Source organism: Marinobacter sp. MBR-105 (assembly GCF_053628895.1).
The window spans coordinates 509,488-565,345 of record NZ_JBRJHG010000001.1 but is presented as its reverse complement, the minus strand read 5'-3'; the positions used below and the strand labels follow the sequence as shown (position 1 = coordinate 565,345).

Below are 55,858 nucleotides of genomic sequence, written 5' to 3'. Positions count from 1 at the left end.
TGATTCCTCTGGCCTCGGCCAGCAGGGTGCCGGTGGGCCCGCAAATGCTGGGGCGAGTGGTCAATGGTGCCGGCGACCCGCTGGACGGCAAGGGACCGTTGCAGGCAGAGGCCAGAGTGCAGCTGACCGGAGACATCATCAACCCATTGAACCGGGCTCCGGTGCGTCAGTCCATGGATGTGGGAATCCGTGCAATTAACGCGTTGCTGACCGTGGGGCAGGGCCAGCGTCTCGGCCTGTTTGCCGGCAGTGGCGTCGGTAAAAGTATGCTGCTGGGAATGATGACCCGGTTCACGGATGCTGACATTACGGTGGTTGGATTGATTGGTGAACGGGGCCGGGAGGTCAAGGAATTCATCGAAGACATCCTCGGCGATGAAGGCCTGGCCCGTTCCGTGGTTGTAGCCGCTCCGGCCGACGATTCACCACTGATGCGCCTTCGCGCTGCCATGCTCACCACCCGAATCGCCGAGTATTACCGGGATCAGGGCAAGCGCGTCCTGCTGTTGATGGATTCTCTCACCCGTTATGCCCAGGCTCAGCGGGAGATTGCCCTGGCCGTCGGCGAACCACCTGCGACCAAGGGTTATCCGCCCTCGGTTTTTGCCAAGCTGCCACAACTGGTTGAACGCACAGGCAATGGCCGTCCCGGCGGCGGTTCCATCACTGCGTTTTATACCGTTCTGACGGAGGGTGATGATCAGCAGGATCCCATTGCCGATGCAGCCCGGGCCATCCTCGATGGTCATATCGTATTATCCCGACGCCTGGCGGAAGAAGGTCATTATCCGGCCATCGATGTGGAAGCCTCGATCAGCCGGGTGATGCCCCAGGTGACAGACCCGGAGCACTTCTCCCGGGCCCAGAGATTCAAGCAGGTGTATTCCCGTTATCAGCAGGCTCGCGATTTGATCAGTGTTGGTGCCTACGTTAAGGGGTCCGATCCGGAGACCGACTTTGCCATCCAGCACATAGGCAACATGCGCCAGTTTCTGCAGCAGGGGCTGAATGAAAGTGCTCCCCTCGCGGAGGCCATCGAGCAGCTGCTGGCCATAGTGCCCGAAAGACGCTCTCCGGAACGCAGAAAGACGGCGGTGCCGAATCCCGCCGGCAACCGGGATAATGCCTGATGCTGCGATCAAAACGGCTTGAAGTTGTCCTCTCCCTTGAAGAACGGAAAGAGCAGGAAGCGCTCGAGCGCCTTGGTGAGGCCCGTAAGCAGGTGGAGGCACACCGGGAACAGGTGGAAAATCTGGAACGCTATCAGCAGGAATACCGCGACCAGATTCGCGCCAACCAGCAGGGTGTGGTTGCTGTGGCACGGCTGCAGGCCTGGCAGGCGTTTATCGCCCAGCTGGACCAGGTGATTGCCCAGCAACAGCGGCAGATGCAACAGGCGGAACAGGTATTTGAGGCTCGGCGCCGGGAGTGGCAGCAGGCCTGGGAGCGTCGTCGTGGCATGGAAAAATACATCGAGTCCTGCCGGCAACAGGAACAGCGGGAGCAGGATCTCAGAGACCAGAAACTGGCGGACGAGGCTGCCGGTCGGGCCTTTGCCCGGCGCCAGCGATAATTGTTTCCCCGATGATCTGCGTCAGAAAGCCCGGATGCAATTTTCGTTAATTTGACTATCCTTTAGCAGATAAGCTTGCCATCAATGGCCGGCGGCAAGGGAAAGTCATTGGTGGAATGTGCCGGGAGGTTCAGGAATGCCTATAGAGACACACCGGAGCGATGACGGCAAGACACTCACGATCTGCGTGGAAGGCCGGTTCGATTTCAGTACCCATCAGTCCTTTCGGGACGCCTACGAGCACAGTGAACCCTCCGTCAGACACTACGTTATCGATCTTTCAGATACTACCTACCTCGACAGCTCGGCTCTGGGTATGTTGCTTCTGTTAAGGGATCACGCCGGCGGTGATGGTGCCCGCATCTCGATCGAGAACTGCAACAGCGATGTCCGGCGCATACTCTCCATTTCCAATTTCGAGCAGTTGTTCAGCATTCGCTGAGGCCATTCCCTTGAAAGTTCTTCTTGCCGAAGACAGTGCCAGCGACAGGCTGATCCTGGCTCGGCTGGTAAGCCGCCTGGGCCATACCGTGATCGAGGCCGAAGACGGCACCGAGGCGGTGGACCTGTTCCGGGAAACCCAGCCGGATCTGGTGCTGCTGGACGCCCTGATGCCCCGAATGGACGGAATGGAAGCCGCCCGCCAAATCAAGGCTCTTGCGGGTGAGCGGCTGGTGCCGCTCATTTTTCTCACCTCACTGTCCGGGGCCGGGGATCTGGCCCGGTGCCTTGAGGCTGGTGGCGACGATTTTCTCGTCAAACCCTATAATCGCGTGATTCTTGAGGCGAAGATCAACGCTTTCAACCGTATGCGGGCTCTGCATCAGGCGCTGTCGGACCAGCGTGACCAGATTCGGCGGCAGAACCAGCAGATGCTGGAAGAGCAGCGCACGGCGCGGCGGGTGTTCGATAACATTGCCCATACCGGTTGCCTGGACGCAGCCAACATTCGTCACCATGCTTCGCCCCTGTCGGTGTTCAACGGTGATGTACTTTTTGCGGCCCAGCGCCCCGGTGGGGGCACCCTGGTTTTCCTCGGTGATTTCACCGGGCACGGATTGCCTGCCGCCATTGGCGCCATGCCCGTTGCGGAAATCTTCTATGGCATGGCAGCCAAAGGCTTCGGAGCCCCGGATGTACTCCGGGAAATCAACCGCAAGCTTCGGCGAATACTGCCAGTCGGCATGTTTTGCTGCGGCCTGATGATTGAGGCGGATTTTAAACACAACAGCCTGCGCGCCTGGAACGGTGGTTTGCCTGATGGCTGGCTGTTGCGTGCCCGCGGCGACCGTATCGCCATTCCTTCCCGGCATCTGCCGCTGGGTGTTCAGGAGCCGGATCAGTTCTCAGCGTCCATGGTGGTACTGGACACTGCGCCGGGCGACTGGCTGGTAATGATGACCGACGGGCTCCCGGAGGCGCCCAACAGTGCGGGTGATAGTCTGGGCGAGGACGGTGTCCTGAACGTGCTCGCCGGGCTGGAAACAGGGCAGGAGCCGTTCGAGGCCCTGCTGGCGAGAATGCAGCAGCATACCGGGCAGCCTGAACTGGCCGACGATCTGACCCTGTGCTGCCTGCAGATGGTTCGGGCGCAAGCCCCGGAGGCAATGCCGGACAAGACACCGGAATCCGCGCTGACCGGCCCGACGGACTGGCGTTGTGTCTATGAGCTTCGGGAACAGACCCTGGCAGACTTCAACCCCTTGCCGCTTTTACTGCATATCTGTATGGAGGTGCCCGGACTGAGGAGCCGAAGCGGCGAGGTCTACACCCTGTTGTCGGAACTCTACAACAATGCTCTTGAGCACGGTGTTCTGGCCCTGTCCTCAGAGTGGAAAACGTCTCCAGGCGGTTTCAGTCGTTATTATCAGGAGCGAACGCGCAGACTGGGGAGCACCGATGGGCATTTCATACGGTTTTCTCTTGAGCATCAGCCCAGGGAGGGCGGAGGTACGCTTACCGTTGTCTGTGAAGACAGTGGTGATGGTTTTGATTTTGGTGAATATTCTGACACAGTGATGCAACAGCAGGCGGCTTCAACCGGCCGATACGCGGGCCGGGGGCTGGAAATCCTCCGGCGTATGACGCGAAATCTCAAGGTTCACGGCCGGGGCAATCGCGTGGAAATCGTCTATGATTGGTGGTTCCCCGACGCGGCCATAATCAGTGGCGCCTGAGTGCCGACAAACGAGGATAGCGAATGAACGACAAACCCCATCTTGACGTGGAGGCGCTGGCCGAACTGCAGGATGTGATGGAAGACGAGTTTGATGTCCTGATCCAGACCTACCTGGCAGACTCCCGTTCACGCATTGACGGCCTGAAAGAGGCGCTGGCAACGGCCGACCCGGAGCACTTCGCCAAGACCGCGCACAGCTTCAAGGGCAGTTGCATCAATATCGGTGCTCCCAGGCTCGGAGGCCTGTGTTTTGAGGCCGAGCAACTGGGCAAGGACGCCACTCTGGAACAGGCCCCTGCAGTGCTTGAACGGATTGAGGCCGAGTTTTCGGAGGTGGCTCGACGTTTGCTGAACTTTGGCCAGGAGGCCTGAACGTCACCCTGTGTGAAGGTTTGGCACCGCTTTTGCAGCTCTCAGGAAAACGCTCCGAACAGGGGCTACCTGAGATCTAAAGCGGCAAGAGGTTGCCATGCAACAGACCATACTTCCCCAGGCACCGGCGAAAACGAGTCAGCCAGAGGTCGGTGCAGCGAAATCGCAAGGCCGGAAGGACCCGGAGGCCGGTGACAGTCGTTTTGACGAGCTGTCCAGGGCCGAGCAGAAGCGGATGGATGCCAAGCGCGCCGAACGTCGGGATCAGGCTGATGCCGCGCAGGAACGCAAGGCAGCCGACCGGGCCGATGAGAAAACCGAAGCCTCCAGTACCCGGCCAGAAAAAAATGATACGCCCACTGACCAAAAGCAGGTAGCGGACTCCGATTCACCGGCCCGTCCTTCCTCGGCCAGTGACACCAGCAATACCGGCGATACTGAGGCAGACGATGCCCTGGTCGTTGCCGAACCGCTGATGCCCCTGACATTCGCCAATCTTCAGTCGCTGTATCCTGCAGCCGCCAACCAATCCGGTACGGGCGGACCTGAGAGCCTGGCATCAAATATGGCGCTCACAGGAACTCAGGCCACTTCCGGACTGATCAAGGGCCTGCCGGGGCAAACATCTGCCGGCGGAGGCAGCACCGCTCTGGCTCCGGGCATGCAGCTAACCGACCTGCTTGCCGGTGCGACAAGCGCTGAGAGCGCCCGTCCCGTTGATCCGACCAGTCTGCTCTCCAATCCCAGATTCCAGAGTGTAATGGATACCGCAGCGCAGCAGGCAGCACAGCCCGGAAAACTGGCTGCGGACGCCAACATTCCGCTCCGGGGCTACACCACCTCGGTGGATGTGCCGGTTGGACAGGCGGAGTGGGGCGACAAGGTCATGGGCAAGCTCAGTTGGCTGACCGCCCGCAATATGTCGGTTGCCGAAATACACCTCACGCCTCCGGATATGGGGCCAATGGAAGTCAAGGTGAAAGTCCACAACGATCAGGCCAGCGTCACCGTGCATGCGGCCAACCCGGTGGTGAGGGAGCAGCTCGAACAGCACTCCCACCGGCTCCGCGACATGCTGGGTGAACAGGGGTTGTCCCTGGGGCAGTTTGATGTCTCTGACCAGGGCGGTCAGCAGGCCGGTGGCGAGAGTGGTGAGGCCGATGGTCGGTCTTCTGGTGGATCATCACTGGCCAGCCACGATGCTGATGCAGAGTCGTTGAGCACCGGCCAGCTTGATCTGGGCTGGCGGGGTGAAGTGGACGTCTTTGCCTGAGTCCGGATGATTTCTGAACAATTCAGCCTGCTGTTTTCCGACTTCTTTGCCCATCCCCTCCGGCAACGCTAAACTGCGGTTCTGACAACAGGGGATGGGCTGTCTGGCCCGGCCTTTGCATCACATCGGAGAAAGGTTGTTCGGAGCTTCCCGGACGCCAAAAAAGTGACAAGCGAGTGTTATGGCCGAAAATACTGCGACCGAAGCGCCTGCCAAAAAAGGCAAGCTGAAACTGATCATCATGCTGGTGATCATCATTATCCTGGCGGTGGGTCTTTCCGTGGTCGGGACACTCTGGTTCCTGGGCGGAGGATTGCCCGGCGCAGATGACGCCGAAACCACGACTTCGGCAGAGCCCGCGTTTGTCGCCAGCAGTTATACCGAAATTGAGAAAGCCCTGGTGACTACCGTTCAGGCGCAGGGTCGCCAGCGCTATGCCCAGGTCTATGTGTCATTCGAAGCCAAAGATCCTGCGGCACTGGCCGCTGCTGATGTTCATATGCCGCTTATCCGCAGCCAACTGGTGATGGTACTGGGCAGCAGCGACTTCATGCAGTTGCAAACGCCGGAAGGTCGTCAGACGCTGGCCGACAGCATGCTGCAGACTGTGAATCAGGTGCTGGAGCAGGAAGGGGAGCCGGCAATCGACCGGGTATTGTTCCGGAATTTTGTGGTTCAGTAATCATACCGGGCGGATAACCAACAGTTAGGGGCAGGAACAGGTATGCAGGATTTACTGTCACAGGACGAGATCGATGCCCTCCTCCACGGGGTGGATGATGGTGACATCGATACCTATGAAGAGACCGATGATACCGGCGTAAAGAACTACGACCTCGCCAGCCAGGATCGGATCGTCCGTGGCCGCATGCCAACGCTCGAGATGATCAACGAGCGTTTTGCCCGCTATACCCGTATCAGTCTGTTCAACCTGCTGCGCCGCAATGCCGATGTCTCCACCGGCGGCGTCCAGATCATGAAGTTCGGTGAGTACATCCATACCCTGTACGTGCCCACCAGCCTTAACCTGTGCAAGGTTCGCCCGTTACGCGGTACATCCCTGTTCGTGCTGGACGCCAAGCTGGTGTTCAAACTGGTGGACAACTTCTTCGGTGGTGAGGGCCGCCATGCCAAGATCGAGGGTCGGGAATTCACACCGACCGAAACCCGAATTGTGCAAATGGTACTGAATCAGGTCTTCCACGACATGAAAGAAGCCTGGCATGCGGTCTTGCAGGTGGAATTCGAATACCTCAGCTCGGAAGTCAACCCGGCCATGGCCAACATCGTCAGCCCGAGCGAAGTGGTCGTGGTCAGCACCTTCCATATTGAACTCGATGGGGGGGGCGGCGAACTTCATTTCGCACTGCCGTATTCCATGATCGAGCCAATCCGCGATGTGCTGGATGCGGGTGTGCAGAGTGATATTGATGATGTCGACGAACGCTGGGTAAACGCCTTGCAGGAGGACATCAAAGAGGTCAATGTGCCCATCAATACCACCGTCTGCCGGCGCCGCATATCGTTGCGTGACATTGCCCGGATGAAAGCTGGCGATGTGATTCCGGTAGAGATTCCCGAGCACCTGACGGTGACCGCCAATGGTATTCCAATCTACAAGGCAACGCTGGGCACCCGCGACGGTAAGCTGGCGCTGAGGATTCACGACCGGGCCAAGTTGCCCAAGGTAAAGAAACAACTGAAGGTGGGACGCAATGGCTGACGACGACAAGAAAGACGAGCAGGAACTCAGCGAAGACGAAAAGCTGGCGGCCGAGTGGGAAGCGGCAATGGACGAGTCTGGCGATGCAGAGGGCTCCCGGGAAGACGAGTGGGCAGCGGCTATGGCTGAGGCTGAAGGTGGCGACGACCAACCTGAAGCCGAACGCCAGGACGTGCGCACCGTTCCCATGGAGGAGTTTGGCGCGGACCAGGGCGCTGGTGGTGGTGAGTCTCCTGACATTGACGTAATCCTGGATATTCCGGTTACCATTTCCATGGAAGTGGGGAACACCCAGATTCCGATACGAAACCTGCTCCAGCTGAACCAGGGCTCGGTGATTGAACTGGACCGGCTGGCGGGCGAGCCTCTGGACGTGCTGGTTAATGGCACCCTGATCGCCCACGGTGAGGTGGTCATGGTCAATGAGAAGTTTGGTATCCGGTTGACGGACGTGATCAGTCCGGGTGAGCGAATCAAACGGCTGCAGAAATAATATGGCAAGACTGACGGGCTGGTTGCTGTTGTGGGCTCCGCTGCCGCTGTTGGCCGAGGAAACGGCAAAGGCGGGCGAAATCGCCGCCTCTGGTGGGCGTGCCCCGGATACTGTGGCGACGATACTGAGCCTGGGAGCGGGCCTGCTGGCGGTGGTGGCCATCATTTATGGTTGTGCGTGGCTGATCCGTCGGATGGGCGGCATGACCGGTATGAACAACAACGCCATCAAGGTGGTGTCTGTGCTGGCCATCGGTGCCAGGGAACGTATTGCGCTGGTGGAAGTGGGGCAGCAGCAGATTCTGCTTGGTATTACTCCCAGCACGATCAGGACCCTGCATGTATTTGATCAGCCGGTGGTGGATGCCGGCAATGCCGATTCCAGTGATTTCGCCCGCAAGCTGCAGTCCATGATTGGCAAATCCTGGTCAGCGCCGGAAAGGAAAGACTAACGTCATGGTGGTGGCCATTCTCAAACGCGGTTTTCCCTGGCTTACCCTGATTGCCGGCCTTTGTCTTCCCGCCCTGGCCCAGGCTGATCTGCCCGGCATTCCGGCATTTACGGTTGAGCCCGGCGAGAACGGCACCGAGGAGTACTCGGTAACCCTGCAGATCCTGGCGCTGATGACCGCGCTGACTTTCCTGCCGGCCATGCTGATGATGATGACCTCGTTTACCCGGATCATCGTGGTCTTTGCGATTCTTCGTCAGGCTCTGGGGCTACAGGCCACACCCTCCAACCAGATTTTGCTGGGGCTGGCGCTGTTTCTGAGCATTTTTATCATGAAGCCGGTGCTGGAAGAGGCGAACCGGGTGGGCCTGCAACCTTACCTGCAGGAAGAGGTGACTTCACTGGAGGCGGTGGAGCTGGCCAGCCAGCCGTTTCGCAAGTTTATGCTGGAGCAGACTCGAGAAGACGACCTGGCGCTGTTCATGAGGATTGCCGATGTTCAGTATGAAACACCGCAGGACGTGTCTTTCTGGATTCTGATGCCGGCGTTTGTCACCAGTGAACTGAAGACGGCGTTCCAGATCGGGTTTATTCTGTTTATACCATTCCTGATCATCGACATGGTGGTGGCCAGTGTTCTGATGGCCATGGGTATGATGATGCTGTCACCCATTATCATTTCGCTGCCGTTTAAAATCATGCTGTTTGTGCTGGTGGATGGCTGGGCCCTGATCATGGGAACCCTGGCCGCCAGTTACGGGATCTAGGAGGTATCATGACTCCGGAAACGGTTATCGACATACTGCGAGAGGCGCTCTGGCTGATTGTATTGCTGTCTGCCGTCATCATCGGGCCGGGCCTGGTGATTGGTCTTGTGGTCAGTACCTTCCAGGCGGCGACCCAGATCAACGAGCAGACCCTCAGTTTCCTGCCTCGCCTTCTGATCACACTGATCGTGATCATTGCCGCCGGGCCCTGGATGCTGACCACCCTGCTGGACCACGCCAACGGGCTGATCTCCCGCATTCCCTATCTGATCGGCTGAGCCCATGCTGCCGGCGGAGTTCAGTGCGGATCTGATTGGCCAGTGGGTGGGGCAGCATATCTGGCCCTTATTCCGGCTGGCCAGCTTTCTCATGGTCATCCCCATCTTCGGTACCCAGCTGGTACCCGCCCGTGTTCGGCTGGGACTGGCCCTTTTGATGACCATTCTGATTGCGCCCATGATTCCTGCCGTACCCCAGGTGGAAGCCCTCAGTGCCGATGCGGTCGTCATTACGCTGCAGCAGATCCTGATTGGCGTCGGCCTGGGCTTCGCCCTGACCGCACTCTGGCAGCTGTTTGTGATCGCCGGCCAGATGATTGCGATGCAGATGGGCCTGGGCTTTGCTTCCATGGTAGACCCCGCGAACGGGGTTAACGTGCCGGTACTGGCACAGATCTACACCATCACCATTACCCTGCTGTTTCTGGTGATGAATGGCCATCTGGTGGCCTTCGAGGTGTTCATCGAGAGTTTCTACACCTTGCCTATTGGCCTGGAGGGGCTGGGGCAGGATGGTGTGTGGGCGCTGGCCCATCGCATTTCATGGATGTTTGCCTCTGCCATGTTGCTGGCATTGCCGGCCGTGACTGCGGTTCTGATTGTGAACATCTCTTTCGGTGTAATGACCCGTGCGGCGCCTCAGATGAACATCTTCGCCCTCGGCTTTCCGATTGGCCTGATTTTTGGGTTGTTTGCTATCTGGGTCTTACACGCCAATTTCCTGCCACACTTCGATCAGTACACGCGGGAAACGTTTGATTTCATGCGCGCTCTGCAAGGGCAACCCTGACCATGGCCGAAGAGAACGACAACAGTCAGGAAAAAACCGAAGAGCCTACCCCCCGACGCCTGGAGAAGGCCAAGGAGGAAGGCCAGACGGCTCGTTCCAAGGAACTCGCCACCATGGCGGTATTGCTGGCCGGTGCTGGCGGGCTTCTGATTTTTGGTACGTCGCTTGGCGCTTCTATTGAGTCCATCATGCGCGACTCCTTCGTAATCGAGCGCTCAGCAATTTTTGATACCCGGCATATGAGTGTTCAACTGATACTGGCGGCCAAAGAGGCCGCCTGGGCGCTGTCACCGATACTGGTGATGTTGCTGATTGCCGCCATTGCCGGCTCCATTGGCATTGGCGGTCTGCTGTTCAGTGCCAAGGCCATCGCACCGAAATTCAACCGGATGGATCCGATCAAGGGCCTGGGACGAATGTTCTCCATGCGCTCTCTGATCGAGCTGGTCAAGGCCATTGCCAAAGTGGGCCTGGTGATGGCGGTCGCCATCCTGATTCTGAACCTTCGCACCGAAGACTTGCTTGCGATTGCCGAAGAGCCGACCGTACCTGCCATGGAGCACGTGCTGTGGACCCTGGGCTGGAGTTTCTTCTTCCTGTCCTGCGCCACCATTGCCATTGCCGCCATCGATGTGCCTTTCCAGATCTACGATCACCAGAAAAAGCTCCGTATGACCAAGCAGGAGGTCAAGGACGAATACAAGGACACCGAGGGCAAGCCGGAGGTCAAAGGCAAGATTCGCCAGCTCCAGCGGGAGATGGCCCAGCGCCGGATGATGCAGGATGTTCCCAAGGCCGATGTGGTGATTACCAACCCGACACACTATGCCGTGGCATTGAAGTACGATCAGAAAACCATGGGCGCGCCAGTGGTGGTAGCCAAGGGGGCAGACGAGGTGGCCTTCAAGATTATGGAAATTGCCAGGGAGAACAAGGTCGAGGTGCTGCGAACACCGCCGCTGACACGGGCGGTGTATCACAATACCGATATTGGTGAAGAGATTCCGGACGGCCTGTACATGGCCATTGCTCAGGTGCTGGCCTACGTCTTCCAGTTGCGTCAGTTCCGCAAGGGCCGGGGGCCGAAGCCCGGCATGCCGGACTTCCCGATTCCGCCCGATATGCGGCGTGATATCTGAAGCCCTCTATTCCGGGGATCGGAATAGAGGCAGGGTATTGCTTTCCGCGGGGTCAGCTGGATTCGTGCTCGTGAATCCGCTTGCCCCAGGCTTCCCGTTCGCCCGGCAGGATCAGGTTAAGGATGATGGCAACCACTGCGCACAGGGCGATGCCTTCCAGTTGGCCCAGCGCCATGTTGCCGATACCAAAGACCAGGGTCACGCCTACGATCACCAGATTACGGGACTGGGACAGATCCACCTGATGTCGGATCAGGGTATTCAGGCCGACAACGGCGATTGAACCGAACAGCAGGCAGAGGATGCCGCCCATAACCGGTACCGGAATGGTCTGCAACGCGGCGCCGAACTTGCCGACAAACGCCAGAACAATGGCAACCACCGCCGCCCACCACATAACTCTCGGGTTGAAGTTCTTGGTCAGCATCACCGCACCGGTTACCTCGGAATACGTGGTGTTGGGAGGACCGCCAAGCAGCGAGGCAGCGCTGGTGGCCAGACCATCACCCAGCAGGGTACGGTGCAAGCCCGGTTTTTCCAGATAGTTCTTGCGGGTAACGTTACCGATGGCCAGAACGTCGCCGATGTGTTCGATGGCCGGTGCGATGGCGACCGGAATCATGAACAGGATAGCGCCCCAGCTGAACGCCGGTGCTACGAAGTTTGGCATTGCCAGCCACTCAGCCTGCTGGATCGGCGTTGTGTCAACAATGCCCATGATGGCAGAGAGAAGGTAACCCACGAGGACACCGAACATGATCGGGATCAGCCGGAAAATGCCCTTGGCCCAGACCGACATGATGATGGTCACGGCCAAAGAGATCATGGCAATCCATATGGCAGTGTTGTAGGGCACCAGCTGAGTCTGGCCGTCACCGGTTTTGCCTGTAGCCATAAACACTGCTACCGGAGCCAACCCCAGGCCTATGGTCATGATGACCGGTGCAATCACCACCGGAGGCAGCAGCCGGGTAATGAAGCCGGTACCACGCAGGCGAATCGCCCCGGACAGAATGATATACAGAATGCCTGCGGCCATCAGGCCACCGAGGGTTTCTTCCAGGCCAAAGCGGCCTTTAGAGGCCAGCACGGGCGCGATGAACGCGAACGATGAAGCCAGGAAGATCGGGATCTGGCCACCGGTGACAATGTGAAAAATCAGAGTGCCCAGGCCGGCAGTGAACAGCGCGACGTTCGGGTCCAGGCCGGTAATCAGTGGCATCAGTACCAGGGCGCCAAAAGCCACCAGCAGCATCTGGGAACCGGCAATAGCCTGTTTCCAGACCGGATCGTTGTTATGGTCCTGCATGCTCAGACGTCCTTCTGCTTGGTGCCGAAGATCTTGTCGCCGGCATCACCCAGGCCCGGCAGAATGTAGCCTTTCTCGTTCAGGCGCTCATCCACCGACGCGGTGTAGATGGACACGTCCGGGTGTTTTTCCAGAACCTTTTCCACGCCCTCCGGCGCAGCCACCAGAACCAGGGCCCGGATTTCGGTGCTGCCGGCCTTCTTGAGCAAATCGATGGTGGAAATCATGGAGCCGCCGGTAGCCAGCATCGGATCGATGATCAGGGCCATGCGCTGATCCAGCTCGCCTACCAGTTTTTCCAGGTAGGTTTCCGCTTCGAGGGTGTCTTCGTTGCGGATCTGGCCAACCACGCTCACCCGGGCCACCGGAATCAGGCTCAGGACACCGTCCAGCATGCCCAGACCGGCACGTAGGATGGGCACGATGGTTACCTTCTTGCCGTGGATCTGCTCCACGGAGACCGGGCCGGCCCAGCCCTCAATGGTTTTTTCCTGAAGATTGAAGTCTTTGGTGGCCTCGTAAGTCAGCAACGCGCCAACTTCCTGTGCCAGCTCTCGGAAGTTTTTGGTACTGATGTCGGCGCGGCGCATGAGGCCGAGCTTGTGGCGGATCAGAGGGTGCTTCACTTCATGGATCGGCATGGGGTCACCTGTGTGTTCGGGTTTCTGGCTTGAATCGGGATAATGCAAATGGCGAAAGGATACCGTATCTGGGCCGCTGCGTCAGGCGTTGAAAGGTGCGCAGACGTCAAATTTTGCAAGGGCTGGTACGGTTCTTGCGATACCACCCGGAAAGCGACCCCTGGTGTCAGATTTTCGACCCGGAAAATGCCCGCAGGCACAGATACGTGGAGACAGACCCGGCATGGACAGAGCTCTAGTCCTTAACAACGTCAAATCCCTGACGCGGGGGAACCTCGGCATCCCCCTGATGCTGATGGGGCTGCTTGGCATGATGATTCTGCCCATGCCTGCGTTCCTGCTGGATGTGTTCTTCACCTTCAATATCACTCTGTCCATCGTCATTCTGCTGGTCTGTGTGTACGCCATGCGGCCGATGGAATTTGCCTCGTTTCCCACGGTATTGCTGGTGGCCACCCTGTTGCGGCTGGGCCTGAACGTGGCGTCCACCCGGATTGTATTGCTGAACGGCCATGAGGGCGGTGATGCTGCCGGTAAAGTCATCGAGTCCTTTGGTGAAGTCCTGATTGGGGGAAACTACGCTGTTGGTCTGGTGGTTTTCGCCATCCTTATGATCATCAACTTCCTGGTTGTCACCAAAGGTGCCGGCCGGGTGTCTGAGGTCAGTGCCCGCTTCACTCTGGATGCCATGCCGGGCAAGCAGATGGCGATTGACGCCGATCTGAACGCCGGGCTGATCAATCAGGACGAGGCGAAGTCACGCCGTTCGGAAATCGCTCAGGAAGCGGACTTTTACGGTTCTATGGACGGCGCCTCGAAGTTTGTGAAAGGCGATGCCGTTGCAGGCTTGCTGATCCTGGCGATCAACATCGTTGGTGGTGTGGCTATCGGCATGATGCAGCACGGGTTGGATTTTGGTCTGGCAATGGAGCGCTATGCGTTACTGACCATCGGTGATGGTCTGGTTGCCCAGATTCCCTCGCTGTTGCTCTCCACGTCTGCCGCCATCATGGTTACCCGGGTCACCTCCAGCCAGGACATGGGTGGCCAGATCATTCAGCAGATGTTCAGCGCTCCCAAAGCGTTGGGCATTGCGGCCGGTATCCTGATTCTGCTTGGCCTGATTCCGGGGATGCCCCACATCGCGTTTCTCGGCCTTGGTTTGCTGGCCGCTGGCGCAGCCTGGTTTATCTGGAAGAAACAGCAGCAAACGGTTGAGGATGAAGGTGGTTTTGTTGGCCGTGGCGGCATGGCTGGTGGTGCGGCCCGGCAGGGTGCGGAAATCTCTCCGGATCGTCCGGGTGGCGAGGGGCAGGCACTGCCGGCGCCGGGAGAAACCCGCGAGCTCGGATGGGATGACGTGGCCACGGTGGACATTGTCGGGCTGGAGGTAGGCTACCGCCTGATTCCGTTGGTAGACAAATCCCAGGGTGGACAATTGCTCAGTCGGATCAAGGGGGTTCGTAAGAAGCTTTCGCAGGATCTGGGCTTCCTCATGCCCTCGGTGCACATTCGCGACAACCTGGATCTTATGCCGAACGTCTACCGGATTACCCTGATGGGCGTGACCATTGCCGAGGCCGAGATCCATCCGGAGCGGGAGCTGGCCATTGATCCGGGGCAGGTGTTTGGCAAAGTTGAAGGCATTGCCGGCAAGGACCCCGCCTTCGGCCTGGACGCCATCTGGATTGAGTCCGACAGGAAGGATCAGGCCCAGACCCTGGGTTACACCGTGGTGGATGCGAGTACCGTGGTGGCGACACATCTGAATCAGATCCTGCAGAAACACGCTCATGAACTGATTGGCCACGAAGAAGCCCAGAAGTGGCTGGACCAGTTGGAGAAGATTTCGCCCAAGCTGGCGGAGGAACTGGTGCCGACCACGATTTCCATCAGCATCCTGTTGAAAGTTTTGCAGAACCTGTTGAAAGAAGAAGTGCCGGTGCGGGATATGCGCTCCATTGCCGAGGCCATCGTGAACGTGCATCCAAAGAGTCAGGACCCGAAAGTACTGACCACGGTAGCCCGCCAGGCGCTGCGCCGGATGATTGTTCAGAGTATTTGTGGCAACGACGCCGAAATCCCTGTTATCACGTTGGATCCAGACCTGGAACAGTTATTGCTGAAGTCTGTTCAGCAGAGTCAACAATCCGGCGGTCAGGATGACATTGGTCTGGTGCTTGAGCCCAACATGGTGGAAAAGCTGCAACGATCCCTTCAGGACAGCGTGCAGCGCCAGGAAATGCTCGGCAAGCCCGCCATCCTGCTGGTTTCGGGGCCCTTGCGGCCAGTACTGGCGAAGTTTGCCAGCTACGGGGTAGAGCGTTTGCATGTGCTCTCTTACCAGGAAATCCCGGATAACAAACAGATCACGATAGTCGCTTCTGTGGGTCAATAAACCGACGGAGCATCGCGGGGAGCCAGAGTGCTTGCCGGTGGGAGGATGAAACAGCATGAAAGTAAAACGGTTTTTTGCGCAGTCCATGGCTGAGGCCCTGAAGCAGGTAAGCCACGAAATGGGGCCGGATGCCGTTATTCTGTCTAACCGCCGGGTTGATGGTGGTGTTGAGATCGTGACGGCACTCGACTACGACGAAAACATGGCGCGTCAGCGTCTTGGCGATAGGGCGGTTGAAGCCACCAACGGCTCCCGGCTGGCAGAGATGCAGGCCGAGCAGCATCGTCGGCTGGAAGAGGAGCTGAACCGGTCCCGCAGTCGCATTCGTGAGGTTCGGGAAAAGCGCGCAGGAAGTGGCGCCTCAGGTGGCGTGGCGTCGTCCTTGTCTTTCGAGACTGCCGATTTTCCGGCGTCACGTCCCAGTGATGAAGCGCTGGCAAAGCCGTTTGCGGGTAGCGAATCCGGCGCCGGTGGCTATGCCGATGAACTGGCCAGTATGCGTGCCGAAATCAGCTCTCTGCGTGATCTGGTCAGTGGTAAGGCTGCAACTGCCACGCCGACCGGCAACAGCGCAGTTCAGCAACGATTGGCCGAGCGCCTGCAGGAGTTCGGTTTGGGCGCGGAGCTGGCCGGCTCTCTGTCCCGTCGGCACCGGGCCGGGCGTCTGGAGGACGGCTGGAAGCAGTCACTGAAAATGCTGGCGACCGGCGTTCGTACCGGTCGCGAAGACTGGCTTGATGCCGGCGGTATCTATGCCCTGGTCGGGCCAACCGGGTCTGGCAAAACCACCACCATTGGCAAGCTGGCGGCCCGCTACGTCCTTGAGCATGGTCCGGATTCGTTGGCACTGGTGACCACCGACCGCTATCGTGTGGCCGCTCATGAACAGCTCTTCGTGTTCGGCCGCATCCTGAATGTGCCCGTGCGTGTGGTGGATGAGAGCCATTCCCTGGATGACATTCTTGATGAGTTATCGGATCGACACCTGGTGCTGATTGACACTGCCGGCCTGACCAGTGCCGACCGCGGTTACCAGGAACAACTGGCGGAGTTGGCTCGCAGCGATCACAATATCCGTACACATCTGGTGGTCTCCGCCACCAGTCAGCCACGTATCATGAAATCCGTGTGGCATTGCTATAAGATGGCAAGCCTTGCAGGCTGCATCATGACCAAGATTGATGAGGCCCTGACCCTGGGCGAAGCGCTCGGGTTCGTTATGGAGACCAGCTTACCGGTGGCCTGGTACACCGATGGCCAGAAGATACCGGAAGATCTCCAGAGGGCGGAGGCCATTCCGTTAGTGCGCCTGGGCGTAGAACGGCTTAAGGCCGTGCAGAGCGCACAGACAGTCGCCGAAGGTGCCTGAGCCTCGTTGGCGACCAGAATAAAACACCGGCACGCGTGCCCGTACAAGAACGTAGTAAGAGACTGATAACAGTATGAGCAGACCACATCCGGTTCAGGTGATTGCGGTTTCCGGCGGCAAGGGCGGTGTCGGCAAGAGCAATGTTTCGGTCAATCTCGGTATCGCCCTGGCCCAGAAGGGGCGCCGGGTTGTCTTGCTGGACGCGGATCTCGGGCTCGCCAACATCGATGTGTTGCTCGGCATTACCGCCAATCGAAATCTTCAAGACGTACTCAGCGGCGATTGTGATCTGAAAGACGTGCTGGTGAATGGCCCTGGCGGTATCAAGATTGTACCGGCTTCCTCCGGCACCCAGCGTATGACCCAACTCAGCGCCATGGAACATGCCGGCCTGATCAACGCTTTCAGTGAGCTGGGCGACCAGATTGACGTCCTGATTGTGGATACCGCCGCAGGTATTTCTGAATCGGTGGTCAGCTTCCTCAGGGCCTCGCAGGAACTTCTGCTGGTGGTCTGCGACGAACCTACTTCCATTACCGATGCCTACGCGCTGATCAAACTGATGAACCGGGATTATGGCACCAACCGCTTCCGTATCCTGGCAAACCAGGTCCGCAATGAGCAGGAAGGCCGCCATCTGTTTGAAAAACTGACCCGGGTCACCGAGCGTTTTCTGGATGTGGCACTACAATATGTAGGTATCGTGCCTTACGACGAGGCCGTCAAGAAAGCCGTCCAAAGACAGAAAGCGGTATTGGATGCCTATCCGAGGGCGAAAGCCTCGCTGGCTATCCGGGCTCTGGCCGAAAAAGTGGACAGTTGGCCTTTGCCGTCCTCTCCCAGGGGGCATCTCGAGTTCTTCGTGGAGCGGCTCGTCGAAGTCTGATCTGAATCCAGTCCTACAAGAAAACCGGATACATGACATTGGCGAAAAATCTGGGAATTTACCATCAGGCCGGCGCCAGGAGCCCTTCAGCCCTGATTGAAGAGCATGCGCCGCTGGTCAAGAAAATCGCCCTTCATCTCATGGCCCGACTGCCCGCATCGGTGCAGCTCGAAGACCTTATGCAGGCCGGTATGATTGGCCTGCTGGAGGCTGCGCAGCGCTACTCTTCAGGCAAGGGCGCCACCTTTGAAACCTATGCCGGCATTCGCATCCGTGGCGCCATGGTGGACGAAATCCGCAAAGGCGACTGGGTGCCCCGCTCAGTGCATCGTAATGCCCGGCGAATCGCCAGTGCCATCAAACAAGTGGAAGATCGTACCGGGCGCGAGGCCCAGGATGCTGAAGTGGCCGAAGAGCTCGGCATTGGTCTGGACGAATATCACGCCTCACTGGCCGACGCTAACAGCGGTCGACTTTTTAGCCTTGATGAGCTCAATGAATCCGGCGAGCTGCCGATAGAAGAACCAGAGGCCAGTGAGAATCCACTGGACGGTATTGCTTCCGGCGCTTTCCAGCGCAGTCTGGCGGACGCCATCGAGCAATTGCCTGAGCGCGAAAAGCTGGTGTTGAGCCTGTACTACCAGGAAGAGCTCAACCTCAAGGAAATCGGCGCGGTACTTGGGGTCAGTGAGAGTCGGGTAAGCCAGATTCACAGCCAGGCGGCGTTGCGACTTCGCAGCCGGCTGGCCGAGTGGCGGGATGGTGACAACGACTGATCGGCCAGGTGCTGTGTTTCTCTCTCAGCAAGCTGTGTAGCTTTTGGTAAACGATGCTTTACAACGTGCGCAAACACCACACAATAAGCGCTTAAGGTAGCAGCCTGCTAGACTTCCAAAAGGCTGAATGAATTCCGGGTGTTACTGACTGGAGGTCCCATTGGACAAGAACATGAAAATTCTCATTGTGGATGACTTCTCCACAATGCGACGCATCATCAAAAACCTGCTGCGAGATCTCGGCTTCACCAATACGGATGAAGCAGACGATGGCAACACCGCGTTGCCCATGCTCCGAAGCGGCAAGTATGACTTCCTGGTGACTGACTGGAACATGCCCGGCATGTCGGGCTTTGACCTTCTGAAGGCTGTCCGTGCTGATGAAAACCTGAAGAACCTGCCGGTTCTGATGGTAACGGCAGAGGCTAAGCGGGACCAGATCGTGGCTGCGGCTCAGGCCGGGGTGAACGGGTATGTGGTCAAGCCTTTCACGGCAGCCGTGCTGAAGGAAAAGATCGAGAAAATCTTCGAACGAATCCAGTAACCAGAGGTCGGATGGCTCGCCATGAGTGATACCAAACAGAACCATCAGGGCCTTGATCCGGAGGTGGCGGAGAAGCTTCAAAAGCAGGCCTCCGACCTGGCCGAGAATGTAAACGCCGGGAATTATGCCAAGGCGATGACCCTGATCAATGAACTGAGCGAGGTTCGCGATCAGAGTCTGTATCGGGAAGTGGGGCGACTGACCCGCAGCCTCCATGAGGCAATCCGGAACTTCCAGATAGACCCGCGTAATGCCGAGCAGAAAGAAGTGCTGTCGAAGATGAGCGACGCTTCTGACCGTCTGGCCTATGTGGTTCAGATGACCAGCCAGGCGGCGAACCGCACCATGGATCTGGTTGAGGAAAGCATGCCGGTGGCTCACGCCATGCGGGATGAAGCGGTTTCCCTGCGGGATGAGTGGCAGCGTCTGCGCCGTCGTGAAATGGAGCCTGCGGAGTTTCGGGAGCTTTACGGTCGCATCGACAAGTTCTTCGCTGGCCTGACGACAGACTCCGACAGTCTGTACCAGAACCTGTCGGAAATCCTTCTGGCTCAGGATTTTCAGGATCTTACCGGTCAGGTTATCCAGAAGGTCACCGCGTTGGTGAAAGAGGTGGAAGACAACCTTCTTGGTCTGGTGGTGATGGCCAGCCACGTTGATCAACTGACCGGCACAGTGCATCAGATTGAAGAAAAAGAAGAATCGGCCGAAAAAGGGGTAGGGCCCCAGATCAAGGCCGATGAGCGGGAAGATGTAGTTTCGGGACAGGACGATGTGGACGATCTGCTGTCCAGTCTCGGATTCTGATAATAAAGAGGGTGACGCATGGCGTTAGATGCTGATGAAGAGATCCTGCAGGACTTCCTGGTAGAAGCCGGCGAGATACTCGAAAAGTTGTCGGAGCAGCTGGTGGATCTGGAGCAGCATCCCGATGACAGCGATCTGCTGAACGCCATTTTCCGTGGCTTCCATACCGTGAAAGGGGGCGCAGGCTTCCTTCAGCTGGAGGCACTGGTTAATTGCTGCCACTCTGCGGAGAACGTGTTTGATATTCTCCGGAATCACAAGCGCAAGGTAACACCGGACCTGATGGACGTGGTGCTGGAGGCGCTGGACAACGTTAATGCCATGTTCGAAGAAGTCCGCAACCGGGAAGAACCGACGCCCGCGCCGGACGAACTGATTGAAGCTCTGGATGCACTCGCCAAACCCGAGTCCGAGGATGCACCGGCGGTGGAAGCACCAACCCCGGCACAGGAGCCGTCGTCTGCGGATGTCGGACAGCAAGGGGATCAGGGCGATATCACTGACGAAGAGTTCGAGCAGCTGCTGGACGCGTTGGCGGATGAAAAATCCGATGGCCAGAAACCGGTCGGCAACGAGCAGGTGAGCACCCCGGCAGAATCCGCCGGCGGCTCAGACAGTGATGAGATTACCGACGATGAATTTGAGGCCCTGCTGGATCAACTCCACGGCAAGGGCCAGTTTGCCGGCGCGCCTGCGGAAGATGAAGCGCCCAAGGCAGATATCGACACCAGCGGTGGCTCGGAGAAATCATCCGGTGACGCCGATCTGATTTCCGACGACGAATTCGAGAACCTGCTGGACGAACTGCATGGCAAGGGTGCAGGCCCAAGCGCGGGGGCTGCCGCAGGTGAGCCCAAGCCTGCGCCGGCTCCATCAAGCAAGGCCGAACCAGCCCCGGAACCAAAGAAAGCGGAAGCCAAAGCCGAGAGCAAGGCCGCTTCCAAGCCGGCCCCTGCGCCTGCACCTGCCCGTGAGGCCGCACCAGCGGGCGAAACCACGGTTCGGGTTGATACCAAGCGCCTGGACGACATCATGAACATGGTGGGCGAACTGGTGCTGGTGCGTAACCGCCTGCAGCGTCTGGGTTCCGAAAGCGAAGACGAACACATGCACAAGGCAGTGGCCAATCTCGATGTGGTGACCACGGATCTGCAGGCTGCCGTCATGCAAACACGGATGCAGCCGATCAAGAAAGTTTTCGGCCGTTTCCCCAGAGTGGTGCGCGACCTGGCCCGCAGTCTGAAGAAAGAAGTGAATCTGGTCATGCACGGTGAGGAAACCGACCTGGATAAAAACCTGGTTGAAGCTCTGGCCGATCCCCTGGTGCACCTGGTGAGAAATTCCGTGGATCATGGTGTCGAGGCACCGGACGTACGGGAAAAGGCCGGCAAACCTCGCGCTGGAACCGTGACTCTGTCGGCGGAGCAGGAAGGCGACCATATTCTGCTGTCCATTGTCGACGACGGCGCCGGTATGAATCCTGATGTCTTGCGCCGCAAGGCGGTCGAGAAGGGCCTGTACGATCAGGATGCGGCAGACCGCCTTACCGATAACGAATGCTTCAATCTGATTTTTGCGGCCGGTTTCTCCACCAAGGACCAGATTTCCGATGTCTCTGGTCGGGGTGTCGGCATGGACGTGGTGAAAACCAAGATCGGCCAGCTCAATGGGCAGATCAATATCATGTCCGAACAGGGCAAGGGCACCAGCATTATCATCAAGGTGCCGCTGACTCTGGCCATTATGCCAACGTTGATGATCATGCTTGGTGACCAGTCTTTCGCGCTGCCGCTGGTGAATGTGGTGGAGATTTTCCACCTGGATCTGACCAAGACCAACATTGTCGACGGCAAAGAGTGTATTGTCGTGCGGGACAAAGTGTTCCCACTGTTCCACATCAAGCGCTGGCTGGTGCACGGTGCGGCAGGTCAGGCCGAGCCGGAGATTGCGCACGTGGTGATTGTGGCCATGGGGACCAAACAGGTCGGCTTTGTCGTTGATCAGCTGATTGGCCAGGAAGAGGTGGTGATCAAACCTCTGGGCCGGGCCCTGCAGGGGACGCCAGGAATGGCCGGCGCCACCATCACCGGTGATGGCCGTATCGCCCTGATTATTGATGTGCCGAGCCTCCTGCAGCACTACGGCTGAGCAGGAATTTCCGGGATTGTGTAGGAGAAATGGATGACAGTTTCTGTCCTGGTCGTGGATGATTCGGGCTTTTTTCGCAAACGGCTGACGGAAATCCTGACGGCCTCGGGCCAGATTAAAGTGGTAGGCGCCGCCACCAACGGGCGGGAAGGTGTCGAGCTGGCAGAAAAACTGCGCCCCGATGTGATCACCATGGATTACGAGATGCCGGTGATGGACGGCATCTCTGCCGTGCGCGAGATCATGCGCAAACATCCCACCCCGGTTTTGATGTTCTCGTCCCTGACCTATGAAGGTGCCCGCGTTACCCTGGATGCCCTGGAAGCCGGGGCAGTGGATTTCCTGCCCAAGAACTTCGAGGAAATTGCCAGGGACACCAGTCAACTTCAGAAAATCCTTATCCAGCGTATTCTGGATGTGGCCGGTAGCCGCCCGGGTGCCCGATCGGCGCCTGTGGCCCCGAGGCCGGCGGCACCGGCTGCGGAACCTCGCCGTGAACCTGTCGAGCGCGCCGGTTCGCGCCTGCACCGCCCGGTAACGACGGAACCCCGTAAAGACCCTGCGACCTCCGAGCCGGTTCGTAAACCCGCCAGAAAAACGGCCGCCAGGCACTACAGTGTGGTAGCCATCGGCACTTCCACCGGTGGCCCCGTTGCGCTGCAAAAGGTGCTAACGGCGTTACCGGCTTCGTTTCCCGCGCCCATCGTGTTGGTTCAGCACATGCCCGCCAGCTTCACTCCGGCCTTTGCCGAGCGGCTCAACAAGTTGTGTCGCATTGAGGTGCGCCAGGCCGAGGACGGCGACGTGCTTCGTCCGGGACTGGCCCTGCTGGCGCCCGGTGGCAAGCAGATGATGATTGAAAGTCGCGGCGGGCAGGCAAAAGTGCGGATTCTTCCGGGCGATGACCGCTTGAATTACAAACCCTGTGTGGATGTTACCTTCGGCTCTCTGGCCAGGAGCTTCCCAGGCAAAACCCTGGGCCTGATCCTCACTGGTATGGGTTCCGACGGCAAGGAAGGCTGCAGGATGATGAAGCAGTCCGGTTCCGTGATCTGGTCCCAGGATGAGAAATCCTCCGTCATCTATGGCATGCCGATGGCTGTGGCCAAAGCCGGACTGAGCGACGAGATTCTGGCGCTGGAGGATATTGGCGCGCGGCTGGTTGAAGGTGTGAGCTGATGGATATTCTGAGCCTGCTCGGAATCATCCTGGCGTTCGTGGCCATCCTGGGTGGCAATCTGCTGGAAGGAGGCGCTGTCAGTTCGCTGTTCAACGGCCCGGCCGGGTTGATCGTGGTGGGCGGAACTCTGGCGGCGACCATCCTGCAAACCTCCTGGCCGATGCTCAAGCGTGCCTTCGGTCAGGTTCGCTGGGTGTTTATTCCGCCCTACATCTCGCTGGAAGATGGCATTGGCAAGGTCATCGACTGGAGCGTCAAAGCCCGCAAACAGGGCCTGCTGGGCCTAGAAGGGCTTGCGGAGAGAGAGCCCGAGCCGTTTGCCCGGAAAGGGCTGCAGTTGCTGGTTGATGGTGCCGAGCCCGAGTCCATTCGCAGTATCATGGAAGTGGACCTGGAAACCCGGGAGCAGCGCGATCTGGAGTCGGCCAGGGTCTATGAGGCCATGGGTGGGTATTCCCCCACGATTGGTATTATTGGCGCGGTGATGGGCCTGATTCAGGTCATGACCAATCTGGAAGATCCCCAATCACTGGGTGGCGGCATCGCCACGGCCTTTGTGGCGACCATCTACGGCGTTGCCCTGGCCAACCTGTTGTTCTTCCCGGTGGCCAATAAATTGCGGGGCATCATCAAGGAACGCACCCGTTATGAGGACATGATGATCGATGGCATTATCGCCATTGCCGAGGGCGAAAACCCGAAATCCATCGAATTGAGACTGCGGGGCTTCCTGCAGTAATTCCGGGCCAGGGCTTCCTATGCGCCGTCGCAGACCACCCCAGGATGATCTCCATAACAAGGAACGCTGGCTGATTTCCTATGCGGATTTCATCACGCTTCTGTTTGCCTTTTTCGTGGTGATGTACTCGGTATCGTCCGTGAATGAGGGCAAGTACAAGGTGCTGTCGGAAACCTTCACCGGTGTCTTTAACGCCCCCCAGCGCTCATTGCAACCGGTCACCGTGGGCGGCCAGCCGGTCCGGGCGCCGCAACAACAGCATGAAGATGTTATTCCGCCGCCGGTTACCGAGGCGCCCCGTAATCCGGAACTGGATGCAGAGGGTCGCACCGAGGCTTTGCGAACCATGGCCAACCAGCTTGCCATGGAATTCGACGAACTGATCAATCAGGGGGTAGTGAGTCTGGAAACCAGCAGCGAGTGGATTGAACTCAATCTGCCGAACAGCATGCTCTTTGGCAGTGGTGATGCTGAGCCCCATTACGACTCTTTTGAAGTCATTGAAAAGATCGCCAGTGTACTGCGCAACCGCGACAATGCGGTCAAGGTGGAAGGCTTTACCGATAACCAACCCATTCGTACCAGCCGCTTTCCGTCCAACTGGGAACTTTCGACCGCCCGTGCAGCGGCTGTCGCCCGGATGTTGATGATGGAGGGCATCGAGCCAGAGCGCCTGGCAGCGGTGGGTTATGGTCAATACCAGCCTGTGGCCCGCAACGATACCGAGGAGGGCCGGCGGCGTAACCGCCGGGTGGTTCTGCTGATCTCCCGGGATGCAAGCATCCGGGGGGCGGTGCGCTGATCACCTGCCGGTGGCAGATGCGTATGGCTGAGCTGGCACACTTCCTGTATTACCTGTTGTTCATCGTCCGAATCGGCAAGGGGTTGCCGCAAAACCATCGATTCGGCTTTCAAGTTACCCGTATCCTTGCCGATAAGTTGAACAGAGGCCGGCGCATGACGCCAGGCTGAGCCGTTACCGGAGAACAAAACGTGCGTATCTGGGCTGTAGCGAATCAAAAAGGTGGAGTGGGGAAGACAACCTCTGTGGTCGCCCTGGGCGGACTGCTGGCCCAGCGCGGCAAGCGTGTGCTGGTGGTTGATCTGGATCCGCACGGATCGCTGACCAGCTGGTTTGGTTATGACCCGGATACCATCGCCCACAGCGTATTTGACCTGTTTCAGCATCAGGGCAAGGTTCCTGAAGGCCTGCCGGCGCAACTGATCACCGATACCGGTTGCCCCGGGCTGTCGCTGCTGCCTGCCAGTACTGCACTGGCCACCCTGGAGCGTCGGATGATTGGCGTTGAGGGTATGGGGCTGATTGTCTCCCGTGCCCTGGCCCAGTTGTGGGATGATTTTGACTACGTGATTCTCGACAACACGCCGTCACTGGGTGTGCTCATGGTGAATGCACTGGCCGCTGCCCAGTACCTGGTGATTCCGGTACAGACCGAGTTTCTGGCCATCAAGGGCCTGGAACGAATGCTGCACACCCTGCAAATGATCATGCGCTCCCAGAAGAACGAATTACCGTACATGATCGTTCCCACACTCTATGATCGCCGGACCCAGGCTTCGGTCAAGAGCCTTAATCTGTTGCGCAAGACCTATCAGGATACCCTCTGGCGTTTCGCCGTACCGGTTGATACCAAATTCCGGGATGCCAGCCAGGCCGGGGTTATTCCCTCGCAACTGGATGCGGAAACGCACGGTGTCCGGGCCTACGATCATTTGTTGGACGACCTCCTGAAGCGAACCGGTTCGGTGAAGGAGCGTCAGCATGGCTGACAGAAAAATGACGCAACTGGCAGCGCCGGAAGCGGCCATTGCCAGTTATCTGGATGAATTGCTGCACACCGCCACCAGCACTGCGTTGCAGGAAGAACAGGTACAGCCTGAGCCGGAGCCGTTAGTGGCGCAACCGGAACCGGAGCCGCCGAAACCGGTAAAAACCGAAGCAAAGCCTGTCACCAGAGCCCGTCCTCGCCCAATCGTTCAGGCACCTGTGGTGGAACAGAAAGCGCCGGAGCCGGTTCAGACGGAGGCGCCGGTCACGGCCCCGGGCAACGATGGCGAGGTGCCACCGGCGCGCCCGGACTGGTCGGAAGAGCCGTTCGAGTGCCTGATTTTTACGGTGGCCGGGCTGCAGTTGGCGGTGCCGCTGGTTCTGTTGGGCGCCATCCATCGTATTGAAGAAGAGATCCGGCCAATTCCTGGCAGTCCCCGGTGGTACATGGGGATACGGCCGGATCGGGACCACAACCTGCGGGTTGTGGACACCGCCGAGTGGATTATGGCTGGCCGGGTACCGGCTGGTGCCCGGGACAATTATCGGTTTGTGATCCGGCTGGATGACAGTGAGTGGGGGCTGGCCTGTGACGATGTGGCCCAGTCTTTCACGCTGCGGCCGGATGAAGTGCGCTGGCGCACAGCGCGCAGCAAGCGCCCCTGGCTGGCGGGCACCGTGGTTGACCACATGTGTGCGTTGATCGATGTGCGCACCATGGCGCATCTGTTGGTGCGGGCAGAGCGTGAACACCATCTGGATCTGAGTTAAACAGGTCCGTTACTCAATGAAACCGTGTGAGGCTGGCACGGTTTGTGCCCTTAACTATAGTATTGGGCACTGATGATGAATTTTTGACGATCAGGTTGCCCGCCGGGCAGCCGAGAAGGAGAGAGTGCTATGGCATCCCCGAGCGGACAGCAAAATCAGGCCCAGGACGATCAGGTACTGCAGTACGTGACTTTCCGCCTGGATGACGAAACCTATGGCATCAACGTGATGCAGATCCAGGAAGTGCTGCGTTACACGGAAATCGCGCCGGTTCCCGGAGCCCCGGATTATGTGCTGGGGATCATCAACCTGCGGGGTAACGTGGTTACGGTCATCGATACCCGTCGCCGGTTCGGGTTGGCGGACGCGGAAGTGACCGATGCCACCCGGATTGTGGTCATGGAGTCGTCCAGCCAGGTGATGGGCATTCTGGTGGATTCTGTGGCAGAGGTGGTCTATCTCAAGGCCAGTGAAATTGAAACTGCACCGAACGTGGGGAACGAGGAAAGTGCCAAGTTCATCCAGGGCGTGTGCAACAAGAACGGCGAGCTGATTATTCTCGTCGAATTCGACAAGATGCTGTCAGACCACGAGTGGGCTGAAATCGCGTCGCTGTAACCGGCTTTTCACAGCGCAGTGATGGACGTCTCCCGTGGTCACAAACAACGGAGACGTCCATTATGAGTTTCATCATTCCCTCCTGGCTCCCCTGGGGCCTGACCGCTGCAGCCATCACTCTGGTTCTGGTTCAGGGTGTTATCCATGGCCGGCGTATCCGGGCCTTACAGGCTTCTGTCAAGCAGCGTTGCGATACCCTTGGCCGTGAACTGCATGCCACTACCAGTGGCAGCCTCGGCGTGGGGCAGCGCCTGGTAGCCTGTGAGCGGCAGATTCATGAGCTCAAGAACACTCTGGAAGAAATGCGGCAGAATGATCCGTTGCGAATTTCCTACGACGAAGCCGCGCGACTGGTTGATCTTGGAGCGGATATCGACGATCTTATGAATACTTGCGGAATTTCCCGTCCGGAGGCCGAACTGGTATCTGCCCTGAAGCGGCGACAGGCGGCCTGATCCGGCGTTTTATCGGATGCTGCTGAATGAAGAAGCTCTATCAGAGGGCCGTTGAGGCCCTCGCTGTTGTTTCCCGCCCTGATTTTGTTTCCGGTGCCGATCTCGTCCCCTCCATCACCGGCCACTCAATACCCAGAGAAGAAACGGTTCGACACCTGCTGAGCCTGATGCCAGAGATCGAGCCTGACCAGGTTGTCATGCACGTTGGGGCGGCTCAGGTTATGTGACCGCCGTGCTGGCGGATCTGGCTCACCGGGTGGTTTATGTTGACCGCAACCCGGCACTGGTGGAAAAAGCCCGCGAGCGCTTTTTCAAGCACGGCGTCCATAATGTGGATGTTGTTCAGGCCTCGGCAGATACCGGGCTGGAACTGGACGCGCCCTGTGACCTGATTCTGTGTACGACCTTCATTCAGGACCCCAAGGCGCTTCTGCCGAACCTGCGCGAGGGCGGGAACCTGGTTTGCCTGGAGGGTCGGGCGGGGCCGGTGCCCAGTGTCGCCATGTTCCAGCGCAGGGGCGACAAGCTGGAGCGGGTCAGAACCCTGGGCTGGGTGGATTTCAACCGTAACTCTGAACAGATTCTGATTGATCTTGGCGTGGTCTCCGAAGCGGCACTGGCGGATGCCCGCACCGAGGCGGCGACCAAAAACGAACGGGTACTGGATGTCCTGCGTCGCCGGTTGAATCTGGAAGAGATTGATCTCTACCGGTCTCTTGCCCAGCAGCGGGGCATGACGTTTACCGATGGTGATGACGTACTCAGTCATCTGAATACGGACCTGTTCCGGCGTTTTTCCCGAACCTTTCTGGATCTCTCCCGCGTGATCCCGGTGTCGGAAGAGGACAGCACGTTGACCGTGGTCACCGACGACCCGGATGCACGTACCGATCAGATGGAACGGCTGACACCCAAGCATCGAATTGTCTGTCTGCTGGTGACACCGACGGACTTCCGGCGGATCTGGTCGGCGCTGGATCTGACTGTCAAGGGCAGCCGCTTTGTGGCGGAGCATGGCGTGTCGGTGGGCAGCACCGAAAAACCGGATACATCGGGCAATGATCTGCTCGGCAAGGACAGCAACAAACACATCAGCCCGTATCTGGTGTCTGTGTATGAGGCTATTCTGCTGGATGCCGTCAGCGAGAAGGCCAGCGATATTCATATCGAACAGTATGAGAACCGGGTGCGCATTCGCTTGCGGGTGGATGGCGATCTGCACGATTTACCGCAATACCAGTTGTCTGCCCGGGAAATTCGCGGCGTTATCAACGTCATCAAGCTTCGGGCGGAGTTGAATATCGCTGAGCACCGGTTGCCCCAGGGTGGGCGTTCCAGGCTGCAGCTCGGAGACACCTCCTACGATTTGCGGATCCAGACCCAGCCCTCACTGCACGGTGAGAATGCGATTATCCGCCTGTTGCCGCAAACCGGTCGAGCAATGACCATCGCTGAGTTGGGGATGTCATCGGCCATTGGTTCCCGTTATCAGCGCCTGCTGGATAACCCGGCTGGACTGGTGCTGGTGGTCGGGCCGACCGGATCTGGTAAATCCACCACACTCTATGCGGGCCTGCAGACCCTGGCTGATGATGGCCGCCGTAAGGTGATTACCGTGGAGGATCCCATTGAGTACTCCATCGACAACATCCAGCAAACCCGCGTACGTTCTGAAATCGGATTCAGTTTTGCCGATGCCATGCGGGCGTTTGTTCGGGAAGACCCGGATGTCATCCTTGTCGGTGAAATCCGGGATCAGGAGACCGCACTGGAAGCCATTCGCGCCTCTCAGACCGGTCACGTGGTGCTCTCCACGCTGCACTGTAATGACGCCGTGGATTCCCTGCAGAGACTTTACGACCTGGGCGTTCATCCCAACTCCATCGCCGGCGAATTGCTGGCAGTGATTGCGCAACGGTTGGCGAAGCGAATTTGCAAGCATTGCCGCAAGCCGGCCAGGCCCGATCCTGCCATTATGGCGGAGGTTTTCCCGGACGGTGCGCCAGCGGATTTCCGGTGTTTTGAAGGGGAGGGTTGCGACAAGTGTAACGGCCGGGGTACCCAGGGCCGGGTTGCGATTGTGGAGTACATGGAGGTGGACTCGGACATCCGTAATGCCATCTCCAGTCAGCCTCCCATTGGTGAGCTGCGTTGGCGAGCGCTGGATGCCGGCCTCGTGACCATGCGGGATAGTGCCCTGGATCATGTCATCGAGGGCATCATTCCGCTGTCTGAGTTGCCCCGCATTCTGCCCAGGGAGCGCATGGCTCCGGAAGTTCGTGGTGGCCGCAGGAGTATCGGATGAAAAATACCAGATCCAAGAACAAGGCAGCCCAGCGCGAGCCGGCAGAAGTAACCTATCGCGAGGAACTGGACAAACTGATGTCCATGGATCCGGGCCCGATGCCTCCTGGCTGGCTGATGTCGCCCCGGGGCGTCGAGAAGTTTCTGCTGGGCGATGAAAAACTGGGTATAGAGCGTAAGTTTGTCGCCGACCGGGCCATGGTGGTCCGGATCATCATTTCCCTGTGTACGTCCCGGGGGTGCTTGCTGGTGGGGGAGCCGGGTACGGCCAAATCCTGGCTGTCGGAGCTGCTCGCTGCGGCGATTTCGGGTAATTCCACGCTGACCTTGCAGGGCGGCGCCATCAGCCAGGTCAGCCAGTTGCTCTACAGCTGGAACGAAGCTCTGCTTCGCACCGAGGGCCCCAGCCGAAAGGCGCTGGTGCCAACCCCGCTGTTGCGGGGCATGATGGAGGGGCAGTTGGTCCGGTTTGAAGAAATCGCCCGCTGCCCGCAGGCGCTGCAGGATGCCATGCTGTCTGTATTGTCCGACAGGGTCGTGGTGATCCCGGAATTGCCGGGGGAAGACGGCGTTATTCTGGCACGGGAAGGCTTTAACCTGGTGGCCACCTCAAACAGTGTTGATGAGGGTGTTCACAGCATGAGTGCGGCCCTGAAACGACGGATGGACTTTGAGGAAATCCGGCCGATACGGCACCTGAACGATGAGATCGATGTGGTTCTTCGGGAAGTGGCCAGAGCCAACCGGCGTGCCGGAATCGATGTGGCGCTGGAGCAGTCGGTGGTGGAAGTGCTGGTGACCATCTTCCACGAATTGCGTAACGGGCAGACTCTGGACGGGCGGAGCACCGACCGGCTGGCAGGGGCGGCCCTGTCCACCGCCGAGGCCGTATCCGTGGCCCACGCCGCCAGCCTGAATGCGTGGTATTACGGTGGCGGCGCCATGACCGTTGAACACATGATGCACCACGTTATAGGCTCGGCCCTGAAGGATCAGCCGGAGGACCGCCGACGCCTGAAGCATTACTTCGATACCACTGTGGCGCCGCGCAAAGGTGAGCATTGGCAGCAGGCCTGGGCGCTACGTTCCCTGATCCACTGACGGGTTGTCCTCCTCTGGCCGGGCATCTCCGGGTGTCCGGCCCCGGATGTGGAAAGCAAACGCCAGAATCTCCGCGATTACCCGGTACAACTCTTCCGGAATCTCTTCATTCAACGACAGACGCGCCAGAATGCCGGCAAGCTCGGCATTCTCGTACAACGGGACATTGTTGTCGCGGGCGATCCGGATAATCTCCTCGGCCAGTTCCCACGTGCCGGTTGCCGAGATAACCGGTGCCCGTTCACCGTCGTACTTGAGGGCGACAGCGGCCGGGATATTGTTCTGTGCGTTTTCGGTCATGCCTTGGTATCCACCAGTCGATGTTCCAGCCGGGTTTGCATCTGCTGAGGGCTGCCCCTGCGACAGTCCAGGTCGGTGACTTCCAGCCCGAGGTCGTTCAGGCTCTGGCGCAGCAGCGGCAGCTCGCGGTGCACGGTTCTCAGGGTGGCCTGGTTTTCCGCCCAGACCAGAGCGCTCACAGACGGAGGCCGGAAGGTGACATCGAAATGCAGCGGCCCCGCCTCATCCAGATTCATCGACAGGGACAGTCGCCACTCGCTGGCGCTGGTCCGTTCCGGCCGGTTGCTGCCGTCCTTCTCCTGAGAGTACTGTTCCAGTCGTAATTGCGCCGTTCGGGGTTCCTGTTGCGGCGTTAACCATGGCAGTTCAATCAGCATAGTGTTCACGGGCACGCCCGGTTCGGCGCCGGCCCGGGCATTCAGCGTCTGGCTGTGCAGCTGGTTTACGGTAATCCGGTTCAGCATGCCGGCAAGCAGGCGCAGGGTCTGCCCGACCGTGGCCGGCTCCCCCGTGTTCTGAGAGGCGGTCGGCGCTGGTGCTCTGGGAAACTGCAATGGCGCCTGCAGCAGATCCTGGCTGGCCAGAGGTGTCAGTCGGTTGAATTGCTCCGGCCCCTGGTTCTGGCTGGCGAGCAGAGCCGACACCACCTTCGCCAATACCAGTTTAAGATCTGGTTGGCTGGCGACGGAAGGGCCGGCCTGTAGCAATCGAGCCTCGGAAAACAGGCCGCTTTCAGACAACCACTGCCGTACCTGAGTGGCCATGGATTCGGTCTTGCCGGCGCCAGGCGCCAGGGCGCCAGCCTTGGGTAACTGGTTGATCAGCTGTTGCAGGGCCTGCTGTGCGGGCGCTGGCAGAGGCTGTGCGCTGGTGGTAGATGGCAATTGCCCGGGTGGGGGTGGCAGTTTCAGGCCCTGGCTCAGGGCACTGAACAGTTGTGTCAGGCCAGCCTGAAGGCTCTGTTGCCAGGGTAGTCGCTGGGCCAGGGCCCGGGCAACGGCACTCTCCTGGCCCGGCGCCAGCTTGCCTATCAGCTGCAATTCGTTACCGGCCCGCATGACCTTGATCAGATCGCCCACGGACAGATCCGGTGACTGGTTGCCGGCAGCGACTTTCAGGGATTGTCCGCGCAGTTCCAGCAACAGCTCATGGCCCCCGCCTTTCTGCCTCAGGATCTCCGCCACTTTGGCCAACGCTGTCTCCCGATCAGCCAGCTGTAACTGGGCCAGTTGTTGTCTGGCCGAAAGCGCAGCCCCGGGCGCCGTGCTGGTGCCGGGAGTAACCGCGGCCGGACTCCGGGGGGGCTGGTCCGGCGCGGGCTGTTTCGGGGGTAAGGGTGGTGGTCCGCCGTTCAGTTTCATTGGTGTCGATTTGATGTCGGGCAAGAGTAATATGCTGGTGCTTTCGTTATAATACGTCGCGCTGGCAGTGAATGCCCTGATTTCATGTTGGCACCCGTGTGTCCTTCATTACATGCACCTGATGCCTGCTGCGCATCCATCGCTCTGAAACGGAGCCCTGATGTCCGAGCCGTTACTACAGGCGATAGATCTTGAGTGTGAACGGGACGAGCGCCTGTTGTTCCAGAATTTGTCCTTTTCCATACTGCCCGGTACGGTTACCCGTGTCGAGGGCCCCAACGGAACCGGTAAGACAACATTGTTGCGAATCCTTGCTGGCCTGAACGACGCCTGGTCGGGTCAATTGCTGTGGTGCGGCGAGCCCAGGGCCCGGCAACGTGAGTCTTTTCTTCGTAACACCCTTTACATTGGCCATCGGCCCGGCATCAAACCATTGCTTACCCCGGTCGAGAACCTGAAAGCGCTGATGGCCGGTCGTCGGGAGGTGAGCGACGAGGTGCTGGTTCAGGCACTGGCAGGTACCGGGCTGGCAGGATTTGAAAACGTACCATGCCGGAATCTGTCTGCCGGGCAGCAACGCCGTGTGGCATTGGCCAGGTTGCTGATTGCCGACGAGCCACTCTGGCTGCTGGACGAAGTCTTTACTGCGATTGATGCAGACGGTGTCCGAGCGATTGAGTCGCTGCTACAGCAACGTGCCGCGGAAGGGGGGGCGGTGCTGGTGACGACCCACCATGAACTCCAGTTGCCAGGTATGAAACGCATCACCCTGGGTGCCGGAGGTGTGCATGAATGCTGATCGGCGGCCGGCACTGAAGCCGGTGTCTGAATCGGTTGGCCCGATAGCCGCCATGGCGGCAGTTTTTGCCCGGGATGTCCGGGTGGCTTTCCGGCAGCGGCAGGATCTGCTGAACCCGTTACTGTTTTTCATCATGGTAGTAACCCTTTTTCCCCTGGGAGTCAGCCCGGAAGTGGCATTTCTGAAACAGTCCGGAGCCGGTATCCTATGGGTAGCGGCTTTGCTGTCGGTGTTGCTGTCGCTGGACCATCTGTTTCGTCACGATTTTGACGATGGGACCCTGGAGCAGCTGGTACTGCAGCCTCAGCCTCTGTTCCTGCTGGTGCTGGCCAAAACAGCCGCACACTGGGTGTTGACGGGCCTGCCACTGGTGCTGTTAGCCCCGGTTTTAGGCGTTATGGTGCACCTGGACGGGAACTCTATTGCAATTCTGTGTCTAACGCTCCTGATTGGCACCCCGGTACTGAGCATGATCGGAGCTATTGGCGCCGCTCTGACCCTGGGATTGCGCTCGGCAGGCGTGCTCTTGTCACTGCTGATCATTCCGCTGTACATTCCCGTGCTGATTTTTGGTACCGGCACGGTAGCGGCGGCAGCTGAAGGCGCGCCGGTTGGCGGATACCTGGCTCTGATGGGCGCGTTTCTGGTTCTGGCGGTAACCCTGTCGCCTTTCGCCTCGGCAGCGGCCCTGAGAATCAGTCTTTCGAACAGCTGATCGGTTCTTTGGGGCCGGTAACCAACCAAACGATAACAGTGAAGATGGTGACCAACTGATGTGGCAATTCTTTCACAAACTGGGTTCTCCCAAATGGTTCTTCGGGATTGCAACCCGGTTTATGCCGTGGTTGCTGGCGATCGGTATCATTCTGCTCCTTGCCGGCCTGGTCTGGGGCCTGGCGTTTGCTCCCAAGGACTATCTGCAGGGCAACAGCTATCGCATCATTTTTATCCACGTTCCCACTGCCTTTCTCGCCCAATCCATTTACATCATGATGGCGTCCGCCGCCGTCGTTACGTTGGTCTGGCGCATGAAACTGGCGGATGTCTTCGTGAAAGCCGTGGCGCCGGTTGGCCTGGTGTTTACCTTCCTATCGTTATTCACCGGCGCTGTCTGGGGTAAGCCTACCTGGGGGACCTGGTGGGTGTGGGATGCCCGGCTGACTTCCATGCTTATTCTGCTGTTCCTCTATGGCGGTGCTATCGCCCTCGATCGGGCCATCAATGATGAAAAATCTGCTGCCAGGGCGGTAGCGGTGCTGGTGCTGGTGGGGGTGGTAAATATCCCGATTATCAAATACTCCGTGGAGTGGTGGAATACACTGCACCAGCCGGCCACGTTCAAACTCACCGAAAAGCCCTCTATGCCCGTTGAGATGTGGGTTCCGCTGCTGCTTTCGGTGCTCGGGTTATACCTGTTGTTTGGCTGGCTGGCGTGTCTGCGCATGAAAACCGAAATTGTCGTGCGGGAGCAAAAAACCCGCTGGGTGAGAGAGCTGGTGATGGCGGGGAGAGGCTGACCGATGGCGTTTGATTCTTTTTCAGCATTTATCGCAATGGAAGGCCATGGTCCCTATGTCTGGGCCTGTTATGCCGTTTTCGCCGTTCTTCTGGTGGGCCTGATGATCTGGTCGTCCCAGCATCATCAGGCGGTTATGGCCAGCTGCAAACGCCGATACCAGCAGCAGGAAAGCAGCACCAGTGCCCGGCCGAAACAGGCCGCTACGTTCGCCCGTGTCGAAGTTTCCCAGGAATAAACAGCAGGTAATCCATGCATCCGATCCGAAAAAAACGACTGACCATTGTGCTCTTTCTGGTGGCCGGTATTGCCATTGCGGTAGGCCTGACCACCTATGCACTCCGACAGAATATCAACCTGTTTTACGATCCTACGGAAATTGCAGCGGGTAACGCGCCGGTTGATGTCCGGATCCGGGCCGGTGGCATGGTTGAAGAGGGCAGTGTGGCAAGGGATACCGACAGCCTGAAGGTGAACTTCCGGGTGACCGACTATGCCGCGTCGGTGCCGGTACAGTACGAGGGCATACTGCCTGATCTGTTCGCCGAAGGGCAGGGCGTGGTCGCCATGGGGCGGCTGAATGAACAGGGCGTGTTCGTGGCCGATCAGGTTCTGGCCAAGCACGATGAGAACTATATGCCACCGGAAGTGGCCGAGGCGCTGGAGCGCTCTTCCAAGGGGCAGCACAAGTCTGCTGATGTGGAAAAAGCCGCGGAAACCACGGCGTACTGAGCGCTCAATTCATTTCTGACGTTGGAGAAACCCGATGTATCCGGAACTCGGACAGCTTGCACTGATTCTCTCGTTGCTGCTGGCAGTACTTCTCTCCGTGGTGCCGCTTGCGGGCGCTCTGACCGGGCGTGACAGCCTGCAGGCATTTGCCCGGCCACTGGCGTCCGGCATGTTTGTGTTCACCGCCCTGGCGTTTGCGATCCTGACCCACGCCTTTCTGGTGGATGACTTCTCGGTGGCCTATGTGGCCAATAACAGCAACAGCATGTTGCCCTGGTACTACAAGTTCAGCGCGGTCTGGGGCGGCCATGAGGGCTCGTTGCTCTTGTGGATACTGATGCTCATAGGCTGGACGCTGGCCGTTGCCATCTTCAGCCGTAAACTGCCTTCGGTGATGGTCTCCCAGGTGTTGTCGGTTCTGGGCATGGTCTCCGTTGGCTTCCTTCTGTTTATCATTCTGACCTCCAACCCGTTTGACCGTCTGCTGCCGAACGTACCGGCAGATGGGCAGGATCTGAATCCGCTGTTGCAGGACATTGGCCTGATCATGCACCCGCCCATGCTCTATATGGGTTATGTTGGTTTTTCGGTGGCCTTTGCGTTTGCCATTGCGGCACTGATCAACGGCCGACTGGACGCGGCCTGGGCTCGCTGGTCGCGCCCCTGGACCACGGTTGCCTGGTCCTTCCTGACGGTGGGCATCGCTCTGGGCAGCTGGTGGGCCTATTACGAGCTCGGCTGGGGCGGCTGGTGGTTCTGGGATCCGGTTGAAAATGCCTCCCTGTTGCCCTGGCTTTCGGGTACCGCCTTGATGCACTCGCTGGCAGTCACGGAAAAACGCGGGGTCTTCAAGAGCTGGACCGTGTTGCTGGCTATTGTCACTTTCGCACTGAGCCTGCTGGGTACCTTCCTGGTTCGTTCCGGTGTGCTCACCTCCGTCCATGCCTTCGCGTCGGATCCGGAGCGGGGCAGTTTCCTGCTGGCGTTGCTGGGCATTACCATTCTGGCCAGCCTGACACTGTACGCCTTCCGGGCGCCGGTAGTGCATGTCCGCTCCCGTTATGGCTCCTTGTCCCGGGAAATCTTCCTGCTCCTGAACAATGTCTTGCTGGTATCTGCCACGATGCTGGTAGCCATCGGCACACTTTACCCGCTGGTGCTGGATTATCTGGACCTTGGCAAGCTGTCTATTGGTGAGCCGTTCTTCAATACCACCTTCAGTCCCCTGGCGGTGGCAACCGGCCTGCTGCTGGGCGCGGGGATTTTCTCGCGCTGGAAGAAGACGGACGGCGGCTGGCTGGCCCGCAAGCTGCTGTGGCCGCTGGCCGTCAGTCTGATTGCCAGCGCGGGGGTGATGATCGGCTACGGAGGGTTTGCACCCTGGGCCTTCCTGGGTGTGTTTGCGGCCATGTGGGTAGCGGTGGCCACCGCCTGGGACCTTTGGGATAAATCCGCCTCCCGCAAAGGGCGCTGGCATGGCCTGAAGCGCCAGTCCCGCAGTTACTGGGGCATGGTTCTCGGGCATCTGGGGCTTGCCATGGTGATGGCCGGTGCGACGGTGGTTTCCAACTACGGGATTGAGCGTGATGTGCGCATGCAGCCGGGTGACCGCGCTATGGTGGGGGATTATGAGATTGTATTCACCGACATTGGTGAGCGTCGTGGCCCCAACTTTACCGCCCAGTACGGCAGCTTCAATGTTTACCTGGATGGGGAACTCGTGACTGACCTGCATCCGGAAAAGCGGCAGTATCCGGTTGGCATGAGTGTGATGACCGAAGCGGACATTGATGCCGGCCTGTTCCGGGATATATTTGTAGCCATTGGTGAGCGTATCAGTGACGATGCCTGGGCTATCCGGCTGCAGTATAAACCGTTAGTGCGATGGCTTTGGCTCGGATCCCTGGTGATGGCCATTGGTGGATTCCTGGCGATTGCCGACAAGCGATACCGTATTCGTGTGCGCGATGAGGAAGCCGTGAAAAGCGGCGAGCCGGCAGCGCCGGGTAAAGTGGCGGAGGCGTCCTCATGAAGCGGATATTGCTGTTCCTGCCGCTGGTGATTGCCGTCGGCGTGGGGATATTCCTGTTTGCCGGCCTCGGCAAGGACCCCACCAAACTGGAATCCGTGCTGATCGGCAAGCCCGTTCCCGAATTCAGCCTGGAGTCTCTGGACAATCCGGAGGTTCAGCTGGATCCCTCAGTGTTCCAGGGCGAAGTATCCTTGTTGAATGTATGGGCCGAGTGGTGCCCCTCTTGCTGGGATGAGCATGAATACCTGATGTATCTGGCCCGGGAACAGGGAGTTCGTATTGTGGGCTTGAACTACAAGGATCAGCGGGAAAGTGCCTTCCGGTTCCTGAACCGGCTGGGCAATCCCTACGAGACCATTATCTTCGATCCGAAGGGAACCCTGGGTTTTGACCTGGGCGTGTATGGTGCGCCGGAAACCTTTGTTATCGACGCAGAGGGCGTGGTGCGCTATCGCCACGTGGGCGTTGTGAACCAGAAAGTCTGGGATGAAGTGCTCTTGCCGGTTATCGCTCAGGCCCGGGGGAACAGCTGATGCGTTTGTTACCCGCTTTCTTAACCGTGTTGATGGTGCTCTCGGGCCCGGCAATTGCCGAGGTGTCAGAAGTCTATGACTTCGATACCCGGGCTGAAGAACAGCGTTATCAGCAATTGATCTCAGAATTGCGCTGTCCCAAGTGTCAGAACCAGAACATTGCCGATTCCAATGCGCCGATCTCCAAGGATATGCGGGACGAGGTCTACCGCATGATGCAGGAGGGGGCCTCCAATGATCAGATCGTGGGTGCTCTGGTCGACCGTTTTGGCGAATTCGTTCAGTACAAACCGCCGGTGGATAACCGCACCATTCTCCTCTGGGCCTTTCCGGCGATTGCCACCATTGGCGGTTTTCTGATTGTGGCCGGTGTGGTGTGGCGTGCCCGAAGGCGAGAAGACGAACCGCCCCTGAGTGCGGAAGACCGGGCCCGGGCAGAGCAGATTCTGGCCAGTCAAAGTGACAAGGCTGACCGCCGATAACTCCCATTCATTTCGAGACGTGACGATATTTCCATGACCGATACCTTCTGGATTGCCGGGACCGTACTCATTCTGGTGGCCCTGGCCTTTGTGCTTTATCCAGTCTTTTTTCATAAACCCCGGGCCCGCCTTGAGGCGGATCTGCGAAATCAGAATCTGCTGGCCTATCGCACCCGGCTCAAAGAGCTGGAGAACGAGCACGAGGCCGGCATACTGGATGACGAGAGCTACAAGCAGCTAAAGGAAGAGCTGGCCGGTGCCATGCTTGATGATGTACCGGAGGAGCCCGTTACCCAGCGGCGTGTGCCCGGGCGGCGTAGCGCCATGGTTGTCGCCTTGCTGGCGATCCTGGTATTACCGGTGGGCACCTATTTCGGGTATCAGGAATGGGGTTCCATGGATCAGGTGGAGCAGTTCCTTGCGATGCAGGAAATGAATGCTACGCAGGGCGACCAGACGGCCCGCATGGCGGAATTGGCCGACCAACTGCGAAAGCGACTTGAAGAAAGCCCGGACAATGCCGATGGTTGGGCGATGTTGGGGCAGACCTATATGCGTCTTGAGCGCTATGGGCAAGCGGCCGAGGCCTATCGCCGTCTTGCCGATGTGGTATCCGAGGACCGAAACGCCAGCGCGGTGGCCCTGGGGCTGGCTGCACAGGCTAACTATTTTGCCAGCGAAGGCGAGATGACCCCGGCGGTTACCGATGCCATTGCGGCGGCCCGGGCCCTGAACCCGGACGAGGTCAATGCGCTGGGGCTGATGGGCATCAATGCCTTCGGTCAGCAAAACTACCGGGAAGCCATTGAATACTGGCAGCGTATTACCGAGGTAGCGCCGGACCATCCGCAGCTCGGGGCCATCCGTGGCGGTATCGAGGAGGCCTACCGACGCCTGGGCGAGACCCCGCCTGAGGGAGTTGCCTCCGAGCCTCAGCAGGCTGCTGGACCGGGCGTGTCCTTACGGGTATCGCTGGACGAAGGTTTGCGCCAGCAAGTGGCTGACAATACCGTGCTGTTCATCTTTGCGCGGCCAGCGGCTGCGGCGGGCGGTGCGCCGGTTGCTGTTGCCAGGATGACAGCCGGAGATTTGCCCGCCGAGATCCGGCTGGATGATCGTTATGCCATGTCCCCTGAATCTGCGATTTCTGCCCAGCAAGATGTGGTGGTGGTCGCCCGTTTGAGCCGCTCAGGCAGTGTTAATCCGCAGCCGGGAGACTGGGAAGGCCGGGTTGAGGCAGAGGTGCTGCCCCCGGCGGAAGCGGAACCACCTGTCGAGTTGGTGATTAACCAGGAACTGACCAACTGAAATTGAAAAGCCCGTCACTTCGACGGGCTTTTTTCTGGGTCGGAATCAGCGAGAGAGAGACGCGGGATACAGCGGCGGCAGGTCTGGCGATGACGCTTCGTTGCCCCGACCGGTGTTCCGGCGCAGGCTTTCCAGCTCCCGTTGCAGTTGCTGTCTCGCATTCTCAACGTGGGTACGGTGCTGACCCGAATACAGTCCCGCCTGAAAACGATCAAAGGCAATTTTCAGCGAGCGGTCTTCTGTCAGTTTGAACAGATCTGAAACGGAATCAAACGAGTGCTGTGGGAAACGCAGCCGGGCCCAGCGCAGCAACAGCGTTGACGCCTCCCCGGAGCCTCGTCTGACAGCCGCCAGTAATGCTTCAAACGCCTGACGTTCGTTCTTGATGCTGTCATCTTCCGCCTCATTGGGGCCGGACGCTGGGGGTTGGCGAGCCCGCCACCAGAGCGCAAGGGTCAGCAGCCAAAGCGCCGCAAACAGAACCGTACCCCAGAGCCAGAAAGTGTTGCCGGAGGTTTCCGAACCAGGGGCTGTATCCGGGGTTACCGGTGAATCCGTGGGCGCCGTTGAATCGCCCGTTGTCTGCGCGGGCGGTGCGGCGGTGGCATGGTCGCCGGTTATCCGGAAACGGCGCTCCGGCAACACGGCCTCCTCCAGCTGGTCGGTCTCGGTGTTCCACCAGGGAACACGAAGCGCGGGCAGGGTGGTTTCGCCCGCCTGGACGGGCACCAGGGCGGTCACCTGCTGCAGTGTGGCGCGAAGTCCCTCTGGAGTGGTTTCGGTATTGCGTAGGGGCTGTTCCGGGTAGCTGCGGATGGCGTCCGGTAGCTCCCGGGAGATAGGCGGCAGGGCTTCGGCGGGCAATCCTTGCGCCTGCAGAGTCACTTTCCGGCTGAGATTGCTGCCGACGGCAAGCTCCTGGGTAGACGGCAGGCCCTCGTCGCTCAGGGTCAGACTTCGTGCAGGTAACCAGGGCTGATTGTCCGGATACCCGGCAGGTACGGGTTTGACCGGAACGTCATAGAGTTGCTGCCGGTCACGCAGGAAGCGCAGCTGGCCCGAGGCATCCCTGGCCTGGCCCTCAAACCGGATGGGCTCCAGGGTGAGAGTGCCCGGTGTTTGGGGAAAGATGGCGTAACGCCGCTCAACCACCCGATACCGGATTCCGTCGCGATAGCGGGTAAACTCACGCTGTTTGCCCAGTGACTCGATGATGGCGTCCGGGTGCTCAGGCTCCGACAGCTCTCCCCGGATCAGGTTGCCGGAGAAGAACAACTGTATGGTCAGTACCAGCTGTTCCTGAACGTACACTTCCGCCTTGTCTGCGGACAGCTCGATAAAGCTGTCACGAGTGGCCGCCGGTTGATCCGGCGGTGTGCCGGAAATAACCTCGATGTCGACCGGGTCGGAAACGGAATCCTTGAACGTCAGTTCGGGGATTGTCAGTGTGCCGGTGCTGGTCGGGGCGAGCTGATAGGTCCAGGTTATTTCGCCCACCATTTCGTTGTTGACGGTTTGCACGCTGTAGCGCTGGTTGCGGGCCAGAATTTCGAAATCCGGCTCCACCTTTTCGATATCTGGCGAAGGCAACTGTGACAGATCGAAGCTGAACAGATTGCTCAGATTAATGTCGATTTTCATGGAGCCCTTGACGGTCAGGGTCAGTACCTCACCTTCGTAGAGCTGGGTTCGATCCGGTTCCACCACCAGTCTGTCGGCAGCGTGACTGGCGGCTGACAGGAACAAAAAAAGAAGTGTCGCGGCAAGGGAGATAACGCGCGTTACCATGGTGTGTCGCCCTCATCGGGTGTTGTCTGTCGTTGTTGGTACTGTTGCAGGAACTTGCGTTGCAGTAACCCGCCGGGGTTATCCGGTATGCGCCGCAGCCACTGCTCCTGGCCCTGGCTCAGGGGTTGTTCTGATATTTCGGCGGGCGCACTGGCACCACTCTGCCCCTCTCCGGAAGGCCCGTCCGGGCCTGCCTGGGCATTCCGCTGTTGCTCCTGTGAGCCATCCTCCGGTTGTGGCTCTCCGGCGTTATCCTGTGAATTTTCGCCGTTCTCGGAGGGCTGCTGTTGCTCGCCAGGCCGGGGATCCTGATTCTCGCCATTGTTGTTTGCAGAATCCTGCCCGGCGCTGTCCTGGCTGTCATTGCCCTGGCCTCCGGAGCCATTCTGCTGTCCGGAATTCTGATCGTTGCTTTCGTGGTTGTTGTCACTTTCTCCCTCGCCCTGAGACTTCTGTTTCTGGTTCAGGAGTTGCTCAACCAGTTGCTGGTTAAAGCGCGCATCTTCGAAATCCGGCTGCTGCTTCAGTGCCTGTTGATAGGCGTCAATGGCCTCTTTCAGTTGGCCGGCCCGGGCCAGGGCGTTGCCCCGGTTGTAGTCGCCGGCGGCTCCCGGTTGATTGGCAAAGGCTTCCGCGGCGTCACTGTACTGGCCATCGCGATAGAGCGCTGAGCCGCGCCAACCCGGCTGCTCCAGAATGGTAGCGGCCCTGGACGGATCCTGCTGGATAAGATCTGGCCCACGCTGGTCTTCTCGCAGCCACAGGCTGCCCCAGTCCAGAGCCTGAACCGGGCGCGGAGCGCCTGCCAGCGGAATCAGCGCGAAGGCCAGAATGGCAAAGGCTCCCCGACGCCAGCCCAGAATGAGTAACGGCAGCACCAGCCAGAGCAGCCAGTAACCGTCGTCCTGCCAGCGATTAACGGTCATGCCGTCCTGTTCGTTCTGCCATTCGTCGGTCTGTGATGGCTCCAGGGCCAGGGCGCGAATATCCTGGTCATCCAGGGTCAGTTCGTGGCTGGTTCCGCCGTTGATGCTGGCCAGTTGGGCTAGGGAGTCTGGTTCGGCCTGGCTGATGACAATCCTGCCGTTGTCCCGAATGAATCCGCGCTTTGCCAGGGGGATGGGGCCGCCTTCGCGGGTGCCCACCACCAAAGTATTCAGGGGATAGGGAGTCTCTGCCAGTTGCTGACGGATTGCACTGAATTGCTGTTCCGGTACCGCCTCGGAGATCAGCAGTATGCGACCCTGGCCCGGTGCGCCCTGGTCCAGCAGGTCGACCGCCTGCCGCACGGCCAGATCGGCGCGGTTGCCCTGGGCAGGCATGATGGTGGGGTCCAGCACGCTAAGCATGGCCTCAATGGTGCGGGTGTCGCCGGTAAGTGGCGTTACCGTGTGGGCGTCGCCGGAGTAGACCACCAGCGCCGTCAAACCGCCTTTTCGCTGCTCGAGAATGTCGCGGACCTTGCGTTTGGCCAAGGTCAGCCTGTCCGGTTCTACGTCGGTGGCCAGCATCGAAAGTGACAGATCCAGAAGAATGACCAGGCTGTCCTGGGTTTGTTTCAGGGGAGTCGGTGCCTGTCGCCAGCTTGGCCCGGCGAGGGCGATTGCGAGCAGAACCAGAGCTAGACTCAGGGGCAACAGGGGCGATCGGGTGGTGCCAGTAGTTTCGTCGGCCCGGGAACGAATCAGGGGCTGTAACAGGTGAGCGGGGATGTATCGGGCCCATCCGGTCTCACCCTGGCGAAGTTGATGTCGGGCCAGAAACAGGGCTGGAACCGCCAGTAACAGCATTAACCACAAGGGGCGCAGAAAATGGAAGTCAGCCATGGCCAGCCTCCGTAGCGGTGTTTTGCTGATAGCGGTTGGAGGCCAGTCGCAGGGCAATCAATAGCAGCCAAAGCCCGGCGGCCATGCCGGCCGGCCAGGCGTAGAGTTCTGTCACCGGCCGGTAGAACTGGCCGTCCTGTTCTATCGGTTCGAGCTGATTGATGCTGTCGTAGATCATTTCCAGCTCTGGCAGGCTTCGGGCCCGGAAATACCGGCCACCGGTCTGTTCTGCCATGCGCGTGAGCAGTTCCTCATCAAGGTCCCTTGAGGGATTGACCCGCCTTGAACCCAGCAGCCCGCGCTGGATCATGGTATCGGCGCCGATGCCGATGGTGTAAAGCCGCACGCCGGCTGCCTGGGCAATTTCCGTGGCCTTGTCCGGGCTGACCTGGCCAGCGGTATTTGCCCCGTCTGTCAGCAGGATCACCACTCGCTGTTGCTGCGGGCGTTCGCGCAGACGTTTCACCGATAATCCGATGGCGTCCCCGATGGCGGTGGCCCGGCCAGCCATGCCCAGGCCTGCCTCGAACAGGAGGGTCCGTACCGTTTCCCGGTCGAAGGTCAGTGGCGCCTGAACGTAAGGTTCGGTGCCGAACAGAATGAGCCCCAGCCGGTCGCCCTCACGCTGGTCTATGAAATCATCCAGCACCCGTTTCACCGCCTGCAAGCGGTTGATGCTACGGCCCTGAAGCACCATGTCCTGTTCGTCCATGCTGGGAGAAATATCGACCACTAACATCAGATCGCGGCCGGTTACGGGCATCTGGATTTCTTCGCCAACATGCTGAGGGCGGGCCAGGGCGACCACCAGGCATAGCCAGCCCAGCAATAACAACAGCTGGCGCCAGAGCGGCGTTGCCTGCCCCCGGGAGCTCACGCCCGGCATTCCGGACAACCAGTGCCCGACCGGAATGACCGGAGCATCCACCGGTTCGCTCTGGCGCTTGCGGTAACCAAACAGCAGCGGAAGCAATGCCAGTAACAGCACCCACGGGTAAGCCAGACTGATCATGACTGGGCCTCCAGCCAGGTTCTGGCGAACGCCAGCGCCTGTTCAGTCTGTGCGCCGGGACGTGGTTGCCAGGTGCTTGTGACCATGGCCTCAACGACGGGGCGGGAGGCGATGCGGTCTTTCGGCGCGGTTGCCAGGAGGAAGTCGATCCACTGCTGCCCGGTCATGGCCTCTGGATGCTTCTCCGGATGGCTCTGCCGTGCTGCTCGTTTGAGCAGGGCATTGAGCGCCGCGAACCATTCCGGCGCAGGCCGGGCCTTGCTTTCAAGCTGTTGCAGTTCAGTCCGGGCGCTGCGTTTCCAGCGGTGCTTTCGGCGCTGACGGCGCCACAGCCACGCAAATGCCAACACAGCGGCAATCGTCAATATTGCCAGCAGCCACCAGCCAGGGGCCGGGGGCCACCAACCACCGGTAGCTGGTAACTGGATATCACGAAGCTGTGCCAGGGGATCCTGAGGGTTCATCCGATGCGACCTCCCGGGCCCAGCATCAGGCGCAGGGCCGTAGCCGGATCCTCTCCGGTCGACAGCGTTGCAGAAGCCACGCCGGATGCCCGAAAACAGTCGGCCAGACGTTGCTCATGGGCGTCGATTTTGCCTTGCCAGGCCTGCTGGAAGCGAGGATTCGAGGCATCGAACCAGATCGGGCCGTCCGGGCCAGCAACGGCAAACCGGCCGGATGAAGGCAGAGCCTTTTCCAGCGGGTCCTGAATGCGGATGGCGCTGACCGAGTTGTGCCGGCTCATGGCGCCCAGAAGGGTGGTGGTCTGCTCGGTGATGTTCATGAAGTCACTGATGATAAAAACGCGGGAACCGGTGTGTGTGACCCTGCGAGCTTCTGCCAGCGCTGTGTCCAGCCCATGGCTGGAGTCCGTTGCGGGGGCTGGTGGTGTTTTGCCCTGGTGCTGGTGATTGGCCAGGTGATCCAGTAGGCGCAAGACGGACTTGCGGCGCCGGGCGGGCCGGAGTACGGCCAGGTCCCGGTCATTGAACACCAAGCCCCCCACCTGGTCACCCGCCCAGAGTGCCAGCCAAGCCAGCAGAGCCGCAACCTGAGCACCTCGGACCTGTTTGTAGGCGCCGGCACTGGCAAAGAACAGGGTCGGCCCGAGATCGACAATCAACAGTACAGGTCGTTCCCGCTCTTCCTCGTACAGCTTGGTGTGTGGTGCCTGGCGCCGGGCCGTTACCCGCCAGTCTATGCTGCGAATGTCATCACCGGGTTGGTACTGGTGCACTTCGGAAAACGTCATTCCGCGCCCTTTCTGCCGTGATTGGCGTAGCCCGGCCTGGCGTGACCGGACCGGTTTTACCGATGGCAGCTTCAGAGCTCGTGCATCTGCCTGCAGGCGCACCAGCTCCGGCAGAGTAATGAGAGTGGCTGGGCTGAAATCTGCCATGACGCTGTGATGGTCTCCTGTCAGCAACACCTCAGGCGGCAACCGGAACCCGGTCGATCAGCCTCTGCAACACGGAATCGGCGGTCATGCCTTCGGCCTCGGCTTCAAAGGTCAACAGAATCCGGTGGCGCAGCACATCGTAAGCCATGGTCTGAACGTCGTCCGGTGTCACGTAATCCCGTCCATCGAGCCAGGCCAGTGCCCGGGCGCATCGGTCCAGTGCGATAGTGCCGCGGGGGCTGGCGCCGAAGGCGGTCCATCGAGCGAGTTCAGGGTCCAGGGTTGCGGCATCGCGGGTGGCGAGAATCAACGCCAGCAGGTACTGCTCCACAGGTTCCGCCATGTAGATATCCGAAACCGCCTGCCGGGCGGCCATCACTTGTTCCTGGGTTAGACGAATGTCTACGTTCGGGATTCCCTGACGGTAGTCACTGCGCGCAAGGTGCAGAATCTCACGCTCGGCATCGGCAGAGGGATAGTCAATCACCACATGCATGAGGAAGCGATCAAGCTGGGCTTCCGGCAGCGGGTAGGTGCCTTCCTGTTCAATCGGGTTCTGGGTCGCCATCACCATGAACAGTTTGGGCAGGGGAAAGGTTCTCATGCCAACACTGATCTGGCGTTCGCCCATGGCCTCGAGCAGGGCCGACTGGACTTTCGCCGGTGCCCGGTTGATTTCATCGGCCAGCACCAGGTTGTGGAAAATGGGGCCGCGCTGGAATTCAAAGGTGCCGGTCTCCGCGCGGTAGATTTCGCTGCCGGTGACATCGGAAGGCAGCAGATCCGGAGTGAACTGGATCCGGTGGAAGTCACCCTCCAGATGGTCGGCCAGTGCTTTCACCGCGGTGGTTTTGGCCAGCCCCGGCGCGCCCTCAACCAGAAGATGGCCATCGGCCAGAAGGGCAATTAGTAGCCGGTCGACCAGTTTGTCCTGGCCAATAATACGCTTGGCCAGCTGTGCTCTGAGATCACCGAACGTTTGCTGTAACGACATGAAAATAACTGCTCTTGATGTATGAATGCCTGCGTAAGTGATTGCCGCAGTTTTGGCGTCTGGCCGGCAAAAATCAAGGGTTTGACTATGCTTATGTGACGATACCCTGATTACGTTTCTTTCACACAAACCAGAGGTCGGATATGAATGCGCTGACAATCGCCAGCAAGGATCAGTTTTTCGAACAGTTGGCCGATGCGTTCTCAGAAAAGATTGCAAAAACCGAGGCAAAGAAGATCGCGGATTTTGCCAGACAGCATTATGCTCATATTCCTCTGGAGGAGCTGGTCAGTCGCCGCTTCTCGGATACCTACGGTGCCGTCCTGGCGGCGTGGCAATTCCTGCAAAAACGCAGTGCCGATGAAACCCCGGTTTCGGTGTTCAACCCGGACCTGGAAAGCGACGGCTGGCAGTCCACCCACAGCGTTGTTTTCATTCTCCATCCCAATATTCCGTTCCTGATTGATTCCCTGCGCATGGCCATCAATCAGCGGGAAATCGGCACCCACTCCATTCAGCATTCCATCCTGCGAGTGGAGCGGGATGACAATGGTAAGCTGAAGAAACTGCACACCACCAAAAAGGCATCGAAGGACGCAAGCTACGAAGCGTTCATCGTGCTTGAAATCGACCGCCACAGTGCCCCGGAAGACCTGCGCGACCTGGAGCAGACTCTGCAGAAAGTGCTGCATGAGGTACGCATTGCGGTGGGTGATTTCCCGATTGTGAAAGAGAAGGTCAGCGAGATCGTCAAGGAGCTGGATGCCACCACGGCTGGAATCAGTGAGGAAGGTAAGGAAGAAGCCCGGGCTTTTCTGTCTTGGCTGGTGGATGACCACTTCACATTCCTGGGGTACGACGAATACGACTTTGCCAAGGACAAGCAGGGCATGGTGGTACGCCGGGTGGAGAACTCGGAGCTGGGTATTCTTCGGGTCAACAACGAACGCCCGGATCGGGTTCGGCTGAATGAGCTGCCACAGCGTACCCGCCATGAAATGACCCGTTCCGATGACATCTTCATCTTCGCCAAATCGGCGCAGCGGTCCCGCGTGCACCGGCCGGCCTATCCGGATTACATCGCGGTCAAGAAATTCAACAGCAAGGGCGAAGTGGTGGGTGAGCGCCGCTTCCTCGGTCTATACACCGCTCGAGTCTACAACGAGCGTCCCGATGAGATTCCGCTGTTACGGCGCAAGTTCCAGAGCGTGATGAAGCGATCCGGCTTCCTGACCGACGATTACGCTGGCAAGGAGCTGGAGCAGATCCTGACGCTGTATCCGCGGGACGAGCTGTTCCAGATTGAAACCGACGAACTGCTGCGTGTTGCCAAGAACATTCTGTACATCCAGGAACGTCGCCGGATTGAGCTGTTCATGCGGGAGGATGTTTACGGCCAGTTTGTAACCTGTCTGGCCTTCTTCCCCAGGGACATCTACAACACGGAGCTGCGCCTGAAGGTGGAACAGGTGCTGCTGGATCGCCTGGAGGCCGAGGACATTGAGTTTGTTACTCATTTTTCCGAGTCGGTGCTTGCCCGGGTACAGTTCACCATCCGGGTGCCACAGGTGGAAAACCGCCAGTTGCCGCTGGCGGAGATCCGCGACAAGGTTATTGAGCTCGCCCAGTCCTGGCGAGACGGCCTCTACGAGGCATTGAGCGAAGCCTATGGCGAAGAGCAGGGCAATGAGCTGTATCGCGTCTGGGCAGGCGGTTTCCCCGCCAGCTACACTGACATGTTTTCACCTCGCCGGGCGGCCATCGACCTGGAGCACATCACTGCCTCTGCCCGCGACGATGATCTGGCCATGAGCTTCTACCGGGCCCTGGAAGAAGACGAGAACACGCTGCATTTCAAACTGTTTTATCCGGACGAGCCGCTGCCACTGTCGGATGTGATGCCGATTTTCGACAATCTCGGTTTCCGGGTGATTGGCGAGCATCCGTTCGAGGTGATTGATCGAACGGGTAAAACGGTTTGGATTCATGACTTTACCCTGCAATCCCACACCGGCAACATGGTGGATATTCACCGTATTCGCCCGATTTTCGAAGAGTTGTTCCGCCGGGTCTGGCACGGTGAAGCCGAAAACGACGCCTTTAACCGCCTGTTGTTGTCCTCCTACATGAGCTGGCGTGAGATCGCGTTGCTGCGTACTTACGCCCGCTACATGCGCCAGATCCGGTTCTCCAACAGTCAGACGTTCATTTCCAACACGTTGGTCAACCACGTCAACCTGACACGGATCCTGCTGGAGTACTTTGAGGTCCGATTCAACCCTGAGCGTTTCAAGAGTAAGGGTAAAAGCGAGGCGGCCCAGCAGAAACTGGAAATCGAATTCAACGCCGGCCTGGATGAAGTGGAAAACCTCAGTGAGGATCGCGTGCTACGGCTGTATCTGGAGCTGATGCAGGCGACGTTGCGCACCAACTACTACCAGCCGGATGGCGAGGGCCAGCCCAAGCCCTACATCAGTGTGAAATTTGACCCGTCGCAGATTCCGGACATGCCGCTGCCATTACCCATGTTCGAGATCTTTGTGTATTCCCCTCGTGTGGAGGGGGTTCACCTGCGTGGTGGCAAAGTGGCCCGTGGTGGTTTGCGCTGGTCGGATCGCTTCGAGGACTACCGCACAGAAATCCTGGGCCTGGTAAAAGCGCAGCAAGTGAAAAACGCCGTCATTGTCCCGGTGGGCGCGAAGGGTGGCTTCGTGGCCAAGCGTCTGCCCGATCCGTCTGACCGGGAGGCATTCCAGGCAGAGGGTATTGCGGCCTACAAAACATTCATCCGGGGCTTGCTGGATATCACAGATAACCTGGTGGATTCTGGCATCCAGCCGCCGGAGCGGGTAATCCGCCATGACGAAGACGATCACTATCTCGTGGTGGCGGCTGACAAAGGCACCGCCACCTTCTCCGATATCGCTAATGGCCTGGCCGCGGAATATGGCTTCTGGATGGGAGATGCCTTCGCCTCCGGTGGCAGTAACGGTTATGACCACAAGAAAATGGGCATTACTGCCCGGGGCGCCTGGGTCTCCGTGGAACGGCATTTCCGTGAGATGGGCATCAACCCGGCCGTGGATGAATTTACCGCCATCGGCATCGGTGACATGGGGGGCGATGTGTTTGGTAATGGCCTGCTGTGCTCGGAAAAAACCCGGCTGGTGGCCGCCTTCAACCACATCCACATCTTCATTGACCCGACCCCGGACGCCGAACGCAGCTACAAGGAGCGTAAGCGCCTGTTTGAACTGCCGCGTTCCGCCTGGACCGATTACGACAGCAAGTTGATTTCAAAGGGCGGCGGCGTATTCAGCCGCAATGCCAAGTCCATTCCGGTCAGCCCGGAAATGAAAAAGCTGCTGGGCATCAAGGCGGACCGCGTTCCGCCCAATATGCTGATCAGTCACATCCTCAAGGCCGAAGTGGACCTGCTCTGGATTGGTGGTATTGGCACTTACGTGAAGGGCAGCGGTGAAAGCCACTCCGACGTGGGCGACAAGGCCAATGATGGCCTGCGGATCAATGGTGCCGAGCTGCGCTGCAAGGTTGTAGGTGAGGGCGGAAACCTCGGCTTCACCCAGATGGGGCGGATTGAATACGCCCTGAAGGGTGGTCGCCTGAATACTGACTTCATCGACAACTCGGGCGGCGTGGACTGCTCTGACCATGAAGTGAACATGAAGATCCTGCTCAACCGGGCGGTGGCCATGGGCGATCTGACTGGCAAGCAGCGCAACATCATGCTGGAGGAAATGACTGATGATGTTGCCTCGCTGGTGCTGAAGAACAACTACCGTCAGACCCAGGCCATCAGTATCGCCAGCGAGGATGCCGCCACCCGGCTGGAGGAGTATCGTCGGCTGATGAATACCTTCGAGAGCGAAGGCAAGCTCAACCGGGCACTGGAGTTCCTGCCGGATGACGAAACCCTGTCAGAGCGCAAGCTGGCCAAGAAAGGGCTGACGCGGCCGGAACTGTCGGTGCTGATTTCCTACGTCAAAGGGGATCTGAAGCAGGTGCTGATCGACAGTAATCTGCCGGACAATCCTCTGCTGGCGGGTGAGATGTACAAGGTCTTCCCGCGGGATCTGACCAAGCGTTTCTCGAAAGAGCTGGGTGAACACCAGCTGCGACGGGAGATCATCGCAACCCAGATCGCCAACGACATGGTTAACCACATGGGCATTACCTTTGTGGAGCGCCTGAACCAGTCTACCGGGGCGGACGCAGCATCCATTGCCCTGGCCTGGATTATTGCCCGGGATGTGTTCCGCATCGACAGCTGGTGGGACAAGATTGAAGCGCTGGATTTCCACGTTTCCGCGGATCTGCAGATGGAGCTGATGCAGGATCTGATGCGTCTGATGCGTCGGGCTGTGCGCTGGTTGCTTCGTAATCGCCGGGCAGAACTCAATATCCAGAGTCACATGGAGCGGTTTGCCGACAGCGTCTGGGCCATTACCTCGGGTCTGCCGGAATACCTTGGCGACCAGGCTCGTGCCAATTGGGAAAAACGCAATGATCAGCTGATGGCTGCGGGCTTGCCGAAGGAACTGGCGTCGGTGCTGGCAGGAACCGGCTATCTGTATTCCTCTCTTGGTATTATCGAGGCACAGGAAGCCACAGGCATGCCGCTGAAAACAGTGGCCAACCTGTACTACGATCTGGGTGACCGTCTCGACCTGACCTGGTTCGCTAATGCCATCGCAGCGTTGACGCCAAGTTCCCATTGGCAGGCCCTGGCGCGGGAAAGCTTCCGGGAGGATCTGGATTGGCAGCAACGGGCTCTGACCACCGGTGTGCTGAAAACCGCTGAAAGCCCGGAGAAAGTCACCGATAGTGTGAACGCCTGGGAGCAGCGCAACCAGCACATGATTGATCGCTGGAACGCGATGCTGGCGGAACTCAAAGGCGTAAGGGAACCGGAATACGCCATGTTCTCGGTCGCACTGCGGGAGCTGCTGGACCTGGCGCAAAGCACCATGCATCAGAGCCCGGAAGACGTAACGACCAACTGACTATTGCGTTATGCCGTTGATTCCCGTTCAATCCCGCAGCGGGAATCAATGGCAGGAGCAACAAGATAATGGCACCACTGAAACATCTACTGGACAAGAACCGGGCCTGGGCCAATGGCATCAAGTCGGTGGACCCGAAGTTCTTTGACCGGCTCTCGAACCAGCAGGCACCGGAGTACCTGTGGATCGGCTGTGCCGACAGTCGGGTACCTGCGAACCAGATTGTGGACTTGCTCCCCGGTGAACTTTTCGTGCACAGAAACGTGGCCAACGTGGTTGTGCATACAGATTTCAACTGCCTGTCGGTGCTCCAGTTCGCCATCGAAGTGTTGAAGGTCAAACACGTATTGGTAGTGGGGCATTACGGTTGTGGTGGCGTGCGCGCGGCATTGCTGAACGAAGGCTTTGGCCTGATTTCAAATTGGCTGCGCCATGTTCAGGACGTGCGTGACCGTCACCAGTCCGTACTGGACGCCATTCCCAATGTACAGGACCGGGTAGACCGCCTGTGTGAGCTGAACGTGGTAGAGCAGGTGGGGCATGTGTGCCAGAACAACATCGTTCAGGAAGCCTGGCGTCGCGGCCAGCCATTGACCGTGCACGGTTTCGTTTACGACGTGGCCGACGGGTTGTTGAGGGATATGGGGCTGTCGATCGCCAGTGAGGCAGACCGGGAAACGATTCGTCAGTCCAGCCTGGATGAGCTGATCGAGCGACCGGTCCGCTCCGGGCGCCAAAAAATATAATGCGAAGATTGTCAAAAACTGTCAAAAAATCGTGATGCCCGTCACTTCCTGACCCGTGGCGTCATCACAGTAGTGACCTTCCGCGTCTGTTACAGTAGCAACTGTAAGCAGTAAGGGAGGTAAACCATGAAAGAACTGATGCAGAAAGCCCTGCAGGCACTGGGAACCCGCAGAAACGAAAGTTCTGCCATGGATAGCGCAAGGGCTGAGGCCAAGCGCACCGAAGCACGCACCCCGGAAGATTGGGGAATGTCACCTGAAGACGCCCTGCGTGTGGGTACGGTTGCACGTTACAAATAATATCTGGCTCTTCCCGGGCGGCCCCAGAGGCCGACCCCGATAGCGACAGCCCCGACTGATGCCACAGGGCAGACTCGGGGCTTTTTTCCGGTTAGCATACGCGGCTCATGATTCTGGCAATGGTCCGCTACCCATGTCTGCACTGCCCAATACCCACGAAGTTCTGCTCCGCAATGCGCATCTGTTGAATGGACGCCCAGCGCTGTTAGGCGTCTCGGATGCATCGCTTTTGCACCGATGCCCGTTTCCCGGTATCGCGATGACCGAGCACGCCGGTCTTTGGCAAATCCTGTCCCATGACAGTGACTGGGCTGGCTGTTTTGGTTACGAGCCAGATCGGCAGCAGCAGGGCTCTTGCGATACCGTGGTGGTATTTTTGCCTAAAGCCCGGGCTGAATGTGAGCTCCGCCTGGCTTTGGCTCGTTACCTCGGCAAACCAGGTGCGGCACTGGTGGTTATTGGCGAGAAGAAGGAAGGCATTGCCGGTGCCATAAAGCAGTTTTCCGTCGTCGCCGGGGAGGTTGTAAAGGTCGACAGCGCCCGCCATTGCCAGGTCTGGTGCGGCAGAAATACCCAACCCCTGACCGAATTCCGGTTGACTGACTGGCTCAGCTGGACGGAGCTTTCCTGCGCTGGCGTGGCGCTCTCTGTTGCCGGCTTGCCAGGCGTTTTCAGTCTGGGTCGACTGGACGATGGCACCCGGATGTTGTTGGAAACCCTGGCTGAGTCACCCCTGGGTGTCGATCGGGTGCTCGATTTCGCTTGCGGTGCAGGCGTTATCGGATCCTGGTTGCATGGTTTTCATCAGTTGGCGGGGAAGAAGCCGATTCGAGTAGATGGGACCGATGTTCAGGCGCAGGCCGTGTTCTGTGCCCGGGAAAGCTACCGTAAGGCAGGAGTAAACGGTGAGATTTTTGCCGCCGATGGCCTGGCTGTCGTTCAAGGCAACTGGCCGGCCGTGATCAGCAACCCGCCTTTCCACACCGGTGTAAAAACCGATACATCCATGACCGAGCAGTTCCTGGCCCAGGTGGCCGCGCATCTCGCGCACGGCGGCGAGCTGAGGCTGGTGGCCAACAGTTTTCTGCCGTATGAAGCCCTGATTCGACAACACATCGGCCCGGTTGAGAAACTCGCGCAGGACCGGCGGTTTACCGTTTACCGGGCATTTCGGAAAAAGTCGGGCTGAAAAACAGACAGAAAAAAGCCCCTGGGGTAAGGGGCAAAAGATCTTGTCCGGAAAAATGCGGCCGTCCAGCCGGGTCAGGGCTGGGGCATGACCGGAAAGGGTGTTCGGCGTGAACACCCCTAACTTAGGTTTAATTTCTAGAATAAACAGCCTAAAAGTGTTTATTTTCCCGAAAGCTGCCAACGGAAGCCCAAAATGACAACTGCCAGACTCCAGACACCTGCCGGTGACCTCCGCCTGATCCGGCCTGGCGGAACGGCTGGGCTGCGCGCCTGGGACGCTGCCGACGAGTTGTTGTTGTCGGCTGCGGAGCCTTATCTGGCAGACGGTTTGCGCGTGCTGGTGGTTGACGACCAGTTTGGTGCGCTGACCCTCGGGCTTGCCTGCTATCAGCCGCAGACAGTTGCCGACAGCGCGACGCTCGCCCACTCCCTGTTGACGAACGCTTCGCTCAATCCGGCGTTGCCCGACTGCCCCGCGGTTTTGAACTGGAGTCGGCCACCCTCAGGGCCCTTTGATCTGGTGCTGCTCCGTATTCCCCGTCAGGCCGGTTATCTGGCCTGGTTGTTACGGTGGCTCAACAGCGTGCTGGCGGAAGACGGACGCATACTGGCGGGCGGTATGATCAAGCATCTGCCCGATCGTAGTGTTGATGTGTTCGCCAGTGCGGTGGTTACCGAACAGGTGTTGCCTGCCCGCAAAAAGGCGCGGGTAGTGGTGTGTCGTGGTGGCTCGGCCACATTGCCGGAATGGCAGGAGCAATGGCGCGGCTACCCGGTGGCAGGATTGCCCGGGCCGGTTGAGGCACTGCCCGCAGTGTTTGCCAGAGAAAAGCTGGATATTGGCACGCGGGAGTTGTTACCGCTGATTCCTCAGGCGGTTAGTCGAGTGCCCCCGGCCGGGCGGATTCTGGATCTGGCGTGTGGAAACGGCGTGCTCGGGTTGTCTGCGCTTGCCGGCAGACCGGGTGCCGAAGTGCATTTCAGTGACGTATCCAGCCAGGCCATTGCCAGTGTTGAGCATAACCTGAGCAGGTACGAGGGCGGCGATTGCGTACGCTTATGGCATCAGGACGGCATTGCAGATGATTTGCCTGACTATCAGCTTATTCTACTGAACCCACCCTTCCATGAGGGTGGCGTGGTGGGCGATCACATCGCACTGAGACTGTTCAGGGATGCCGCCCGGCATCTGGCACCGGGCGGTCGCGTATTGATGGTGGGCAATCGCCACCTGGGGTATCACCGTTCCCTGAAACAGTACTTCAGCAGCGTTGAACAGAGAGCTGCAAGCCCGAAATTCGTGGTGTTCGAAGCCCGGAATGGCGCGGTGTGATTCTCAGACCGTCGCCGGGCGATCGTAGCCGAGGCGCGCGAGGGTATCCACGATGGTCTGGGTTTGACTATCAATCTCGATGTTGACCTTTTGCCCCTTAGTGGCCTTCCCAAACGTGGTGGCACGCAGGGTCTCCGGGATAAGGTGGACGTTGAAGCGGTTACCTTCCACCTCGCCAATGGTCAGGCTGGCGCCATTGATGGCAATGTAGCCTTTGGGGAAGATGTACTTCGCCCAGGTTTCCGGTAGTTCGAACCATAGGGTCACGTTGTTTTCCGGCCGCAGAATATCGACGATGGTTGCGGTAGTG

Annotated in this window: 57 protein-coding genes (2 of these 57 running past the window's edge); 46 read left to right on the top strand and 11 right to left on the bottom strand. The window is 59.0% G+C overall.

Features of this window, described 5'->3' with window-relative positions; translation table 11 throughout:
* From fliI to flhB, 14 genes are all read left to right on the top strand, one after another.
* Positions 1 to 1,130 carry the 3' portion of a flagellar protein export ATPase FliI gene (fliI, locus tag ACSSVV_RS02735; RefSeq protein ID WP_454105501.1) on the top strand. The gene continues 262 nt to the left of window position 1, outside the view, so the window shows 1,130 of its 1,392 coding nt (coding positions 263-1,392); its start codon lies beyond the left edge, outside the window; it ends in the stop codon at positions 1,128 to 1,130.
* Positions 1,130 to 1,573, top strand: a complete 444-nt coding sequence (fliJ, locus tag ACSSVV_RS02730) for a flagellar export protein FliJ (RefSeq protein ID WP_454105500.1) — start codon at positions 1,130 to 1,132, stop codon at positions 1,571 to 1,573. Before fliI ends, fliJ begins: the two co-directional genes overlap by 1 nt.
* A 136-nt stretch (positions 1,574 to 1,709) precedes the next feature.
* Positions 1,710 to 2,015, top strand: coding sequence for an STAS domain-containing protein (locus ACSSVV_RS02725; RefSeq protein WP_454105499.1), 306 nt, complete (start codon positions 1,710 to 1,712; stop codon positions 2,013 to 2,015).
* A 10-nt stretch (positions 2,016 to 2,025) separates the two neighbouring features.
* Positions 2,026 to 3,750, top strand: a complete 1,725-nt coding sequence (locus ACSSVV_RS02720; protein ID WP_454105498.1) for a SpoIIE family protein phosphatase — start codon at positions 2,026 to 2,028, stop codon at positions 3,748 to 3,750.
* 23 nt (positions 3,751 to 3,773) lie between these two features.
* Entirely contained in the window at positions 3,774 to 4,124 is a 351-nt protein-coding gene (locus tag ACSSVV_RS02715; protein ID WP_226611074.1) for an Hpt domain-containing protein, read from the top strand.
* Positions 4,125 to 4,221: 97 nt separating this feature from the next.
* Positions 4,222 to 5,397 (top strand): flagellar hook-length control protein FliK, encoded by a 1,176-nt coding sequence (locus tag ACSSVV_RS02710; protein ID WP_454105497.1) that lies wholly within the window; start codon positions 4,222 to 4,224, stop codon positions 5,395 to 5,397.
* A gap of 181 nt (positions 5,398 to 5,578) precedes the next feature.
* Entirely contained in the window at positions 5,579 to 6,079 is a 501-nt protein-coding gene (locus tag ACSSVV_RS02705) for a flagellar basal body-associated FliL family protein (protein WP_011785462.1), read from the top strand.
* Positions 6,080 to 6,121: 42 nt separating this feature from the next.
* On the top strand, positions 6,122 to 7,120 hold the full coding sequence (gene fliM, locus ACSSVV_RS02700) for a flagellar motor switch protein FliM (protein ID WP_011785461.1): 999 nt from the start codon (positions 6,122 to 6,124) through the stop codon (positions 7,118 to 7,120).
* Positions 7,113 to 7,613, top strand: a complete 501-nt coding sequence (gene fliN, locus ACSSVV_RS02695) for a flagellar motor switch protein FliN (protein ID WP_454105496.1) — start codon at positions 7,113 to 7,115, stop codon at positions 7,611 to 7,613. The genes fliM and fliN overlap by 8 nt, the downstream gene beginning before the upstream one ends.
* A 1-nt stretch (position 7,614) precedes the next feature.
* A complete protein-coding gene (fliO, locus tag ACSSVV_RS02690; protein ID WP_454105495.1) occupies positions 7,615 to 8,064 on the top strand; it encodes a flagellar biosynthetic protein FliO in 450 nt (149 codons plus the stop codon).
* Positions 8,065 to 8,068: 4 nt separating this feature from the next.
* Positions 8,069 to 8,830: a flagellar type III secretion system pore protein FliP gene (fliP, locus tag ACSSVV_RS02685; protein ID WP_023009863.1), complete on the top strand. Its 762-nt coding sequence runs from the start codon at positions 8,069 to 8,071 to the stop codon at positions 8,828 to 8,830.
* 8 nt (positions 8,831 to 8,838) lie between these two features.
* Positions 8,839 to 9,108: a flagellar biosynthesis protein FliQ gene (gene fliQ, locus ACSSVV_RS02680; RefSeq protein WP_011785457.1), complete on the top strand. Its 270-nt coding sequence runs from the start codon at positions 8,839 to 8,841 to the stop codon at positions 9,106 to 9,108.
* A gap of 4 nt (positions 9,109 to 9,112) precedes the next feature.
* The gene (gene fliR, locus ACSSVV_RS02675; protein WP_222447872.1) at positions 9,113 to 9,898 is read left to right on the top strand and encodes a flagellar biosynthetic protein FliR; all 786 of its coding nucleotides are present in this window, start codon (positions 9,113 to 9,115) and stop codon (positions 9,896 to 9,898) included.
* A gap of 2 nt (positions 9,899 to 9,900) precedes the next feature.
* Positions 9,901 to 11,037 carry a flagellar biosynthesis protein FlhB gene (flhB, locus tag ACSSVV_RS02670; RefSeq protein ID WP_011785455.1) on the top strand — a complete coding sequence of 379 codons (1,137 nt, stop codon included), beginning with the start codon at positions 9,901 to 9,903 and terminating at the stop codon, positions 11,035 to 11,037.
* 52 nt (positions 11,038 to 11,089) lie between these two features.
* On the opposite strand, the gene ACSSVV_RS02665 is transcribed toward flhB, so the two are convergent.
* Both ACSSVV_RS02665 and upp read right to left on the bottom strand, forming a co-directional pair.
* Complete coding sequence (locus tag ACSSVV_RS02665) at positions 11,090 to 12,346, bottom strand: uracil-xanthine permease family protein (RefSeq protein ID WP_022991613.1); 1,257 nt, start codon at positions 12,344 to 12,346, stop codon at positions 11,090 to 11,092.
* 2 nt (positions 12,347 to 12,348) lie between these two features.
* The gene (upp, locus tag ACSSVV_RS02660; RefSeq protein WP_011785453.1) at positions 12,349 to 12,987 is read right to left on the bottom strand and encodes a uracil phosphoribosyltransferase; all 639 of its coding nucleotides are present in this window, start codon (positions 12,985 to 12,987) and stop codon (positions 12,349 to 12,351) included.
* 223 nt (positions 12,988 to 13,210) lie between these two features.
* On the opposite strand from upp, the gene flhA reads away from it, so the two are divergent.
* The 18 genes from flhA to ACSSVV_RS02570 all read left to right on the top strand — a co-directional run bounded on the left by flhA (position 13,211) and on the right by ACSSVV_RS02570 (position 30,872).
* Entirely contained in the window at positions 13,211 to 15,385 is a 2,175-nt protein-coding gene (gene flhA, locus ACSSVV_RS02655; protein WP_014421044.1) for a flagellar biosynthesis protein FlhA, read from the top strand.
* A 55-nt stretch (positions 15,386 to 15,440) separates the two neighbouring features.
* Entirely contained in the window at positions 15,441 to 16,754 is a 1,314-nt protein-coding gene (flhF, locus tag ACSSVV_RS02650; RefSeq protein ID WP_023010592.1) for a flagellar biosynthesis protein FlhF, read from the top strand.
* A gap of 73 nt (positions 16,755 to 16,827) precedes the next feature.
* On the top strand, positions 16,828 to 17,640 hold the full coding sequence (locus tag ACSSVV_RS02645) for a MinD/ParA family protein (RefSeq protein WP_011785450.1): 813 nt from the start codon (positions 16,828 to 16,830) through the stop codon (positions 17,638 to 17,640).
* A 32-nt stretch (positions 17,641 to 17,672) separates the two neighbouring features.
* Entirely contained in the window at positions 17,673 to 18,416 is a 744-nt protein-coding gene (locus ACSSVV_RS02640; RefSeq protein WP_454105494.1) for an RNA polymerase sigma factor FliA, read from the top strand.
* Positions 18,417 to 18,576: 160 nt separating this feature from the next.
* On the top strand, positions 18,577 to 18,960 hold the full coding sequence (gene cheY / locus ACSSVV_RS02635; protein WP_011785448.1) for a chemotaxis response regulator CheY: 384 nt from the start codon (positions 18,577 to 18,579) through the stop codon (positions 18,958 to 18,960).
* Between the two features lie 21 nt (positions 18,961 to 18,981).
* Positions 18,982 to 19,767: a protein phosphatase CheZ gene (locus ACSSVV_RS02630; protein ID WP_014421047.1), complete on the top strand. Its 786-nt coding sequence runs from the start codon at positions 18,982 to 18,984 to the stop codon at positions 19,765 to 19,767.
* Between the two features lie 18 nt (positions 19,768 to 19,785).
* Positions 19,786 to 21,915 carry a chemotaxis protein CheA gene (locus ACSSVV_RS02625; protein WP_023010590.1) on the top strand — a complete coding sequence of 710 codons (2,130 nt, stop codon included), beginning with the start codon at positions 19,786 to 19,788 and terminating at the stop codon, positions 21,913 to 21,915.
* A gap of 33 nt (positions 21,916 to 21,948) precedes the next feature.
* Positions 21,949 to 23,094: a protein-glutamate methylesterase/protein-glutamine glutaminase gene (locus tag ACSSVV_RS02620; RefSeq protein ID WP_011785445.1), complete on the top strand. Its 1,146-nt coding sequence runs from the start codon at positions 21,949 to 21,951 to the stop codon at positions 23,092 to 23,094.
* Positions 23,094 to 23,834 carry a flagellar motor protein gene (locus ACSSVV_RS02615; RefSeq protein WP_011785444.1) on the top strand — a complete coding sequence of 247 codons (741 nt, stop codon included), beginning with the start codon at positions 23,094 to 23,096 and terminating at the stop codon, positions 23,832 to 23,834. Before ACSSVV_RS02620 ends, ACSSVV_RS02615 begins: the two co-directional genes overlap by 1 nt.
* Positions 23,835 to 23,853: 19 nt before the next feature.
* Positions 23,854 to 24,636, top strand: coding sequence for a flagellar motor protein MotD (gene motD / locus ACSSVV_RS02610; protein WP_011785443.1), 783 nt, complete (start codon positions 23,854 to 23,856; stop codon positions 24,634 to 24,636).
* 23 nt (positions 24,637 to 24,659) lie between these two features.
* Entirely contained in the window at positions 24,660 to 24,806 is a 147-nt protein-coding gene (locus tag ACSSVV_RS02605) for a hypothetical protein (protein WP_157680627.1), read from the top strand.
* A gap of 21 nt (positions 24,807 to 24,827) precedes the next feature.
* Positions 24,828 to 25,625 (top strand): ParA family protein, encoded by a 798-nt coding sequence (locus ACSSVV_RS02600; RefSeq protein ID WP_011785442.1) that lies wholly within the window; start codon positions 24,828 to 24,830, stop codon positions 25,623 to 25,625.
* Positions 25,618 to 26,394: a chemotaxis protein CheW gene (locus tag ACSSVV_RS02595; RefSeq protein ID WP_022991607.1), complete on the top strand. Its 777-nt coding sequence runs from the start codon at positions 25,618 to 25,620 to the stop codon at positions 26,392 to 26,394. The genes ACSSVV_RS02600 and ACSSVV_RS02595 overlap by 8 nt, the downstream gene beginning before the upstream one ends.
* A 129-nt stretch (positions 26,395 to 26,523) precedes the next feature.
* On the top strand, positions 26,524 to 27,012 hold the full coding sequence (locus ACSSVV_RS02590) for a chemotaxis protein CheW (RefSeq protein WP_011785440.1): 489 nt from the start codon (positions 26,524 to 26,526) through the stop codon (positions 27,010 to 27,012).
* Positions 27,013 to 27,074: 62 nt separating this feature from the next.
* A complete protein-coding gene (locus ACSSVV_RS02585; RefSeq protein WP_113878975.1) occupies positions 27,075 to 27,467 on the top strand; it encodes a DUF2802 domain-containing protein in 393 nt (130 codons plus the stop codon).
* A gap of 26 nt (positions 27,468 to 27,493) precedes the next feature.
* A complete protein-coding gene (locus ACSSVV_RS02580) occupies positions 27,494 to 27,694 on the top strand; it encodes a hypothetical protein (RefSeq protein WP_023010588.1) in 201 nt (66 codons plus the stop codon).
* Entirely contained in the window at positions 27,691 to 29,772 is a 2,082-nt protein-coding gene (locus tag ACSSVV_RS02575; protein WP_454105493.1) for an ATPase, T2SS/T4P/T4SS family, read from the top strand. The genes ACSSVV_RS02580 and ACSSVV_RS02575 overlap by 4 nt, the downstream gene beginning before the upstream one ends.
* Complete coding sequence (locus ACSSVV_RS02570; protein WP_113878976.1) at positions 29,769 to 30,872, top strand: ATP-binding protein; 1,104 nt, start codon at positions 29,769 to 29,771, stop codon at positions 30,870 to 30,872. The genes ACSSVV_RS02575 and ACSSVV_RS02570 overlap by 4 nt, the downstream gene beginning before the upstream one ends.
* On the opposite strand, the gene ACSSVV_RS02565 is transcribed toward ACSSVV_RS02570, so the two are convergent.
* Together ACSSVV_RS02565 and fliK are read right to left on the bottom strand one after the other, a co-directional pair.
* On the bottom strand, positions 30,852 to 31,172 hold the full coding sequence (locus ACSSVV_RS02565) for an EscU/YscU/HrcU family type III secretion system export apparatus switch protein (RefSeq protein ID WP_011785436.1): 321 nt from the start codon (positions 31,170 to 31,172) through the stop codon (positions 30,852 to 30,854). The genes ACSSVV_RS02570 and ACSSVV_RS02565 overlap by 21 nt on opposite strands.
* Complete coding sequence (gene fliK / locus ACSSVV_RS02560; RefSeq protein ID WP_454105539.1) at positions 31,169 to 32,533, bottom strand: flagellar hook-length control protein FliK; 1,365 nt, start codon at positions 32,531 to 32,533, stop codon at positions 31,169 to 31,171. Before fliK ends, ACSSVV_RS02565 begins: the two co-directional genes overlap by 4 nt.
* A gap of 160 nt (positions 32,534 to 32,693) precedes the next feature.
* On the opposite strand from fliK, the gene ccmA reads away from it, so the two are divergent.
* Genes ccmA through ccmI form a run of 9 tightly spaced genes read left to right on the top strand, consistent with a single transcriptional unit; the run spans position 32,694 to position 39,935 of the window.
* On the top strand, positions 32,694 to 33,332 hold the full coding sequence (ccmA, locus tag ACSSVV_RS02555) for a cytochrome c biogenesis heme-transporting ATPase CcmA (RefSeq protein ID WP_022991602.1): 639 nt from the start codon (positions 32,694 to 32,696) through the stop codon (positions 33,330 to 33,332).
* Positions 33,322 to 34,047 carry a heme exporter protein CcmB gene (gene ccmB, locus ACSSVV_RS02550; protein WP_011785433.1) on the top strand — a complete coding sequence of 242 codons (726 nt, stop codon included), beginning with the start codon at positions 33,322 to 33,324 and terminating at the stop codon, positions 34,045 to 34,047. The genes ccmA and ccmB overlap by 11 nt, the downstream gene beginning before the upstream one ends.
* A 58-nt stretch (positions 34,048 to 34,105) precedes the next feature.
* Entirely contained in the window at positions 34,106 to 34,849 is a 744-nt protein-coding gene (locus ACSSVV_RS02545) for a heme ABC transporter permease (protein ID WP_014421058.1), read from the top strand.
* A 3-nt stretch (positions 34,850 to 34,852) separates the two neighbouring features.
* Positions 34,853 to 35,086: a heme exporter protein CcmD gene (gene ccmD, locus ACSSVV_RS02540; RefSeq protein WP_454105492.1), complete on the top strand. Its 234-nt coding sequence runs from the start codon at positions 34,853 to 34,855 to the stop codon at positions 35,084 to 35,086.
* 14 nt (positions 35,087 to 35,100) lie between these two features.
* Positions 35,101 to 35,580 carry a cytochrome c maturation protein CcmE gene (gene ccmE / locus ACSSVV_RS02535; RefSeq protein ID WP_014421059.1) on the top strand — a complete coding sequence of 160 codons (480 nt, stop codon included), beginning with the start codon at positions 35,101 to 35,103 and terminating at the stop codon, positions 35,578 to 35,580.
* Between the two features lie 34 nt (positions 35,581 to 35,614).
* Positions 35,615 to 37,612, top strand: coding sequence for a heme lyase CcmF/NrfE family subunit (locus tag ACSSVV_RS02530; RefSeq protein WP_121206847.1), 1,998 nt, complete (start codon positions 35,615 to 35,617; stop codon positions 37,610 to 37,612).
* On the top strand, positions 37,609 to 38,145 hold the full coding sequence (locus ACSSVV_RS02525) for a DsbE family thiol:disulfide interchange protein (protein WP_199452226.1): 537 nt from the start codon (positions 37,609 to 37,611) through the stop codon (positions 38,143 to 38,145). Before ACSSVV_RS02530 ends, ACSSVV_RS02525 begins: the two co-directional genes overlap by 4 nt.
* A complete protein-coding gene (locus ACSSVV_RS02520; RefSeq protein ID WP_023010579.1) occupies positions 38,145 to 38,627 on the top strand; it encodes a cytochrome c-type biogenesis protein in 483 nt (160 codons plus the stop codon). Before ACSSVV_RS02525 ends, ACSSVV_RS02520 begins: the two co-directional genes overlap by 1 nt.
* A gap of 33 nt (positions 38,628 to 38,660) precedes the next feature.
* Positions 38,661 to 39,935, top strand: coding sequence for a c-type cytochrome biogenesis protein CcmI (gene ccmI, locus ACSSVV_RS02515; RefSeq protein WP_454105491.1), 1,275 nt, complete (start codon positions 38,661 to 38,663; stop codon positions 39,933 to 39,935).
* Positions 39,936 to 39,980: 45 nt separating this feature from the next.
* Here ccmI and ACSSVV_RS02510 read toward each other — a convergent pair whose 3' ends face one another.
* The 6 genes from ACSSVV_RS02510 to ACSSVV_RS02485 are packed head-to-tail and all read right to left on the bottom strand — an operon-like array spanning position 39,981 to position 46,954.
* The gene (locus ACSSVV_RS02510) at positions 39,981 to 41,723 is read right to left on the bottom strand and encodes a BatD family protein (RefSeq protein ID WP_454105490.1); all 1,743 of its coding nucleotides are present in this window, start codon (positions 41,721 to 41,723) and stop codon (positions 39,981 to 39,983) included.
* Positions 41,717 to 43,549: a VWA domain-containing protein gene (locus ACSSVV_RS02505; protein WP_023010576.1), complete on the bottom strand. Its 1,833-nt coding sequence runs from the start codon at positions 43,547 to 43,549 to the stop codon at positions 41,717 to 41,719. Before ACSSVV_RS02505 ends, ACSSVV_RS02510 begins: the two co-directional genes overlap by 7 nt.
* A complete protein-coding gene (locus tag ACSSVV_RS02500; protein ID WP_023010575.1) occupies positions 43,542 to 44,561 on the bottom strand; it encodes a vWA domain-containing protein in 1,020 nt (339 codons plus the stop codon). Before ACSSVV_RS02500 ends, ACSSVV_RS02505 begins: the two co-directional genes overlap by 8 nt.
* Positions 44,558 to 45,025 carry a DUF4381 domain-containing protein gene (locus tag ACSSVV_RS02495; RefSeq protein ID WP_023010574.1) on the bottom strand — a complete coding sequence of 156 codons (468 nt, stop codon included), beginning with the start codon at positions 45,023 to 45,025 and terminating at the stop codon, positions 44,558 to 44,560. Before ACSSVV_RS02495 ends, ACSSVV_RS02500 begins: the two co-directional genes overlap by 4 nt.
* Positions 45,022 to 45,960, bottom strand: a complete 939-nt coding sequence (locus tag ACSSVV_RS02490; RefSeq protein WP_023010573.1) for a DUF58 domain-containing protein — start codon at positions 45,958 to 45,960, stop codon at positions 45,022 to 45,024. Before ACSSVV_RS02490 ends, ACSSVV_RS02495 begins: the two co-directional genes overlap by 4 nt.
* Positions 45,961 to 45,991: 31 nt before the next feature.
* Positions 45,992 to 46,954 carry an AAA family ATPase gene (locus ACSSVV_RS02485; protein ID WP_011785419.1) on the bottom strand — a complete coding sequence of 321 codons (963 nt, stop codon included), beginning with the start codon at positions 46,952 to 46,954 and terminating at the stop codon, positions 45,992 to 45,994.
* Positions 46,955 to 47,097: 143 nt separating this feature from the next.
* On the opposite strand from ACSSVV_RS02485, the gene ACSSVV_RS02480 reads away from it, so the two are divergent.
* The 5 genes from ACSSVV_RS02480 (at position 47,098) to ACSSVV_RS02460 (ending at position 55,548) form a co-directional block, all read left to right on the top strand.
* Positions 47,098 to 51,978 (top strand): NAD-glutamate dehydrogenase, encoded by a 4,881-nt coding sequence (locus ACSSVV_RS02480; protein ID WP_022991590.1) that lies wholly within the window; start codon positions 47,098 to 47,100, stop codon positions 51,976 to 51,978.
* A 68-nt stretch (positions 51,979 to 52,046) separates the two neighbouring features.
* Positions 52,047 to 52,724, top strand: coding sequence for a carbonate dehydratase (gene can, locus ACSSVV_RS02475; RefSeq protein WP_011785417.1), 678 nt, complete (start codon positions 52,047 to 52,049; stop codon positions 52,722 to 52,724).
* Between the two features lie 126 nt (positions 52,725 to 52,850).
* Positions 52,851 to 53,024, top strand: coding sequence for a hypothetical protein (locus tag ACSSVV_RS02470; protein ID WP_014421070.1), 174 nt, complete (start codon positions 52,851 to 52,853; stop codon positions 53,022 to 53,024).
* Between the two features lie 133 nt (positions 53,025 to 53,157).
* Entirely contained in the window at positions 53,158 to 54,213 is a 1,056-nt protein-coding gene (locus tag ACSSVV_RS02465) for a class I SAM-dependent methyltransferase (RefSeq protein WP_031211003.1), read from the top strand.
* Positions 54,214 to 54,408: 195 nt separating this feature from the next.
* Positions 54,409 to 55,548: a class I SAM-dependent methyltransferase gene (locus tag ACSSVV_RS02460; protein WP_023010571.1), complete on the top strand. Its 1,140-nt coding sequence runs from the start codon at positions 54,409 to 54,411 to the stop codon at positions 55,546 to 55,548.
* Between the two features lie 3 nt (positions 55,549 to 55,551).
* On the opposite strand, the gene ACSSVV_RS02455 is transcribed toward ACSSVV_RS02460, so the two are convergent.
* Positions 55,552 to 55,858: the 3' portion of a riboflavin synthase gene (locus tag ACSSVV_RS02455; protein ID WP_023010570.1), read on the bottom strand. 311 nt of this gene lie beyond the right edge of the window; the window shows 307 of its 618 coding nt (coding positions 312-618); its start codon lies beyond the right edge, outside the window — the gene reads right to left on this strand; the stop codon is at positions 55,552 to 55,554.

Bases quoted from the DNA above. Each gene is read 5' to 3' on its own strand.
- ccmI (WP_454105491.1), top strand. From the start codon at position 38,661: ATGACCGATACCTTCTGGATTGCCGGGACCGTACTCATTCTGGTGGCC.
- ACSSVV_RS02490 (WP_023010573.1), bottom strand. From the start codon at position 45,960: ATGGCAGATTTCAGCCCAGCCACTCTCATTACTCTGCCGGAGCTGGTG.
- fliM (WP_011785461.1), top strand. From the start codon at position 6,122: ATGCAGGATTTACTGTCACAGGACGAGATCGATGCCCTCCTCCACGGG.
- ACSSVV_RS02665 (WP_022991613.1), bottom strand. From the start codon at position 12,346: ATGCAGGACCATAACAACGATCCGGTCTGGAAACAGGCTATTGCCGGT.
- ACSSVV_RS02705 (WP_011785462.1), top strand. From the start codon at position 5,579: ATGGCCGAAAATACTGCGACCGAAGCGCCTGCCAAAAAAGGCAAGCTG.
- ACSSVV_RS02460 (WP_023010571.1), top strand. From the start codon at position 54,409: ATGACAACTGCCAGACTCCAGACACCTGCCGGTGACCTCCGCCTGATC.
- ACSSVV_RS02605 (WP_157680627.1), top strand. From the start codon at position 24,660: ATGGCTGAGCTGGCACACTTCCTGTATTACCTGTTGTTCATCGTCCGA.
- ACSSVV_RS02525 (WP_199452226.1), top strand. From the start codon at position 37,609: ATGAAGCGGATATTGCTGTTCCTGCCGCTGGTGATTGCCGTCGGCGTG.
- fliO (WP_454105495.1), top strand. From the start codon at position 7,615: ATGGCAAGACTGACGGGCTGGTTGCTGTTGTGGGCTCCGCTGCCGCTG.
- fliJ (WP_454105500.1), top strand. From the start codon at position 1,130: ATGCTGCGATCAAAACGGCTTGAAGTTGTCCTCTCCCTTGAAGAACGG.
- ACSSVV_RS02465 (WP_031211003.1), top strand. From the start codon at position 53,158: ATGTCTGCACTGCCCAATACCCACGAAGTTCTGCTCCGCAATGCGCAT.
- ACSSVV_RS02510 (WP_454105490.1), bottom strand. From the start codon at position 41,723: ATGGTAACGCGCGTTATCTCCCTTGCCGCGACACTTCTTTTTTTGTTC.
- ACSSVV_RS02530 (WP_121206847.1), top strand. From the start codon at position 35,615: ATGTATCCGGAACTCGGACAGCTTGCACTGATTCTCTCGTTGCTGCTG.
- flhA (WP_014421044.1), top strand. From the start codon at position 13,211: ATGGACAGAGCTCTAGTCCTTAACAACGTCAAATCCCTGACGCGGGGG.
- ACSSVV_RS02545 (WP_014421058.1), top strand. From the start codon at position 34,106: ATGTGGCAATTCTTTCACAAACTGGGTTCTCCCAAATGGTTCTTCGGG.
- ccmE (WP_014421059.1), top strand. From the start codon at position 35,101: ATGCATCCGATCCGAAAAAAACGACTGACCATTGTGCTCTTTCTGGTG.
- ACSSVV_RS02715 (WP_226611074.1), top strand. From the start codon at position 3,774: ATGAACGACAAACCCCATCTTGACGTGGAGGCGCTGGCCGAACTGCAG.
- ACSSVV_RS02470 (WP_014421070.1), top strand. From the start codon at position 52,851: ATGAAAGAACTGATGCAGAAAGCCCTGCAGGCACTGGGAACCCGCAGA.
- ACSSVV_RS02645 (WP_011785450.1), top strand. From the start codon at position 16,828: ATGAGCAGACCACATCCGGTTCAGGTGATTGCGGTTTCCGGCGGCAAG.
- ACSSVV_RS02565 (WP_011785436.1), bottom strand. From the start codon at position 31,172: ATGACCGAAAACGCACAGAACAATATCCCGGCCGCTGTCGCCCTCAAG.
- ccmB (WP_011785433.1), top strand. From the start codon at position 33,322: ATGAATGCTGATCGGCGGCCGGCACTGAAGCCGGTGTCTGAATCGGTT.
- ACSSVV_RS02615 (WP_011785444.1), top strand. From the start codon at position 23,094: ATGGATATTCTGAGCCTGCTCGGAATCATCCTGGCGTTCGTGGCCATC.
- ACSSVV_RS02620 (WP_011785445.1), top strand. From the start codon at position 21,949: ATGACAGTTTCTGTCCTGGTCGTGGATGATTCGGGCTTTTTTCGCAAA.
- fliP (WP_023009863.1), top strand. From the start codon at position 8,069: ATGGTGGTGGCCATTCTCAAACGCGGTTTTCCCTGGCTTACCCTGATT.
- fliN (WP_454105496.1), top strand. From the start codon at position 7,113: ATGGCTGACGACGACAAGAAAGACGAGCAGGAACTCAGCGAAGACGAA.
- ACSSVV_RS02710 (WP_454105497.1), top strand. From the start codon at position 4,222: ATGCAACAGACCATACTTCCCCAGGCACCGGCGAAAACGAGTCAGCCA.
- ACSSVV_RS02630 (WP_014421047.1), top strand. From the start codon at position 18,982: ATGAGTGATACCAAACAGAACCATCAGGGCCTTGATCCGGAGGTGGCG.
- ACSSVV_RS02520 (WP_023010579.1), top strand. From the start codon at position 38,145: ATGCGTTTGTTACCCGCTTTCTTAACCGTGTTGATGGTGCTCTCGGGC.
- ACSSVV_RS02505 (WP_023010576.1), bottom strand. From the start codon at position 43,549: ATGGCTGACTTCCATTTTCTGCGCCCCTTGTGGTTAATGCTGTTACTG.
- ACSSVV_RS02725 (WP_454105499.1), top strand. From the start codon at position 1,710: ATGCCTATAGAGACACACCGGAGCGATGACGGCAAGACACTCACGATC.
- can (WP_011785417.1), top strand. From the start codon at position 52,047: ATGGCACCACTGAAACATCTACTGGACAAGAACCGGGCCTGGGCCAAT.
- fliR (WP_222447872.1), top strand. From the start codon at position 9,113: ATGCTGCCGGCGGAGTTCAGTGCGGATCTGATTGGCCAGTGGGTGGGG.
- ACSSVV_RS02570 (WP_113878976.1), top strand. From the start codon at position 29,769: ATGAAAAATACCAGATCCAAGAACAAGGCAGCCCAGCGCGAGCCGGCA.
- ccmA (WP_022991602.1), top strand. From the start codon at position 32,694: ATGTCCGAGCCGTTACTACAGGCGATAGATCTTGAGTGTGAACGGGAC.
- ACSSVV_RS02485 (WP_011785419.1), bottom strand. From the start codon at position 46,954: ATGTCGTTACAGCAAACGTTCGGTGATCTCAGAGCACAGCTGGCCAAG.
- ACSSVV_RS02595 (WP_022991607.1), top strand. From the start codon at position 25,618: ATGGCTGACAGAAAAATGACGCAACTGGCAGCGCCGGAAGCGGCCATT.
- flhF (WP_023010592.1), top strand. From the start codon at position 15,441: ATGAAAGTAAAACGGTTTTTTGCGCAGTCCATGGCTGAGGCCCTGAAG.
- ACSSVV_RS02625 (WP_023010590.1), top strand. From the start codon at position 19,786: ATGGCGTTAGATGCTGATGAAGAGATCCTGCAGGACTTCCTGGTAGAA.
- ccmD (WP_454105492.1), top strand. From the start codon at position 34,853: ATGGCGTTTGATTCTTTTTCAGCATTTATCGCAATGGAAGGCCATGGT.
- ACSSVV_RS02590 (WP_011785440.1), top strand. From the start codon at position 26,524: ATGGCATCCCCGAGCGGACAGCAAAATCAGGCCCAGGACGATCAGGTA.
- ACSSVV_RS02480 (WP_022991590.1), top strand. From the start codon at position 47,098: ATGAATGCGCTGACAATCGCCAGCAAGGATCAGTTTTTCGAACAGTTG.
- fliK (WP_454105539.1), bottom strand. From the start codon at position 32,533: ATGAAACTGAACGGCGGACCACCACCCTTACCCCCGAAACAGCCCGCG.
- ACSSVV_RS02640 (WP_454105494.1), top strand. From the start codon at position 17,673: ATGACATTGGCGAAAAATCTGGGAATTTACCATCAGGCCGGCGCCAGG.
- ACSSVV_RS02580 (WP_023010588.1), top strand. From the start codon at position 27,494: ATGAAGAAGCTCTATCAGAGGGCCGTTGAGGCCCTCGCTGTTGTTTCC.
- ACSSVV_RS02500 (WP_023010575.1), bottom strand. From the start codon at position 44,561: ATGATCAGTCTGGCTTACCCGTGGGTGCTGTTACTGGCATTGCTTCCG.
- upp (WP_011785453.1), bottom strand. From the start codon at position 12,987: ATGCCGATCCATGAAGTGAAGCACCCTCTGATCCGCCACAAGCTCGGC.
- flhB (WP_011785455.1), top strand. From the start codon at position 9,901: ATGGCCGAAGAGAACGACAACAGTCAGGAAAAAACCGAAGAGCCTACC.
- ACSSVV_RS02495 (WP_023010574.1), bottom strand. From the start codon at position 45,025: ATGAACCCTCAGGATCCCCTGGCACAGCTTCGTGATATCCAGTTACCA.
- ACSSVV_RS02585 (WP_113878975.1), top strand. From the start codon at position 27,075: ATGAGTTTCATCATTCCCTCCTGGCTCCCCTGGGGCCTGACCGCTGCA.
- motD (WP_011785443.1), top strand. From the start codon at position 23,854: ATGCGCCGTCGCAGACCACCCCAGGATGATCTCCATAACAAGGAACGC.
- fliQ (WP_011785457.1), top strand. From the start codon at position 8,839: ATGACTCCGGAAACGGTTATCGACATACTGCGAGAGGCGCTCTGGCTG.